Raw genomic sequence first — 42922 nt, 5'->3', positions numbered from 1 at the left:
GCGTTCTCTACAATAGCTCATTTCACCTTGCGCAAAGTAAATGTACTCGCGTTGCTCGCTGTCATTGTACTTTGCACTTAATTCATCAATGAATATCATCGACATTCGTACCTCCTTGTACATCAAAGCCCGATTCGAAAGAGTCGGGCTTTTTTGCGTTTTGGGTAGTTTAAAAAAGCTGTAGATAGAATAGTATCGCCTATTCATCCATGAAGCTGGGTTGGATCGTAAAACTTGTACTGAACAACCTTTGGACACACTTCCTGGTGGAGGGCTCCCAGCTCGGCGTCCATGCCTCGCGTTCATTGCGCTGCGAAGCGGTGCTTCGGTCGCAATTCACCCATGAATATCATGGACATTCGTACTTCCATGTACGTCAAACCCGTTGCAGCAATGCAGCGGGTTTTTTGCTTTGTGCGATTTAAAAAAGTTGTATAACTTCCCGATCATAAAGCCCGCACCACCGTCATCCCACACTTGATGCGGGAACTGCCAACAGGCCACACCGTTAGCATGAGACCTGACAAGCATTATCAGACTCCAAACAAGAAAAGCCCAACTCGAAAGAGGTGGGCTTTTTTGTTTTGTTATTAGCTTAGCTCTTTAATTGCTTCACTGAGTCCATCTAAGGTCAATGGAAACATACGGCCAGCCATCAGTTCATCGATAAGGCCAATTGAATGGTAGTAAGGCCAATGAGTCTTTGGTTGTGGGTTAAGCCAGGCGACTTTATCGAAATGCTGAGTGAGCCTTTGTAACCACACTGAGCCGGCTTCCTGGTTCCAGTGTTCGACACTGCCGCCGGGGTAGGTGATCTCATAGGGACCCATAGTAGCATCACCGACGAAGATCAGCCGATAATCCCGGCCAAAGCGGTTGATAAGCTGATGGGTATCGAGCAAAGTACTATCCAGCCGGTCGTTGTCCTGCCAGACATGTTCGTATACACAGTTATGGAAGTAGAAAAACTCAAGGTGTTTAAACTCGCTGTGTGCGGCGCTGAACAGCTGTTCACAGATCTGAATATGATCATCCATAGATCCGCCGATATCAAACAGCATGATGACGTTAACGGCATTGTGCCGCTCAGGCGCCATTTTCACATCCAGCATACCGCCTTGTTTGGCTGTAGCACGGATAGTTTCATTCAGATCAAGTTGATCGCTGGCGCCACTGCGGGCAAATTTGCGTAATTGTTTGAGTGCCAGCTTGATAGTACGATTACTGATGTCACTGTCTGCATCTAAGTTACGATACTGACGTTTATCCCACACCTTAACGGCACGGCGGTGACGATTGCCGTCCTGCCCAATCCGGACACCTTCCGGGTTATAACCGTATGCTCCAAAGGGGGAAGTACCGCCAGTACCTACCCATTTGTTGCCACCGGCATGACGCTTTTGCTGCTCGGCGAGCCTTTGTTTCAGGGTATCCAGCAGCTTGTCGAGTCCACCGAGCGCCTTAAGCTTGGCTTTTTCTTCTTCACTCAGGTGCTTTTCAAACTCTTTGCGCAGCCAGTCTTGTGGCAGGGCGCTTTGCTGTAACTGGCTGAACAGATCCAATGATTCGACGCCCTCAAAATAATCGGCAAAGGCGCGGTCAAACTTATCGAACTGAGTTTCATCTTTGACAAATATGGTTTTGGCCAGATGATAAAACCCGTCGATGTCGGCGAAGCACACACCTTTATCCAGCGCATTGATACAGTCCAGTAGCTCCCGAAGGCTGGCTTTCACACCATAGCGTCTGAGCGTGAATAAGAAGTCGATCAACATGATCAGCGTTTACCTAAAAAAGCCAGTTTCTCAAGCAAAGTGACGTCTTGCTCATTTTTTAGCAACGCGCCAAACATGGGCATCAATCCGCCTTTGTGGCTGCGATCCTGAAGTGTCTCAGGATCTATGTCTTCTGCCAATAATAGCTTGAGCCAGTCGAGCAGTTCACTGGTACTGGGTTTCTTTTTCAATCCAGCGACACTGCGTAATTCAAAAAACACTTCCAGCGCTTGCTTTACTAAGCGCGGCTTAATAGCAGGGAAGTGTACATCAATGATCGCCTGCATCTCATCTTTATCAGGGAAGTCTATATAGTGGAAGAAGCAACGACGTAAAAATGCATCGGGCAATTCTTTTTCGTTGTTAGACGTGATGATCACTATAGGACGAACCTGAGCTTTGACCTGCTCACCGGTTTCGTACACGTGAAACTCCATGCGATCTAACTCAAGCAGGAGATCGTTGGGGAACTCAATATCGGCTTTATCGATTTCATCGATCAGCAGCACCGGGCGCTTTGCCTGAGTAAAGGCCTGCCACAGTTTGCCCTTAATGATGTAGTTGCCAATATCGTGCACGCGTGCGTCGCCCAGCTGACTGTCGCGCAGGCGCGATACCGCATCGTATTCATACAGGCCTTGCTGCGCCTTAGTAGTCGATTTGATGTGCCACTGAATGAGCTCTGTATCCAGACTTTTGGCCAGCTCCTCAGCCAGCAGGGTTTTTCCTGTGCCGGGCTCCCCTTTGATCAGCAGTGGCTTTTCCAGGATCACTGCCGCGTTTACCGCTTGTTGTAACGCCGTGCTGGCAATATAAGATTCGGTACCTTTAAACATAAACGTGTTAACTCTGGTCTGATGAGTAATAGAGGTTCAGTGTGCCACAGCCAAGATGGGCAGCGCAAATACACCTCACTGTGCCGGCCCCAGGTAGTTAAAGCGTGGCATTTGTTCGCCCTCGATCTCGACGGTTTCGCTGAACATACTAAGTGGTCGCACCCAATGATCATAGTCGCCGTACAGTGTCTGGTAGACCACCATAGCTTCTTCAGTTTCGCTATGGGTGGCGACAAACAGCACTTGATATTTTGGCCCTTTGTAATGCTGGTAAATGCCGGGTTTGAGTTCTTTGTTCACGGTTGTTGCTCCAATTAGGTATAATGTCTGGGTTTTAATAAATAGGTATCAGACATGAATTATATTGCGCTCGATGCGTTCAAGAAAGCCTGGGTGTTTCGTCATCAGGACTTGCCCATTGATGAGGCCGATCTGGCACGGATCAAGCCGATGACTGAGCAACGTGCGGCTGTGTTGTGGACCACTATGGTGAGTCGTGAGCAGGATCACCCTGACTTTTTTACGCCTCATGACTGGCCAGGTAAAGAAGAAAACTGGCACGAAAGTTTGGACTGGGAAGGACCGTGGGAAGCCGGCGAAGCCACCCTGCCTGACACCATTTGTGATTTCCTTAACTGGGAAGACAATACCACAGTGTACTTTTGTATGTCGCGTGAGCTGATCATTGAAACCCAGTTTGATGTGTTTAAACGTACCTGGCAGAATTTTATGTTTTTGGCTGATGGCAGTTTATTAATTGGCAAAAAGCGTGATACCGCGGTGATGTTCAGTGAGTCAGGGGAAGCCAGGCTCGGTAAGCGGCCTAAAACCCCTTAATTGTGCTGATTGCCTGTTGTCGGTTGCTTTCATAAGAGTGCGCTATATTTAACCGTGTGGTCGTGATATAACCTCTGTGTAAAGGAGGCATTTTGAACAGTCAAGATCACACGAAGCAACAAAGCACAATATGGCAGGACGAGGCAACCCGGTTGGCGTATGCTGAGCTGGCCAATGTCTTTTATGCGCGTGAAATCCCCAGCCTGTCGGCAGAGCCTGACATTGACCGGCTACAAAGGCGTTTGAACAGCTTGCCTTATTACGTAGAGCGTGCTGCAACACACATTGTGCTCGGCGAGGTGCCGCTTGAGCTTGATAGTCATAACGGCTGCTGGTTGGCTAAACAACGCAAATGCCCAGAGTGGCAAGCAGAAGAAGCACAAGCTTATTTTACTGCACAGGCCACCATTGGATTGGTTGTACCTGTTCTGGTTGTGGACCTTGGCATTACCAGTCTGTATTTAGATACACTGGATCAAAAACGCGACGGGCGATGGCATTGCAACCAGTTTGGCTGGTTTGACTGTTCGGGTAAAGCACTCAGCAACAATGAGCAAACAAATTTGCCAACAACCCGATTTTTACTCAAACCCAATAAAGCGTTAATGACTGCCGCCTGTTGTGGTCACCGCTGGCAATATCATAAAATACTGCCACCCAGAACGCTGGGCTTACGCGAAATGTTACTGGCCAGCAGTGTAAACTGGGCAAACGTGAGAAAAAAACAACAACGCAAGTAGTGCACATTGCCAGGTGCAATGCATGATCCTGTAAAGCAATTAAGGTAGCCCGAATGCGATATTTCCAACTTGCATTGTTATGCCTGTGTGCCTATACCCAATATAACTTGTGGTTTGGGCACAATGGTCTTGAAGACTTCAGGCGTATCAAAACGGCGGTAGACAAACATCAGGCTGCCAATGCCGATCTGGCCAAACGCAATAAATTACTCAGAGCGGATATCGAAGATCTTAAGCTTGGACTTGAAGGGGTTGAGGAGCGAGCGCGCCATGAGCTCGGCATGATCAAACCTAACGAAACCTTTATCCGCGTACTGTCAAAGAAGCACGATGAATAAACCAACTACAATCGCAGCGGTTGTTCCTGCTGCTGGCGTGGGTGCCAGAATGGGACTGAACCACCCCAAGCAATATCTGAAAATTGGCGACAAAACGGTGCTTGAGCACACACTTGGTAAATTGGCTCAAGTACCACAGTTGAATAAACTGTATGTGGCTGTGAGTGAAACGGATGGCTACTTTGATGAATTGGACTTGAGTGGCCTTACTGTCAGCCGGGTAACCGGTGGGCAGGAGCGATCCGACTCGGTGCTCAATGCCTTATTAGCCATGCAAAATTCTCCGCCAGATTGGGTGCTTGTGCATGATGCTGCTCGGCCACTGGTGGAAGTCAGCGATATCTCCAACTTGATTGAGCAGTGCCTGACGCATCAGGAAGGTGGCATTTTGGCGAGTAAGGTCAAAGACACCATTAAACGTGGTACCAGCCACAGCGAAGAGACAGTGCCACGAGCAACATTATGGCAGGCGCTGACACCGCAGTTTTTCCCTTATCATCAATTGCTCAATGCGTTGCAACAGGCGCAGCAAAATAACGCACAGATTACCGATGAGGCCTCGGCCATTGAGCTGGCCGGACAACCTGTTCGGTTAGTTAGTGGTCGCTCAGATAACATTAAAATTACCACACCAGAAGACTATGCACTGGCCAGTTTTCTGATGTCACAACAAAGCAAAGCGAGGTCATTATGATACGCATAGGTCACGGGTTTGATGTTCATAAGTTCGGTGGTGAAGGCCCGCTAACCATTTGTGGTGAGAAGATCCCCTACACGCAGGGGTTTATCGCACACTCCGACGGTGATGTGGCCATTCATGCTGTGTGTGATGCTTTGCTTGGCGCGCTGGCGCTTGGCGACATTGGTAAACACTTTCCCGATACGGCTGCTGAGTTTGAAGACATCGACAGCCGTATTTTGCTGCGCAGAGTGATGGAGCAGGTCAGCGAACTGGGCTATCAGCTTGGCAATCTGGATGTCACTATCGTCGCACAGGCACCAAAAATGCGCCCACACATTGATGCGATGCGCGCTAACCTAGCGGCAGATTGCCAGGCCGATATTGGCCAGATCAATGTGAAAGCCACCACCACGGAAAAACTGGGCTTTGAAGGGCGTAAAGAAGGGATCTCCAGCCATGCCGTTGTATTACTGACTAAGGTGGCTTAGCGTGAAAACCTGTGTATCCGCGCTCAACTACCTGTACGGGGAGCCGTTAGCGCGTGCTGAGTTTAAGTCTCAGCCTGAAGACTTTATAGTGGATGAAATCCTCGATATTGAATTTACCGGAGAAGGGGAGCATGTTTGTCTGCAGGTGGTCAAAAAAGGGGAGAACACAGCCTTTATTGCCCGCAAGCTGGCCGAATTTGCAGGCGTTGCGCCAAGAGATGTTAGCTATGGCGGACTAAAAGATCGTCACGGCGTATGTACTCAGTGGTTCAGTGTCCCGGTGCCAATCAAACACTCTTTGGATTTCAGTGAGCTGAACAGCGACAGCCTGTTTGTGGTGAAACAAGTGCGCCATAATCGAAAATTGCGCACTGGGTGCCATAAGGGTAATCGTTTTACCATCACGTTACGTAATGTCAGTGAACCGTTAGATTTGTTGTCACGGATAAATGCCGTACGCCAGGGGGTGCCGAACTATTTTGGTGAACAGCGTTTTGGTCATGATGGCTACAACCTGGAAATGGCACAAAGGCTATTTGAGGGAGAGCGGATCCGTGATAAAAAATTACGTGGTTTGGTTATCTCTGCCGCGCGCTCACATATTTTTAATCAGCTGGTTTCAAAACGGGTGGCTGAGCATGGCCTGGCAAAGACCTGGCACCGTGAAGTTTTCATGCTCAGTGGCAGTAATGCGTTTTTTGAAGAAGACATCAGTGATGCGCTAATTGTCCGGCTACTTGAAGCCGATATTGTGTTGTCAGCGCCTTTGCTGGGTAAAGGCGAAAAAGGCTTGACTGCACTTGAAATAGAATGGCTCAAACCCTTTGCCGACTGGTGGCAGGGACTGGGCACTTTGGGACTTAAAAATGAGCGCCGTGCGTTAAAGGTAATCCCACAAAACCTGACGGTGAAAACACTCGACACCACGACCATTCAGCTTAGTTTTGATTTACCGAAAGGGTGTTATGCCACCGCAATACTGCGAGAGCTGGTGCATCATGAGGATGTCAGTCATCGCAATTATGATAAAAAAGGAAGCAACCAAGATGAAGATCCTGCTCAGTAATGATGACGGAGTACATGCAAAAGGAATCGAAGTACTGTACCACGCTTTGTGCGAAATTGCCGAGGTGGTGGTCATTGCGCCAGACCGCAACTGCAGCGGTGCGAGTAACTCTTTGACACTGATGAATCCACTGCGGGCAACCACGCTTGAAAATGGCTTTGTGAGTGTCAATGGGACACCCACAGATTGTGTTCATCTGGGGGTTAATCAGTTGCTCGAAGAAGCACCTGATCTGGTGGTTGCTGGTATCAACAATGGGGCGAATTTGGGTGACGATACGCTTTACTCAGGTACGGTTGCTGCCGCGACAGAAGGTCGCCATTTGGGGTTACCTGCGATTGCTGTGTCTTTGTGTTCAAAGCGCGAAGCGCATTATGAAACCGCCGCAGCTGTCACGGTTAAACTCATTAAAGCGCTGAAAAGTCATCCATTGCCGAAAGATCAGATCATCAATATCAATGTGCCGGATATTCCTCTGTCTGAGCTCAAAGGCATGCAAGTGACTCGCCTGGGCGCACGACACAAAGCTGAAACCATGACCCGGCAGTTGGATCCCTGGAACCGTGACGTGTACTGGTATGGTTCACTGGGCCAGGAGCTGGATGCGGGCGAAGGCACCGACTTTTATGCAATTAAGCAGGGATATGCCGCCATTACCCCACTGAAAGTAGACATGACAGCGCATGAGAGTCTGGACCCTTTATCAAGCTGGATCGCTGAGCAGGAGTAAGCACATTGCTCAAAAACTACAAACGCAGCGCCGAGGCGTTGGTTACTACTCTGAGTCGTAATGGGATAAGTGACCCTGAGGTATTGAATTGTCTGGAGATCACGCCTCGCCACTTATTTGTCGATGCCGTATTGCAGCATAAATCTTATGAAAATACTGCGTTGCCTATCGGTCAGGGCCAGACTATTTCTCAGCCGCTAGTGGTTGCCAGAATGACAGAGTTACTGCGCCAGGCTGGAGTACGCAAAAAAGTGCTTGAGGTTGGTACAGGGTCCGGCTATCAAACCGCGGTGCTGGCCCAGCTGTTCGATGAGGTGTACAGCATAGAGCGGATCAAAGCACTGCAATGGCAGGCGAAACGTCGTTTGCATATGCTGGATCTATACAATGTTGCCATGAAACATGGGGATGGCTGGCAGGGCTGGGCGTCGAAAGGCCCTTATGATGGTATCATCGTCACCGCTGCGGCAGCCCAAGTTCCGCAGGCGTTGTTAGAACAGCTTTCGGAAGGCGGTGTGATGGTTATTCCTGTGGGTGAGCAATATCAGGTACTCACTGTGTATCAAAGAAAAGGCCAGCAGTTTATCGAAAACAAACTGGCAGAGGTGCGTTTTGTGCCACTGATCCCAGGTGCGCTGAGTTAGAAGTCACAAAAAAGGCGAGAAAATCCATACGAGTATGCTAAAGTGGATGGTCGAATTAACAAGCGGAAAGTAATCAAGGCATGAATCGGGCGCGCATCAATATTTTATTGCTATTGTGCTATTTTCTGGCCGCATGTACGACGCCACATTCTCCAGCTCCGGTTGTGAATCTCTCTAAAGGTAAGACCAGTTATAAACAAAAAATTCAAATAAAAAATAATCAATATAAGGTTAAAAAAGGTGATACCTTATTTGCTATTGCTTTTAGTGCAAATAAGGATGTTAGAACTGTTGCCAAAATCAATAAAATTAAGCCTCCCTACACCATTTTCCCCGGTCAACTCATCTTATTAGAATATCCGAAAAAGAAGTATAAAGCGCCTAAAAAGCAGCCAGCAAAAACCGCAAAATTAACCGATAAAAAACAAAAAAATAACATTTCACCGAAAAAAGAGCTTGATCGACCTAAGCAACGAGAGTATGTTCAAAAGCAAGCCAGCGAAAAATCCAGTCATACCAAGCAGTTGTCAAATAATAAGGTACGATGGCGCTGGCCCGCAGTTGGTAAGGTGACCCGACGTTTTTCTGTCAAAGAAAACGGCTATAAGGGAATTCAGATTACAAATAAAAAGGGAACATCTGTTAAGGCTGCGGCAAATGGCGTTGTTGTATACGCAGGGAGTGCATTACGGGGATACGGCAATCTGATCATTCTGAAACACACAGATGATTACCTTAGCGCGTACGCCCACAATTCCAAATTGCTAGTAAGAGAGCAGCAGCAAGTTAAAGCCGGGCAAAAAATTGCCGAAATGGGAGATACAGACGCATCATCTGTTGCGTTGCGGTTTGAGATCCGTTACCGGGGACAAGCCGTAAATCCTAGTAGGTACTTGCCTAAATAATAGCCTATCGACGTAATGATGGAAGACTGTCACTTATTCGCTTGGGGGGATGCTTATGGCTCAAACAGCAAAATTGAATAGTAAAGTAAATCCAGAGTTGGACGAGAAGTTTGAAGATGTCTCAGTAGAGGAGCCCAAATCGGAGCTGCTGGAAGATATTGAGAATGATGAAGACCTTTTCGCCAAGGACGACAGCGTTAAGAATTTAGATGCAACTCAGTTGTATCTGGGAGAGATTGGCTTTTCGCCACTGCTCAGTGCAGAAGAGGAAGTTTACTTCGCACGTAAAGCCTTGAAAGGCTGCGAGGCGTCGCGCAAACGCATGATAGAAAGTAACCTGCGCCTGGTGGTTAAAATTGCGCGCCGTTACAATAATCGGGGCCTGGCACTGCTTGACCTGATTGAAGAAGGAAACTTAGGCCTTATCCGGGCTGTTGAGAAGTTCGATCCGGAGCGTGGTTTCCGCTTTTCTACCTACGCCACCTGGTGGATCCGTCAGACCATTGAACGGGCCATCATGAACCAGACTCGCACCATACGTTTACCTATCCACGTAGTCAAAGAGCTCAATGTGTACCTTCGTACAGCACGTGAGCTGACGCAAAAACTGGACCACGAGCCGACCGCTGAGGAAATCGCAGAGTCACTCGACAGACCGGTTGAAGATGTCAGTAAGATGTTGCGTTTGAACGAGAAAATCACCTCTGTGGATACACCCATTGGCGGTGATAATGACAAGGCTTTGCTGGACATTATTGCAGACGAGCGTGGTTACGAGCCTGAAAGTGAAGTGCAGAACAAAGACATCAATCGTCATATTGTCGACTGGTTAGGTGAATTGAACCCGAAACAAAGAGAAGTGTTAGCACGTCGCTTTGGGTTACTGGGTTACGAGCCGTCGACACTGGAAGATGTAGGACGTGAGATTGGTTTAACACGTGAACGTGTACGTCAAATTCAGGTAGAAGCACTGCGTCGCTTAAAAGACATTTTACAACACGAGGGGCTAAGCACCGACAGCTTGTTTGAACAAATGTAAGCACACTCGCAGCGCAGTTTTTATCGCCTTATTCCTGTGGCGCTGCGGAGCACACATCGTAGAGTCATTCCGTTGTTCGAATGACTCACGCATTTCCAAATTCCTTTGCTTTTTTCTACTTTTATTTTAATAACCCATTGATTATTATGGTTAAGAAGGGCTGCGTATTGATGGTTTTTTGATATCTGTAGTCTGTTGCATAAGCGGCTAATTCATACTCACAAATCTTATCTGGCGCCCCTAACTCATGCTGAATACCATAGCTACAGGTTTCAGTAACGGCACCCTACACACCTGTCTGAGCATCGACTTCATGACCTGAACTGTCACCCTTTACTCGGTACGAACGTCATCCCTTACTCGGTACGAACGTCACCCCGTACTTGCTACGAACGTCACCCTGTACTTGATACGAACGTCATCCTGCACTTGATACGAACGTCATTTCGTACTTGATACGAACGTCATCCCGTACTTGATATGAACGTCATCCCGTACTTGATATGAACGTCATCCCGTACTTGATATGAACGTCATCCCTTGCTCGGTACGAACGTCATCCCTTACTCGGTACGACCGTCATTCCATACTTGCTACGCACGTCATCCTGTACTTGATACGGGACCCACTAACAGGCAATACAGCTGCTGGTCTTGCACGTCAACCTCATCCCCCACACTGTCACTCGGTAGGGCAATCATCAACATACCAGAGTAAACAGCTCAGAATTCTCCAATCACAGGGCATAAAAAAAGGGCTAAACCCTAAGGTTTAGCCCTCATTATAAAGCCTGGGGAATGTTGCTTATTGAGCCTGTGCGTTCAATGTAACGCCAGAGAAAGTTCTGTAAGCGTTAAGACCGAAGTACCAGGTACCCGCTTGTGGGTTAGTGAAAGTACAGGTCTCTGCATTACCACCTTTATAAGGACGGCAGTCATAGCTAGAGCTGGTAGGTGCACTACCTTGCTTAACGAACAGGTCAGCGTCGCCTGTACCACCAGAGATGGTTACAGTTAGGCTGCTCATGCCCGCAGGTACGTCTAGTGACTTCTGAACCCAGCCACCTGTGCTTGCAGACAAGTTAGACTCAGTCAAAGAAACCGGACCAGTAGAGCCACCTGCTGTTTCAGCTTTCAGGCTAACACCGCTGTATGCAGAGTAACCGCGCATCATTACGTGGTAAGTACCAGTAGATGGGTTATCAATTGTACATACTTCGTTGTTACCACCTTCGTATGGACGACAGTCGTAAGTTGTTTGAGTCGGCTTAGCGTTTGCACGTACGTACAAGTCAGCATCACCGGTACCGCCACTCATAGTGAAGGTAACTTTGCTTACACCACTGGTGACGTCAAAAGTGTAGAATGTTTCGCTGCTTGCGCCGCCAGACAGGCCAGTTTTAGCTACGCCGTCTTCCAGCTCGTTGCCACCAGTACCATTGTCGTTGCCAAGTGCTGCATCTACCGCCGCTGACGCATCGATGATACCAGTACCACAGCTAGTACAGGTTGCTGGGAAGCTGCGAGTTGTGCTTTTCAGGATGCTTTCTACTTCATCCGGCGTTGCAGATGGTTTAGCTTGTTTGATAAGCGCCGCTACACCCGCTACGTGAGGTGCCGCCATTGACGTACCTTGTGAATACGCATAGCTGTCGCTTGAAGGCGTGTTGCTACCTGAGTTGTAAGTAGACAGAACACCTTCTGGATCATTAGCAAAGCTTTGTGCGCCACCTGGTGCTGCAACATCAATGTTTGAACCGTAGTTTGAGTAGTAAGCGCGACCACCGTTACGACCTACAGACGCAACATTGATAACTCCAGAACAGTTACCTGGGTTGTAGTTTGCAGAGTTGTCGTTGTCGTTACCTGCTGCAATAACAATTGTGGTGCCGTTTGCACGCGCTGTATTGATTGCATTTTGAGTGGTAGAGCTACATGAACCACTGCCACCTAAACTCATGTTAATTACGTCAGCTGGGTTAGCGTTTGCAGGTACGCCAGATACTGAACCACCTGATGCCCAGATGATAGCGTCAGCGATATCTGAAGTTAGACCACCACATTTACCAAGTACACGAACTGGTACGACTTTCGCGTCGTAAGCAACACCGGCAATACCTTCACCATTGTTAGATACCGCAGCCACAGTACCTGCTACGTGTGTACCGTGCCAGCTTGAATCACGTGCACTGTGCGTATAGCCACATTCGTTACGTGTAACCGCGTCACCCGGGTCACGAGCATCGCTATCACGACCGCCACCATCGTTAGCAACAGACACATCTGAGATCATGTCATAACCTTGTAGCAGGTTAGCGCTCAGATCCGCGTGCGGACGGTAACCAGTATCCAGTACAGCAACAACTACGCCGCTACCAGTTGCTTTGTCCCAAGCGGCAGGTGCGTTGATACCACCGTTTGCTTCAAAATAGTGCCACTGATCAGAGTAACGTGGATCGTTAGGCGTTGCGAAAGGCTGAAGCATTTGGTCAATTTCGATGTATTCGATGTTGCCAGTTGCTGCCATTTCCTGCATCAGGCTTTGTGCTTCAGCTGCAGTTAGTTTCTTGTCAACACGCATTACGTGGTGGTTGCTCAATGCCATTTTACGAACGTACTTGGTTTGTAGTGAAGATTTTTTCTTACTTTTGAAGTTCTTCACGAAACTTTGAGCGCGCGAGTTCATCATTGCTGGTGACATATCTGCACCGGCAATAGACATAAGCTGGCTGCTGTTATCTTTATATTTGATGATGAACTGAGTACCGGCTGTGTTCTGGCTTTCCATCTTCTGGCTCAACTGCGCCATGCTAACGCTGTTGTTGAGTGCTTCAAAGTTGTTTGCCATTGCATTAGTCGCGGCAAACATGCCAGTCATTGCCAGCGCAACTGCGCCGATTTTTAGGTTACGTGTTGTCATTCTTAGAATTCCCTAGTTTCTTACTTGTTGTTGTTGTTCTGTTTGCGTGTGCAAGCAGATGGTTATCGAAGGTAAAGAAGTGGTTAAAGTATTTAAAGTGCTGTTTTGTTATTTACACTATTGTTTTTGTTATAAGTGGATGGCTAGATAGTTCGTTTATTGCAATAGTTCATTGTTTTTATTGCATAATTATTCTTTGTTACAGGATGAGGTATGATTTAGTTAGTATTGTAAATGATTGTAAATGGTTAATATTTTATTACTAGTTGTGATAAAATTATGTGCCTTTGTTTGCTAAATAACCGCATTACTCCACCTCTTGGGTATAAGTTGATACAATACCTGCATAACTTTTTCAGGACACAATATACAATGTTGAACTTTGATGTGGTGATCATCGGCGCGGGCGCGGCTGGCCTGATGTGCGCGGCACAAGCTGGGTATCGGGGCCGCAGTGTGGCGGTGGTTGATATGGGCAAAAAAGCCGGTCGAAAAATACTCATTAGCGGCGGTGGTCGTTGCAATTTTACTAATGAGGGTGCCACACCACAGAACTATTTATGCGCCAATCCCCATTTTGTGAAATCCTGCCTGAGCCGCTACACCCAGCATGATTTCATCGAGCTGGTGGACAGACACGGCCTGGCCTATCACCATAAAACGCTCGGTCAGCTTTTTTGTGATAACAGTGCTCAGGACATAGTCGATATTTTGTTAACAGAGTGCGACTGGGCCGGGGTTGAAGTATTCCTGCGCAATGAGGTGATCAAGGTCGAACGCACTGACACGGGTGGATATATTGTAACGACCTCTGAGCAAGCATTTAGCTGTCAGTCTCTGGTGGTCGCTGCTGGCGGTCTGACTATGCCTAAACTTGGTGCCACGCCGATTGGTTACAAAATTGCTGAGCAGTTTGGCCTTAAGGTTCTGCCGACCATGGCGGCACTGGTACCGTTTACTCTGCATGACCATGACAAAGCCCGTTTTGATGGGCTGGCAGGCGTCAGCCTCCCTTGCACTGCGCAAAGTGAAGATGGTACCAGTTTCAAAGAAAACCTACTGTTTACCCATCGAGGCCTGTCCGGCCCGGCGATTTTGCAGATCTCCTCGTTCTGGCGTGCCGGGCAGGGCGTGATTGTAAACCTGCTACCAGAGGTTGATATGCAGGCACAATTGCACGACTGGCGTCAGGAGCAAGGCAGTAAGTCTCTGAAAAACTTACTTAGTACCCTACTGCCTAAACGTTTTGTCGAGGTCTTGATCAGCGAGCAAACCGTCCCGGATAAAAATGCCAACCAGCTCAGCCACAGCGAAATTGACACGCTGGCCCACGCACTGCACCACTGGCACATCAAACCCAACGGCACTGAAGGCTATCGCACCGCGGAAGTCACCCTAGGCGGCGTCGACACTGATGAGCTCAGCTCCAAAACCTTTGAAGCCAAGAAAGCCCCGGGCCTGTACTTTATCGGCGAAGTCACCGACGTCACCGGCTGGCTGGGCGGCTACAACTTCCAGTACGCCTGGAGCTGCGGCTGGGCATGCGGACAGGCGTGTTAGGTTTGTGTAGAGACAATAATGGTGAAGTGATTGTCAGGTGTGCCAGGTATTGACCAGCACACCTGACAAGCTGGTTTAAAGTGTAATGTTGTAACCCAAGTGGCTTTAAAGGAATTGTTACCAGGGTGGGAAGAAGTAGGGCCCCCTGGTTGTGTTGATGGCTGGCACTAATGTTGCGAAATTTATTTGTCCTTTAATGTCGTCTAGTACCCGAGCTGAATTTTGCAGCTTGGTGTTCTGCGCTTAGATATCAGCTCTTTATCTTTGCTAGTAATATATCAGGAAACTCGGTTTGAGTGGTTTTTATGGGGAAATCTACGGGTACTACACTCCAACGTACTTGAGTGACTTACGCTGCTTGTCGATTTGTGCAACACTGATGAGATTGTCTGCCTGAGTATGAATGCAGAATTTTGTAAATAACAATGTGTGGTGTCCGTGATAAAACGCATTTTGAAGACGTACTGTAATGTAAACGTCTGGTTTTTATGGCTCTTAGTGAGTTCGGCTTTTTCTCCTGTTGCTCAAAGTAAAACGCTGCGATTTGGCGTAGACCCCTGGCCACCATTTGTCATTGTTGAGCAAACACAAATCAGTGGTATCGATGTTGATATAGTCCGACATCTGGCAGATGCCCTTAATCTTGATCTTGAGCTGGTTCGCTGCCCGTTTAAGCGTTGTCTGCGAATGATGGAGAGCGGCGAGCTGGATATGCTGGGCTCTTTGCAAAAGTTCAAAGACCGTGAAGTCTATATGCAATATCTGGAACCTAGTTATTACACTGCGAATAAAGTGTTCTATACCCTGAAGGGGAGCGAGGTTAGCATCAACGCCTATCAGGATCTCGAGCGCTATATTCTCGGCGTGACACTGGGCCATAAAAATGACCCCCAATTCGATGCAGACACCCGTCTCACAAAATTCGCAGCGGTAGACACAGACAAGCTGTTTAGCCTGCTGATGAAAAAGCGCATTGACGCTGCACTGAGTGTGGATGTGCGCTCTGATCATTATTTAAAAACCCACAATCTAAGCCAATATATCCACAAGGCATCATTTTACTTTAAAGGCACACAAGGTTATCTGGCTGTATCGCGTGCGTCCAGGCTGCTCGAAAGGCGCCATGAGATTGAACGTATGCTTGCTGGCATGGCAAGTGATGGCACCATAACCAGTATGATTGACGCTGTGGTACGTGAAAAGGTTAATAAAACGCCCCCGACGGGCTAGGCATTAACCTGTTTGTTTTCCCTTTCAAATTAAAATAATTGTTGTGTCCAGTGCTTAATTCGATGTATCAGGCAGCGCAATGGCGTTGCTGAGTCGTTATGTTTGGGGTTGCAGTCAGAGAGTTTGAAGGAAAATGGGGTTTTGCTTTTGATCGCTGGCACAAATGTGGCTTCGGTGTGATTAAAGTGGTGCTCAAAAAAAGCGGTATTTAGCCTGGCTACATCCAGGATAGCGTTAAATTGAGCTGTATCTTCCAGCCCGTTTTTCAGCCAGTCTTTTAGTACCACAATGTCAGAAAAACTGACGTGATTGAGCGATTCAAATAGCGCTAAATAGCCCTTATGGTGTACGTTGAGAAAGATTTCGCTGAAGTATTCTTCGTCTGCCTGCACATACATAAAAGGTTGTGTTACGGTGATATCTTGCCAGCCAAACACAGTGCCATCCATATTAACAATAGCGGTTACTTCGGGTGTTTTTGCAGCGGTATAAAACGCCGCAGCTCCGCCGTAAGAATGACCCAGAATACCTACCTGACCATTGAGTGCATTGAACAACGGGCTCTGCGGGTCTTGACCCATTTGTTTTATTTTTGCCAGTACAAAACGCTGATCTGCAGACCACATGGGTAAATCAATGCCCAGATCGTCTGCTGGCAGCTCTATCGTTTTTAACGCTTTTGAATTGGGCGGCTGATAATAATCCGAGCCAAAACTGTGATTGATGGAAGCGACCAGGTATCCCTGGCTGGCGATATGTGCAGCCATGATGGTAAACGACTCGGGATTTAGATAATAACCGTGGGAAAAAATGATCAGGGGTAAAGCGTCGTGTGACAGCTGTATTTCACTCTCTGCGGCAATGTTCCATGTCATTGAGCTCAGCGAAGCGATATGTGTCATATCTGCATCTGTATCATAAATCAGCCTGTGCGAGCGCGAAAACTGATTACTCAACAGCGGTAATCTCTGGGTGCTGGCGCTTAGCTTGGTGGGATAAAAAAATCGTACACCAAGTTGTCTTGGCGTGTCGGGTTGTGTCCTGTGGCCGGGACGATTTAAGTCTTCAAAATGCATGTAATGCGTGCCAACCGGTTGCTCCAACGGCAGGATAAGTCTATTTAAAGTGTGGTCAATACTGAGCTGTGCAAATAGTGGCTGTGTAGTTAGCAGGCAAAACAGGTTGATCAGCAGGTAAATTGATAGTCGTGGCATCTATGGCGCTTTGTTATTTTTATCTGACTTATATAACATAAGGTTACAACACTTATAGTCATATTTCAGCTCCTTACCGCGCCTTCAACTTATGCAAAATGGTGCACTGGTCTACCTGCTCGGCGCTGCAGGAGGCGAGGGTTTGTAAAGCTTTATAATTGAGGCCCAATCGATTGCTAGGTGACGAGCCAGTGTAGCCTGAATTGGTCACTGAAAAAGTGTAGGCTGGTAGCGCGAAACTATTCATCAGTTAACCCAATGAGCTAACTGATGAATATATTAATAGTGTTGGTTAAAATTTTTATGGCCGGACCTTCCGGGCTGCATTTTCTCCACCGCCGCCAACACCACCAAAAACTTTATCAAGTTGAGCTAAAGGAATAGTCACCATCTTGTCGTCTCACTTCTAAGTGACGGTGTGTACGGGTAAAGCGGTTTAGCCAGCTGGCTTGGGGTTTACAGCCTGTCTACGCTCTGGTCTTTCACCATTCTGATTACCACCACCAACACCACCAAAAACCTTAGCCAATTGATCTAAAGGAATATTAACCATTATAAAATCTCTCCCTTGCAGGTGTTTTTGCAACATAAGTCATTAATCCAAAACACATCAGTACGTGTAGGGTTGACTGAGTGCCTGAACGTACGTTATCTAAAATTAACAAAGAATCTATAACGTACAACTTATATAACCAAACTTCTACATATACGACAAGGTTTAATAGAAAACTCGCTGCAAATATGGCTAGTAAACCAATCTCTTGAAGGGCAAATCTCGTGTTTTTGGCAACTCTCTCAAAAAAGCTGATGTTGGTTACCCTGTATAGCCAGTGAGCGATAGGCACCCTGAACACAACAGGCACAATGAACGCCAGGTTCATTATCATGCAGTAAAGATAAAGATGTGTGCTCCAGCCAACGCTGATCTGGTTCAAAGCTTCATCCACTAGTTCTACAAGAAGTAGCAATAGCAAAAAATATCTAGAGGTTTCATATCGCCATGTTATTGCGAGTGCACTCAGGATTAATGGTAGTGGCAGATAGGGAATTAATGAGTACAAGTCCATATTAAGAATCCTCTTCTTTTTGTTTGTTTTCTGATTCTGGCTTATTACCGGGGCCTAAAAAACTAAAGTACATTTGTACCAAGTCTCGACCAAAAATCATAAATAAATCCAGTAGCTGGGCGCTTGTCATGTCTGTTTTACCGCTCTCCCAGTTGCTCACTGTAGACTGATCAACTTGAGAGGACATTTTGGCGGCAAGCTCGCGTTGGCTTAAACCAAGCTCGATCCGCATCTGTCGGATCGAGCGCTGAACAATGCGATTAAAGCGAGCGATCTCTTCCTTTCGCTTTCCTGGGCTGTGCTTCATTGCAAATTTCCATGGGTTAATAATGTAAACAAATGTTTATCATGGGTTAATTTTGTTCGCAATGAAAATCGGGGTACTGCCTGATATCTATTAATATATTCATCAAGGTGGGTATCCTTATAGTTTTTGAGCAGTTATCAATTAGTATGACGAGTTAGCTGAATTGGCCGTTCTGGAGATTGCGGGCAGTTGCTGTCAAAGACTACTGTGTTATCTGTGTTGGGTTTCTGGGTGATAGTTAGCAGTTGATACACAAAACCCATATACTTAACAAGCTGACTTTAATTGATTTATATGAGGTGCGATTTGTGGGTTTTACTTTTTTAATCGTTTCTCTGCACCCCATAAATGCATTGCCTTAACTGGTCTGCACTTCTACTTAGTTAACGTGCTCCAAATTAATGTCTCTGGTTTTTTCATAAATCAGCTCGGTATCTTTCCATTTAATTCTGAACTGATTTCGCTTCTTAGGCCTCCACGATCCGTTTGAGAGCTCAATTTTGACGCCTGGATCGTAATATATAGACTGATTAACTATGGCGTCTATGAAGTTGTTTAAGTTTGCACCCGTTGCTATCCGTACCTCTGGTCCAAATGAGTATTGGTGAGGTGAGCACTTCTCTGTTGAATATGACACAAAGCAAGTTTTTGCATGTTTTCTTTTCCAATGTTCGATGAGTTTATCAAACTTCCAGCAGGCTGCTATTTCACCGTTACGATCCCTTAAGAATAGGCCTCCTTCTGAATCGATAATTTCTTTTTTTTCTGTATCATAGCCTTCTACCGAAAATGTTAACCCTGTTTTTTCGTTTTCGGAATTGGCTTTATGCATGCCTGTGAAATAGTACTGATTTTCCTTTGTTTTTCGTCCGAAATTAGTCATGAACTCATACAAGTCATCTTGATAAACGCCCATACAAGGCTCTGGCGTCATTAGCGTAACTGGGTTTCCCTTTGAGTGAGATTTTAGCTCCCAATCAAGAAAGTCAGGTTCTGAACGTCCATTAGGGGTAATTTCAAACAAGCTTTCAAGTGTATAACCTGCTCCATTACTCGCTTTGTAAGGAATAACATTACCGGATTTATCTAAACGTTGAGACGGGACCTTTCCCATATGGTAAATTTCTTTCAATCGTTCAAGGAGTTTTTTTAGCGAGTCGGTATTGCTGTTCGTTTGTTCGTAAAATATCGATGCAATTGGTAAATAGTTACTTTGTGTGACTTGGGGGTCGTATTGTGCGCTTTGCTCGCTGACAAGGTTATCGCCTAAGTTCAAATTACTAATTTTCAATGAAATTTCTAATGATAATGCATCATCCCAAGAGCTCATGTAAGCCAGAACTTTACGGTTTTCTTCCTGCTTACTTTCCACGATACCCAGTATAAGTATTCGGTATTTATTGTCTCTTTCCAGTCGCTCTTCTTTAGTCGGCGGCTGCATTAAGTGGCTTGGCGCAGATTGGCAGCCTTTTAAGATACCAGACAATCTGACTTCAGGGTATTTGGGGTAAAGGATCAGCTGTGCTCCTTTTGCTCTTTCAGTCGTTCCATCTAAAGAAAGCCAATTGAAGTTAACTGGGGCCTTAAATATTGCGCCTTTTTTTCCCGTACCGGCGCTCTTTATTCTGCCTGTTGGTATTGTTTGAATGACATCAAAGTTTGTACCAAGGTATATTTGTTGTTTGGAGTTGTCATTGTTTTTGAGTTGCTTGAAAATAACTCTTGTAGCACCTGCCTGCTTCATGACAGCTTCAATATCTTCAAGCCGAACATTTCTCGGATCCATAAATCGTTTCCTTTCGTTGTAGAACGAGAAATATACCTATAAAAAATAGAAGGTTAAACATCTTTAGTGGCAAATATTTATAGCCTAGGTTTGAACCGCTCTCTAGTTAACCCTCGAAAAGATAGCTCAGAATAGTTATCTCCCCTTAGTATCCATTCTTCCATTCGGTCTAGTAAATCCTTTTTTCTCAGTTTGTTAGCTCCTTTCATTGAGCACTCCCAAACAATAAGAATACGCCATCCTTGTGCCATTAGTTTTGCTACAACTTCTTTGTCTCGTACAGTATTTGAATGAATTTTACTAATCCAAAATTTTGTGTTTGTTTGGGGGACTTTAAAAAGGTGGCAGTTGTGTCCGTGCCAAAAGCATCCGTTTACGAAAATAATGGCTTTGAATTTCTTGATTACAATATCTGGAGTGCCGGGCAAACTTTTCTTGTTGGTTACATAGTGAAAACCCAAAGTGGCAAGCTGGAGTCTTATAAAACGTTCAGGCCGACTGTTTTTACTTCTGATGGCTGCCATATTCTTCTGGCGGCTATCTTTGTTGTGAACATCGGCCATAATCAGGAGTCTTTTCCTATTTTTTGCTGATCTGCTTTGCCTCAAGTATATATGGTTTCATAAGTTCAGCGACTGCTTTGAAAACTGGTACTACAACAGAATTGCCAAACTGTCTGTAAGCTTGAGTATCTGATACAGGAATGACAAAATTACTTTCCCCTGGGTTATCAAATCCCATCAATCTTGCACATTCGTGGGGAGTTAGCCTTCTAGGGCGTCGCTGTTGATTAGCTTCATCCCAGAATTGTTTCTCACCTAGCTCTTTGTCCCAGCCTTGGTCAATTAGGATTTCGGATCCATCTTTATGGTATCTGGCCGAAAGCGTGCGGCATATCGAATTCGGATTTTCCGGACTTACTAATCCATAACCAAAGCCGTTTCCTTTAGCTTGGTGCTTTTTAGCATATTCATAAAGGTACTCCCACAGCCGGGGGGTTAGTGTGTATTTCTGCTTCTGCTCTGGAGTCAATGACTCTAATAGCTCACTTAATTTTGGTGTATTTGTTGGAATCCTAATATTTCTCAACGAGAATTTATTCGCTAGTTTCAGATCTTTTTTAAAGCCGACCAGAACAATTCGTTCCCGGTGCTGTGGAAGAAACTTTGCGCCATCTATAATTTTAGGATCTTGAGAACCTGAGCCTGAAAAGTCGACGTCCGCAACGTCATAGCCAAGTTCATCAAGTGCATTTAGAATGACTTTAAAGGTGTTTCCTTTGTCATGACTCTTTAAATTCTTTACGTTTTCGAGTACAAATGCATTCGGCTTCTTGGCACAAATGATTCTACATACATCAAAAAACAAAGTGCCTTGTGCTTCACATTCAAACCCGTGAGCTTTTCCCAATGAGTTTTTTTTGGAAACTCCTGCGAGAGAAAACGGCTGACATGGGAAGCCTGCGAGTAAGACATCATGATCTGGTATCAAGTTGTCAATATGTTGATAGGCATCTTCTTCTGATATGTTGTTGTTTTGAGATAAGGTGACTTCTCTTATATCTTCGTTGAAAGTGTGATCTTGTGGATCACTGTAGTGGTTGGCCTTGTATGTTCTGACTGCAAATTTATTCCATTCACTCGTAAAAACACATTTTCCGCCTACTGCTTCAAAGCCTTTCCTAATACCTCCGATACCAGCGAAGAGATCTATGAATTTAAAGCTAGGGTTGTCGTAGTGTGCGGGCTTTTTTGGGAATAATGAATTCAGAAAGTGAACTTCTTCACTATTGAAGACCTTTTCACTCTTTCCCTTTAAAATTCGGTTGATTGTTTCACGGCACCAATCATTACCTGTCATCGGGTTTAGCTTTTCTGCAATTTGCTTTTGGTCATAGATCTCAAGCAATTTATTGAGTAACTCTACTGTATCTGATTTAGTGGTCATCGGAATTTATCGCATCTGGGTAAAACGAGTGACAGAATATCACTCGTTTTACCCAGTGTAAATAAACACTGTATACTTAAACAGCTTTTATCGGTTTCTATATCGGCAGACATAATCGTTGAGGAATTTAATTAATACCCCAGTTATAAACAGCTGATCAGAAAACGATTTACCTATTTTCAAAAAGTCGTGAGCTCATATGCTGATTGTCTTATTCTTGCATCCGTAATCGGTACTTTTTTGTTTTATCATGTGAGCGATCCAGATTTGAGTTGTCGTTTTATACATTGAATCGTCGCGCTGTCAGTTGAAACCTCCGATTTTGAGCGCTGTATGGCAAGTTGCGCATATATAACCGCGTACTAACTGGGCAGGTAACTTAGGAAGTAGTTGCAAGTGTTATAGCACGCAGTCGTTCAAATTGTACTTGGTGTTATTAATCAACCTCTTACCGCGCCTTCAACTTATGCAAAATGGTGCACTGGTCTACCTGCTCGGCGCTGCAGGAGGCGAGGGTTTGCAGGGATTGTTCAAGCAGTGCGAGTTCGCGCTGGGCGCGTTGTACCTGGGCGAGTTGCTCGGCGATGATTTTATCGACCACGGCGCAGGAGGCGTTGGGATCGGCCTGTACTTCGACTAGGCGTTTGATGTCGTCCAGCGGGATGTTGAGCTCGCGGCAGCGGCGGATAAAGATCAGGGTGTCTACGTCAGCCGGTTGGTAGTGGCGGTAGCCGTTGCTGGCGCGTTGTGGTGCGCTGATTAAACCAACTTGTTCATAATAGCGGATGGTTTTCGCATTTATCTGGGATTTCGTCGCAAGTTCGCTGATTTTCATATTGACCTTCCAGTCGCTGTAACCTTTAGCATCGGCAGTATCATTTATTCCTGTCCTGAGGGTCAAGTAAATAGTTATGTCTGATACGTTTCGTTCTGCCGGTTTGGTTTTGTCATTAAGTTGTTTATCTCTGGGGATGTCGGTGAGTGTGGCGGCACCGCTGAGTCCGCTGGCTACTGCTGTGAGTGCTGCGCTGGTTGCGCCAGGGCCTGAGCACCATGAACATGAGTCCCATGCTGAAGAACAGCATGAAGACGAGGGCCAGGATGCGCACGCTGACGGTGAGCATCACGATGAACACGGCCATGGTCATGAGATGGAAAAAATCGTCATCCAGGCAACGCGCTCTGGCCGGATTGCTGATGAGCAGCCGGTGCGGGTGGAGCTAATCAACCGCGAAGAAATCGAAGAAAAGGCGGCGATGCGCCCGGGTAATATCTCCATGCTGGTGGCAGAAACCGGTGGGGTTCGGATGCAGACTACCTCGCCTGCATTGGGCAGTGCCAATATTCGATTGCAGGGTTTGTATGGTCGTTACACTCAGCTGCTGGCCGATGGTTTGCCGCTGTATGGTAATCAGGCTGCGTCGATTGGCCTGTTACAAATTCCACCAACGGATCTGGGCCGGGTTGAGATCATCAAAGGCTCGGCGTCTTCTTTATATGGTGGATCGGCGCTGGGCGGGGTGATCAACCTGATCTCCCGCAAGCCGGGCGACGAGTTCAAGTGCGAGGTGCTGCTGAACCTGACTACACGCGATGGTCAGGATCTGACGTCTTACATCGAAACCCCGCTGACTGATGACCTGAAAGGCTCACTGACACTGGGCGCACACCATCAGAAATCCGAAGACATAGACAACGATGGCTGGTTCGATTTGGCTGGCTATGAGCGTTACACCGCACGGCCGCGTTTGTTCTGGGAAGGAGAGCAGGGTGAAACTTTGTATGTCACGGCCGGAGCCATGACCGAACAGCGCAACGGTGGGACTAAAGCTGGGTTTACCATGGCAGATGGCAATCCGTACGTACAAACGCAGGATTCAGAACGTCTGGACGGTGGGTTTGTGTATAGCCAGCCGATGTCCGACACGCTGACGTTGCATGCACGCTCGTCGGCCATGGTGCAAAATCATGAGCACGGCTTTGGTCTGGTACTGGAAGAGGACAAGCACGAAAGCTATTTGTTTGAAACCAGTGTCAGTGGGTACAACGACACCACTGACTGGTTACTGGGCATGGCCTATCAGTCGGATGTGTTTGAGTCTGAGACGTTTCCAACCTTTGATTACAGCTATGAGGTGCCGGGCCTGTTCGCGCAGCTGGATCACACGCTGAGCGATACGCTGACCGCCTCAGTGAGTGCGCGGGTGGATGATCACAATGAATATGGTACTCAGTTCAGTCCGCGAGTGACCTTGTTGTATCGTCCGGGTGAGCTGACGGTACGCGGCTCCTATGCGCAGGGCTATTTTGCGCCAACGCCGTTTGTTGAAGACATTGAAGCGGCGGGGTTATCGCGCTTAGCACCCATCGGTGATTTACAAGCAGAGGAAGCCGAAACGGCCTCACTGGATTTCACTTATACCTTTGATTCGGTTGAAACCAGTCTGACCCTGTTTGGCTCGAACGTGGATAACGTCACTGAGCTGGAGGTCGTGCCGACAACAGATGGCACCCAGCCCACTCAGGTACGCCTGATCAATGCACTGGGCGAAAGTCAGATCCGTGGTTCAGAAGTACTACTGCGTTATTACTGGCGCGACGTAAAACTGACTGCCAGTTATTTATATCTGGATGCAACCCAAAGCGTGGATGGCCAGACGCGCACAGAGATTGCGCTCACGCCTAAACACTCGGCCGGATTTGTTGCCATGTGGGAGCAGCACGGTAACTTCCGCGCCGGGTTTGAAGCCTATTACACCGGGCCGCAGCGCCTCAATGCTAACCCGTATGTCACTGAGTCTGATCCATACTGGCATCTAGGCCTGATGGGGGAGATCACCACCGGGCGTTACAGCTGGTTTATCAACTTCGAGAACCTGCTGGATGTAAAGCAAACCGACGAGCATCCATTGTTGTTGCTGCAGCAGGCGGTGAGTGGCCAGTGGACAACGGATATCTGGTCGCGCAATGATGGTTTTATTGTGAATGCGGGTGTACGCATTAAGTTTGGCCATTAACCCTCAGGTGCAGCTGTTCGGGCCGGTGTCTCTCACTGATAAACTAAGTGGGCTTTTTAGTAGATCCCGTGTCAAGCACGGGATGACACAGAAGGGAGCTGTTGCTTTTAGTTAATCAACACCAGCTCCTGATCGATACCGATAAACTGCTCCAGTAGCAGTTGCTCCCCGTGCACGTCGCTGATCTTCCAGGCAGTAGGTTTCAGGGAACGCAGCGTATTGAGCAGGTTTCCGTCTAAGTTGTACCGGTTCAGCGTCAGGTTTGTCTGGTCGACGCTGTAGATATGCTCGCCTTTTATGACCATAGCACGCCCGTTCAGGGATGGGAGCGTTATGGCGTCAGCGGGATTTTCACCCGGCATAAAGCGCTTTACCCTGCTCTGAGCATCACTGTAGTACACCTGCTCATCCACCTGCCATGCGCGCTGTACGCCGTTAATCCCCAGTTTAGTCAGCCGGTTACTTGTTAAGTCATAACGATATAAACCACCGGGCATGGGGTCGTTTATCAGCACCAAGAGTTGCTCTTGTTTATGCCAGGCTTGTACAGAATGAATGGGCAATTTTGTGCTCAGGCTGTGCTGCTGGCCAGATAATCCTGAGCGGTACAGTTTTCCGCCCTGCGCCCAGAGCAACTGAGTTGAATCGGGCGACCAGACAAACCCATGGACAGGATGGGGGAAGCTGGCATCGCTGAGTGCAATGACCTGGTCATTCTGCCAAACCCAGAGCTGATCCACTCCGTTGCGATTGGATATGAATGCAATATGCTGACCGTCGGGTGAATACTGCGGCTGTCGCTCCTGGGCCTGGGTACGTGACAAGCTCGGGTAGGGTAGGGCACGGGTGTTTAGATCCGGGATGTGTGAGATTGATGTGGGAGCACCGTGATTGAGTGCCAGCTTTGAGATATCAATGTCTTTTCTGCCAGTCACCGCCACCAGAGTATGACTGTCCGGGTGCTGATCTGCGGATACCAGATTAGTGGCCGGAGTCGGTAGCAGGTTCAATTCACCGTTTAGTTCCAGGCTATATAACTGACCATGACTGATAACCAACAGGGTATGACCGTCGGCAGAAAAATGGCCGGCGAGCAGGGCATTGGGGTCCATATTGGGAAGCAGGGTTATCGGGCTGTTGTGAAGTATTTGCGCGTTTTTATCCAGGAGCGTCAATCTGTGGTTGCGCTGCTTGTCCCGACTAAACAACGCAAAACGCTGGCTGGGCGCGTGATAATCAAAGTGATACAGGTAGTCATCCGTGGCGGAATATAAGGTGCTGATAGTCTTAGTTAAGTCATTGTACTGAACCAGCCGGGTTTGGTCAGGGTTGTGTTGTAAGAAGGCATAAGCATGATTGTGCAGGGCTTTAGGTGTGTGGGGCTGGCCTGAGCTGCACAGGTAACGTGGCTCAATGGCTTGGGGTTTAGCCAGTGCCTGGGCGAAATCCAGCGTGGCCAGCGCCCAGCATGTGTGCGTTTTGTCGGTGACAATGTCTTGATCACAGTCGGCTTTGGCTGCAAACACCAGCTCTCTGCCATCCGGGGTAAAACTGGGTGCGCCAAATTGGCCGGGTGTATTATTGAGCTGAAACTCTTTGCCACTATCGAGGTTTCTTGCCCACAAATGGCTGCTACAGCTGCCCGCATAGCGGTTAAAGATCACATGCTTGCCATCCGGGCTGAATAGGGCATGAGATTCATGAGCATCGGTGTGGGTCACCGGGGTGAGGCGAGTGTATTTGGGCAGTGGCTCAGTGGGCCAGTTGAGGTATACCAAGGTGCCCAGTAAGAGTGTGCTTACTAATGTTATAGCTAGCTTCAGGTAAGGTTTTTGGGTTCCAGTTTCTGCAGCTTTTGACTTCGCTTCTGGCCAGCGTACCGGGACCAGCAGGCGGTACCCTATCTTTGGATGGGTAGCGATAATGGTGGGATTTTTGGCATCGTCTCCCAGTACTTTACGCAAAATGGCAATACAGCGTTGCAGGGCATTGGGCACGACTTCAACGCCCTGCCAGACGTGCGTCATAATCTCCTGATGGGTAACAACTTGCTCGCCGTGTTCGCGCTGGCGCTGTGCCAGCAATAGCAGAACCTGCAACACCTTTGGCTCTACATGGGTGTGCTGCTCATTGAGGATCACGACACTGCGGGAGAGGTCGATTTCATATGCGTTAATAAAGAATCTTGTCTGTGTCATTGTAATCCGCTACTGCCTGAATCCGGCATTGAGTGTACGGCGCAATGTGATGTCTGTCGAGGTGTGCAACAGCGGATGCAGATCTGTTGCTTGAGACATTGTTTTGCTGCAGGCAGGGATATGAGGTTTTGTTGCCTGAGTCAAATCATGTTGCTGAGTCATGCCAGACCAGCCTCCCTTGTCATCCTGCCCAGCGAGCCGGGAACCATCTAAAAACACAGCTCAGTTGTTGCGGACGGTAACAGTAATGTGAGGGTGTAAGTGTCTGAGTAAAGCTGCCGTGCTGAGTCGCTGGTGAATAGATCCCAGCTCGGAGGCCGGGATGACGGAAAAAAGAACGGACGACGACGAATATAAGACTTAACTATTTTATTCAGTGGGTTAGCTGTTTTTATTCGAGATTAAGTCGAACCATTGCAGTCCCTCAGCAATTCATCAGCTTTTCATTAGGGTGGCTTTGTGGTGTTGTGCTGAGCCATGGCATCCAATGGCGCTCAGACAATAATAAAAGAGCGCTAATCCTATGTATTTTGATAATAACAAACGCTTTATCTGTTTTTTCGGACACGGTTTTAAACACGTTTCACAGTGGCTGAGTACTCTGTTTTTCGGGATGTTGCTGATATCGAGACGCCCATCTATGTTGGTGTTGTGTTGCGCGCTGGCCACTCTGGGCGTTTGTCCGCTTTCTCATGCACAAACGCGTGAGGTACAGATCATTGAACGTACGGTTGAGGCTTACGGAGGTGAACGCTTACTGACTATGCCGGGCTTGTCGGTCAATGAATCCTTCTACCATTATTCACAGTGGTTGAGCGGTCATGCCTTGCAGGGCCCGATGGTGACTTATATGAGTGAGTTGCAAAGCGAGTATCACATTGATTTTGCCTCGCAACGTAAGGTGTTTAAGCAGGCTAACACTCGCCGGGTGGGCAGTCATGGCAGTGATACACCTGAAGTGACTCATCGCTTGTTTAGCGCGGGTAGGGGTACCAGCATCGATCATGCTTTGCAGCGGTATCAGCCGAGCCCGCGTATCTCCTTTGAGAATGCTACGCTGGGCTTTGACGCCATGCTGGATACCCTGATCGTGCGTAAACTGGCAAGGCTCAAACAAACCAGCCAGTGGCTGGATAAGGCTTATATCGCAGGTATCCCCCATGATGTGATGACTGTGCCACTGGATGATGATCCGCAGACCACGCATATACTTTATCTGAACCAGGACAGTGGCGCATTGAGCCGGGTGATGACTGAGCTGCAAGGTAAAAAACGGTTTTATGACTTTATAAATCACCGCAAAACACAGGGGATTCTGTGGGCGTCTCAGGTGCTGGTCAGCACCGCAGCCGGTCCGCTTTATCACAGCCGGGCGCGCACGCTTAAAGTTGGGCAGCCCGGCGAAGCGTTATTTCAAATTCCTGCGGCTTATCAGCGCGCGCCAAAGGTAAAGCCTTTTGATGTTGCCGGGCTGACAATACGTGAGCTGGCAGCAGGCGTGTATTTTGTTGGTCAGGATTGGGGTTATACCTTATTTGTTGATGCCGGTGATTATCTGATCTCGGCAGGTACCTGGCAGATAAACGAGCAGGCCGGCGCATGGGCGAAAGCACTGAGCAAATTAAGAGACAGTACCTCACTTGATAAGCCTGTGAAGTATCACATTGTGACACACCATCATACCGATCATCTGAGAGGCTTAGTAGATACTCAGGCTGAGAACACCACCTTGCTCGTCCATCCGGCCGACCAAGCGGCGGTTGAGGCTGAGCTGGGTTCTCGCGTTAACATCGCACCTATCCCTGCCTCCTACACGCTGGCTGCTGGTAAAATTCGTCTGTTGGATGTGCCCAACAGCCATGCTGCACATAACCTGATTGTCTACCTGCCTGACTCACAGATTTTACTGACAGAGGACATGTTTGGCAGCAGTTTCGAACAGGCGCTGCACTCACCAGCTCGCTGGCCAGACTTAGATACTTACCATAGATTGGATACGCTGGTGGGCACGCTCAACAAGCAGGGGATTGACGTTTTGCAGTATGTGTCTTCGCATCATGGCAGGGTGCTGACTCAGGCAGATATCGACCGGGCCATGGCGATACCGCGCACTGAGCGTGCAGTGCTGCTACAGCGCTTATTTGGGGGGAAATAAAAAAAGCGGCACACAGCAGTAGGTTTATGTGCCGCTTGGTCGTGGCTAACTGTGGCTGTTATTCATAACGCAGTATCAGCGAAGGACGGGTGCTAGCCGCTTTAAAGGCCAGACAGGCAACGGTCAGCCAGGTGATGACCAGCACACCCAGTGTGGCGGCGGCATACACCCAGGCTGCCTGCTCAATGCGTTCGTTAAAGTTATTCAGCCAGGCACTCATCACCCAGTAGCTCAGCGGAATGGCCAGTAACCCCCCTATGCCGACTATGGTAATGAACTCCTTAGATAAAATGGTCACTATACTGAGCCGTGATGCCCCCAGCACTTTGCGCACAGCCACTTCTTTTTGGCGGCGAATAGTCGCAAACGACGCCAGCCCCAAAATCCCCATACAGGTCAGCACTATAGACAGAGTACTGAACAGCAGCACCAGTTGCTGCATCCTGAACTCGTTGATGTGGGCACGCTGATAGTCGTCTTCAATCAGGCTGATCTCGACCTCAGGTATCGCCAGCTCGTCGCGAATGAGCTGTTCGGCCTGGCGCATCACCTGTGCTTTGTTTGTACCCGGTTGTAACTTGAGCACCAGAGTACCAATTGCGACATTTATGTCCCCCGCGGTCAGTAACACCGGGAGTTGCTGCTGACGTGCTGAGCCAATTTTAATGTCTTTGATAATGCCAACCACCGTCGCGCGGGCTGTGCCTGCATGTGAGCTGAGGGTTTGGCCCAGCAGCACGCTGGGGTCATCGTAGCCGGCTTGTTTTGCCAGACTCTGTGAGAGCAGCACAGAGAACGATCGGATATTGTCGTCGCTGGTTTGGATCCAGTCGCTGGCAAACTGAGGCAAGAAATCCCGACCTGCTACCAGCTCCAGGCCCAGTGTTTCAACAGCATGGAAGCCGGTGGCGACAGTCGGTTGTGTGCCTTCCAGGCGCTCACCGTTTGGAAACACCAAAAACAATTCTGAGGTCATATCATTGGTCAGCAGGGTATCTGACTGAGTGACCTGGGCGACGCCTTGCAGCGCTCTGAGGGTTCTCAATATGCGAGGCTCGGCTTCCTGATACAGGGCTTCTGCGGGCAGGTTTTTGATGATCAGACGATCGTGCTTCGCATAGCCAACCGGCAGGTCGTTGATCAGTGCCATTTGTTTGTAGACCACGGCTGCGGCAACAATCAGCGCCACCGACAGTGCCCCTTGTAGTCCCAGTGTCAGCTTGCGTACCCAGATGGCCGTTTTGCCACGTTGCAGGTCGCCACTGAGCACCCGCTTGGCACTGAATGAGGCGATGAACAGCGCTGGGTAGAGGCCAGAGATCACCCCAATTAGCACCACGACCCCCATCACCGCGACTAAAAATAAGGGCGAGAAGCTCAATGACAGGCTGCGTTCAAGCAGCTGATTGGCATAAGGGATCATCATTTCCACTAACGCCAGGGCAACCAGCGCGGCCACCATCACAATAAACAAAGATTCCGTTAAAAACTGAGTGATCAGTTGTGGCTTGCTGGCCCCCAGTGCTTTGCGCACACCCACTTCTTTGGCACGTTTTGCGGCACCGGCAATGTTCAGGTTGATGAAGTTCACACTGGCAATCACCAGCAACAAAACGGTTAGTGCAATGCAGACCTGCATGACCAGACGAGAGCCGCCTTGTTTCATCTCAAACGGGCCACTGCTGTGAAAGTGCAACTCTGACAGACGGCTTAGTTCTATGGCCCTGAGCTTGCGGCGGCCGGTCGACTGCTCGCGCATGGCCTCTGTCATCTGCTTGGCGATAAGCCCAGCATCTGTGCCTTCAGCCAGGCGCATATAGACATAGCCAATGAAGGGCATTTTGGTGGCCTTGGGCAGTGCTGTTAAGGTTTCGAATACAAAATGGGTGTTGTCCGGCAGATCGTCAAATACCGCGGCCACTTCATACTGACCCTGTGTATATGACAGGGTTTTGCCCACGGCATTCACGCTGCCAAACAAACGCAGCGCTTGTGCCCGGCTGATGGCCAGCAAACCCGGGCGGCTCAGGGCACTGTTCAGGTCGCCATGCAGCACCGTCATATTGATAAACTCCGGCAAATTGGCCGAGGCCAAATAGACCTTGCTCAGGCGTACCTGCTCGCCCGCCACATTGACGTCCAGCGCCATCGGCTCGGCTGAGTAGGCCAGGTTGTCGGTGGACACCAGCATCATGATGTCTTCAACCTGTGCATGGTTTTGCATATTCAGGGCCTGTTGTGAGTCTGAGGCTGCGATCAGTTGCAGGCCCCAGGCACGGTAATCGGTATGCACCCGGTAAACACGCTCAGCATGGGGGTGTTGTTTGTCAAAAGACAGCTCATAGGCCGCAAACAACGCCACCATAATGGCGGCAGCCAGACCAATACTAAAACCGGTCAGGTTAAGGGCAAAGTGGCGGGTGTCTTTTTTAATCGCCCTGAGTGTGGTTTTAAAATAATTCACAATCATAACAGATACGTCCTTTTTAATTCCGGTGCGTTAAGCGGCTGGCCAAACGCTGTTGGCTTTGTCCAGCATGACCTGGCCGTCGAGCAGCCGCACCAGACGATCGGCATAAGCCCCTTCTTTTTCCGAGTGGGTAACCACAATCACTGTGGTGCCCTCGCGATTGAGTTCGCGCAGCATGGCCATGACTTCTTCGCCGTTTCTGGAATCCAGGTTACCGGTGGGCTCATCCGCCAGGATCAGCTTAGGATTGATCACGAGCGCTCGGGCAACGGCCACCCGTTGCTGCTGGCCGCCCGACAATTGCTGCGGCAGGTGATCGGCGCGGTGGTCAATGGCCACGCGCTTTAAAATGGCTTCAACCCGTTGTTTGCGCTGTGCTTTGGAGATGTTCTGATATTGCAGGGGCAGCTCAACGTTTTCGAATACGGTCAGCTCATCAATCAGATTAAAGCTCTGAAAGACGAAGCCAATGGACGCTTTACGCAGTTCAGCCAGGCGTTTTTCGCTGTATCCGGCAATGTCGGTGCCAGCGAATTCAAACGTGCCTGAGGTGGGCGAGTCGAGCATGCCTAGAATAGACAGCAAGGTTGATTTACCGCAGCCCGAGGGGCCCATAATGGCCAGAAACTCGCCTTCATTAACCTGTAGGTCAATCTCGTTCAGTGCGATGGTTTCTACGTCTTCGGTACGAAATACCCGGCTTAGGTTGGTCAATTTAATCATCTTCAATTCCTTCAGGCTGTTGTTATTCTGGTTTTAGTTCAGTTGTAATGTCTGTGCTTTATCAAAGTGGCTGTAGCTGGAGGTGATCACCTGATCGCCCGGTGCCAGTCCGTCTAATACTTCAAAGTAGTCACGGTTTTTCTTGCCCAGCACGATGTTTTTACGGATCGCGGTGTCGCCCGCTACCACGTAAACCCAGTTGCCACCGCTGCTGGTATAAAACGCCCCGCGTTTGACCAGCAGGGCATTGTTTTTGCTGTCGCCCAGCATCAGGGCCACATCCAGGTTCTGGCCGCGTTTTATGCCATCCAGCCCGGCTGGCAGCGCTACTTCTACCTGAAATTGCGCATTAGTGACTCGGCTGTCGATTTTGCTGACGTGCGCAGTGACTTGCTCGGTGCCCAATGAGACGTGTACTGCCATGCCGCTGTGTACCTGGTTAAGATAAAACTCATCCAGCCGGACCGTGAGCTTGTATTCATTCGGTATGTCTATTTGACCCAGGCGTGCGCCACGCTCTTTGGACTCGCCAATTTCAACGTCCAGCTCGCTCAGATAGCCAGACACTGGTGCTTTGATCAGCAGGTTATCGAGGTTGTGGCGGGCAAATTGCAGGTTCTTTTGCAGCATCTCAGCACTGTCTTCGAGCTGTGCAACCTGGACTTCACGGATGGTGTTTTCCTGTTTTTGGCGATCCAGGGTCAGTTCTTTACGGGCTTTGTAGTAGGCCAAATCATCTTTGATTTCATCCAGCTTGTCCTGGGCCAGCAAGCCTTTTTTAGCCAGTCGCGCCGACTGTGTGTAGCGCCTTTGCAGGTGGTTGATCTGCAGTTCAATCTCCAGCAGATCGCGGCGTAGGTTCAGGCGGCTGGTTTCCATGTTCATTTGCGTGTTACGCAGAAAGTTAAGCTGCTCGGTGACTTGCGCTTCACGGCTCATGACATCCAGTTGCAGATTCGTATTACTCAGACGCACCAGTGGCTGACCTTGTTCAACATACTCACCTTGTTCAACCAGACGCTCTTCAACCCGGCCGCCAGCGACGGTGTCGAGGTAAATGGTGGTTTTTGGCACCACCTGACCACGCAGACTCAGGGCATCAACAAACTGGCCCTGCTTTACGGTACTGATGGTCAGGCTGTTTAGTGGCACATTTTGGCTGCGTCCGGTGCTGCTCGATTGTGTAAAGGCATAGGCAAGGGCGGTTGCTAGTACTAAGCTAACCGCGACGCCCGTCTTAAGGTGCTTGTTAAGTCCTGAGCGTTCTATCTTCTTATCCATAGTGCAACTCCTGCTGTCTGATGCTTTTCGGGTGTATGAACTAAAGTAATCAAACCGCGTGCCAACCTTTAAAGTATAATAAATACAAATGGTTATAATTTTATTTGGCTTGTTGCTCTGGCGCAGGTGTCCGCTAATAGAACAGTCGGTATCACACAAGTGCCCATAAATGGACACATCCTCGTGCAATACGCTAAGCTAGTAAGCCAATAAAAATAAATTAGGGACAGATCGTGAGCGCAAAACAACCCGGGGCCATTTTGGTGGTGGACGACAACCCGGACATTCTTATCGCGGCGAGGCTGCTGCTCAAACAACACTACCAGGTGGTCAAAACCACCGACAATCCGTTTGATATTGAACAGCTGGTTAAAGCCCACAATATTGAAGTGATCCTGCTGGATATGAACTTTAATCGTGATGCCATCAGTGGTCAGGAAGGCTTTTACTGGCTGAAGAAAATCATTACGCAGGACCCCAGTATCGTGGTCTTGCTGATGACGGCCTACGGTGACATTCAGCTGGCGGTGGATGCCATTAAGGCCGGCGCGGCAGATTTTATTGCTAAGCCCTGGCAAAACGAGCAGTTACTGGGGGCGGTGGCGGCGGCGTTTGCCCACGCCAAAGACAAGCAGCAGGTGGGTAAGCTGACTCGTCAGACACAAGGACTGAATCAGGCGCTCAGTGAGTCATCAACGGGCCCGGCCTTTGACTTTCTGGGCCAAAGTGCGGTTATGCAACAGGTGTTTGCGACCATAGACAAAGCGGCTCAGTCTGATGCCAATATTCTGATCACCGGTGAAAGCGGCACAGGCAAAGAGCTGGCCGCTCACGCCATTCATCGCGCCAGTCTGCGTGCTGCACAGCCCATGATCAGCCTGGATATGGGCGCCATTTCTGATACGCTGTTTGAAAGCGAACTGTTTGGCCACAAAAAAGGCGCTTTTACTGATGCCAAAACCGATAAAATAGGCCGGTTTGAGCTGGCCAGTGGCGGGTCGTTGTTCCTTGATGAGCTGGGGAATTTGCCCTTAAATCATCAGGCCACCTTGCTGGCGGCGCTTCAGAATCGTTGCATCACCCCTGTGGGTGGCACTAAACCGCTTGATGTGAATATCCGCCTTATCTGTGCGACGAACGACAACCTGCAACAGGCGGTCAATGAAGGACGCTTCAGACAGGATCTATTGTACCGCATCAATACGGTCGAAATCCGTCTGCCTCCGCTGAGGGAGCGCAGCGAGGATATTCCTTTGCTGGTGAATTACTACCTGACGCACTTTGCACACAAGTACAAACGCGCATTGCAGATCACTGAGCAAGATATGGCCGCGCTGTGCGGATATGGCTGGCCCGGTAACGTTCGCGAGCTTGCCCATGCGATTGAGCGGGCCGTGATTTTATCGGATGGCGATACGTTGGATGTGACGTCTGTGATTGGCGCGACCGCGACCTCATTGGAGGCTGTACAAGACAGTAGTGAGAGTTACGACACGTTCGATCTGGAGGTGCTGGAACAGCGGGCCATCCGTGCTGCACTTAAGCATTATCAGGGTAATGTGAGTCACGCTGCCAAAGCGCTGGGGTTGACGCGCGGTGCTATGTATCGGCGACTGGAAAAATATGGGCTGTAAGGAGTAACTATGTCCTATCTGAAACGTCATCCCCGCTGGTTACTGGGGTTACAGCTGGGCCTTTTATGTGTGCTGATAAGCTTGGCATCTGGACAATATCTGTACAGTGGGCTCAGTGCCACCTGGTTGCTTGTATTGTTGCTGATCGCGGTGTGCTGTGGTGCGATATTCACCTTGTTTGCCCGGCAGCAAAGACAAAGCACGGCGGTGATCCGGGCGCTGGTAAATGGCGACAGTTCTTTGCGACTCAGTCCCAGTCATCCGCTGCACCAGGAGTATGACGAGATCCGCCATACTATGCAGGCAGCGCGGTTCAAAGCTGAGCAACAGGCTCAGTTTTTTCAGGCTTTGTTGCTGCACATTGAGCTGGCAGTGTTGGTGTGTGACAGTGAAGGCAAGGTGATTGAGTCCAACCCGGCGGTGGCACGTTTGCTGGGTAAGCCGGTCAGCAGCGTGACTGAGCTGGATCAGATTGGCGCGTTAATTCAAAGTTGTGATACCCAGTTAAAAACCAGTGCTCCCTGGCAGCGTGGTGAGCAGCAGGATACTTTGTCAGTACAGATCAGCGTCGCACAAATTCAGGGTCAGATCCGTAAGGTGATCACCCTGACCTCTATTCATACTGCTCTGAACAGCAAAGAGCAACAGGCCTATAAGCGTCTGACCCGGGTGTTGACCCATGAAGTGGCGAACTCCATCACGCCTTTGTCCTCGATTGCTCAGTCTTGCCGGGGACTGTTGCCCGATGCACTGTGTTTTGATGATGAAGACGACAAAGACGATTTGATCCTGGCATTGAATACATTGGCTGCGCGCACTGAGCATCTGGGAGCGTTTATTACCCGCTTCAGGGCGATCAGCAGTTTACCACGCCCGAGTCTGCGTCCCACCTCCCTGGCGCCTTTGCTGGAGCGGTTAGTGGCCTTACACAAAAACCAACTCAGTGCGGCAGGGATCCAGTGTGAGCTGAGCGTGTTAACCAAGCTGCTGGTGATGCTGGATCCCGGACAGATCGAACAGGTGTTGATAAACTTGTTCACCAATGCGGTTCAGGCCATTGAGCAGGTGCAGCAAGGGGGCACTCAGCAAATCGACAACCCGGTAATTCAGCTGACACTGGCCCAAAATGATGCACAGCAGGTGTATGTGGAGATCCGCGATAATGGGCCGGGCGTTGAAGCCCATGTCGTTGAGATGATGTTTGTGCCTTTCTTCACGACTAAACAGCAGGGATCGGGCATTGGCCTGAGTCTGTCTCGGCAGATCATGGTCAGCCATGGCGGCGACCTGGTCTATTTGCAAAAACCACAGGGGGCCTGCTTTCGCTGTGTATTTGGCTAAAGGAAAAAAGCCAGGCTAGCTGGCTTTTGCTTGAAGGCCATGGCAGGCAACCATGGCCGGGGTCATAATCTCAGGTACCGTAGGGGGCCAATAAGACACCGTACCGGGCAAGGTACCTCTGATTCATCGTGTCGCAGCATGATGGCTGAGCGCAAGTCAGGCCAAGTATTCACACCCAGAGTAGGCGTATAGGGTGAAAGTCGCAGGGCTATGCCACTTGACGATGCGTGCAAACGCTGACCGTTTCAATCATTAGTCACCCGGGCAATTGTTATTGCGGATACACTCTTTATCCATGTCATCAACCCAGACATCCTTAAGGTAACAGCCTGCCGGGTCGTCGACCCAAATCACTTCAGGGTAACTGAGATCAACGATTTTTGAGAGGTAAAGGTAGCCTGCGTAGACCTTGCCGTTCTCATAGTGGTGGTTGATAGGCCTTTGCTGTCTACAGGTCGTGTCTTCGACGATTTCCTGGTAGCTTGTATTAAGATAATCTACATTGTTGCCTGTACTGTACAGCGTACCGCTGTGGGTGCAGTGATACTTGACTTTAGTGGTCGTCACCTTCTTTTTGGGGCAGACCAAAATTTGCGTCCAGTAGGCGCTGGCGGGGGCCGAGTAAGCCATTACACTGGCAAGTACAATGCTGATTGCTTTGAGTGATTTCATGTTGTTTTCCTTTTGCTTATTGCTATTCGAGTAATACCAATTTGCTTAATGAAGTGTTCTGCTAACTCCTTAAAATTGAACAGGTATTAAGTGAAATTGGTATAATATCCACAGCCGATTTTGATTGTGGTTTAGTTCGGCAGCGACAGTGTCATCTTAGCAATGGCGTGTGGTGCAGACGCCTCCCCGACCGGGGGCGGATGATAGATAGAATGGCGGTTGTTGCGGTTTAGAAATTAATATGCAGGCTGAGTTCAATGGTTCTCGGAGCGGCAATGGCTGCCTGCGTTGGGTAAAAAATGTCTGCCCAGGGGACATACACTTCATTACGCAGGTTGCGCACATTGAGATTCAACCGGGCATGTTCAAATTGGTAGGCTGCAAACAGGGTGACTGTCTCATAGCGAGTAAAGGTAACTGAATTTTGGAAGTTACCATAGCGATCGCTGACATGGCGTATACCGGCGCCTATTTCCAGTGGCCACCCGCCAATTTTATCCCAGCTGAACCAGGCATTGGCCACAATCTCAGGCACATTGGGTGGGGTATGACCGCTGGCATTGACACCAAAGTCCGGGTCGACAAAGGACTGGTAGCTGGCGTTGGTGTAGGCGATATTGCCACCCAGGCGCACATGTTTGGCTGGCTGACTGGTGATCGCCAGCTCCAGCCCGTATGCAACATGGGTGCCCGAATTACCGACCGTATCATGTGATGTCAGCAGCAGAATATTACGCCGCGTAATATCGTACCAGGCCAGAGTGAGCTCGCTCTGCCAGGCATTGAGTAAGGTTTTGATGCCGACTTCGTATTGGCGAATATCTGTGAAATCAAAGTTTTCGTTGGCATTGACCAGATAAATATTAGATCCCACCGGATCATGTCCGGTGCTCCAGTGGGCGTATACACTGAGTGCGTCGCTAAACTGATAGGTTGAGCCTAACTGATAGGCAAGTGGGGTGAAGGTGCGTGCAAAGCTCTCATCGGCAAGAAAGTTGCCTGAGACATCGTAGTTGTCCCGGACCAGTCGAATGTGGTCGCGACGCAGCCCGCCAAACAGACGCCAGTACTCAGTGACTGACAAGGTATTGTTAAGGTACAGGGCCCATTGCCTGATATCGGTCGGACTGCTGTGTTTGTCCAAAACGCCGAACTGACCGGCCATTGGCGTGAGTAACGACACGCTGTCTCCGTCGGGAAATCCTCTTTCGCGGTTAAAGTCGGTGACTTTAAACTCTGCACCAAAGGCCAGCTGATGTGCCATAGTACCAAGCTGGTAGCGGTATACGCCTGCGAATTGATTGCCATAAAAGGTGTGATCGTGAAACACAAAAAAACGGTCCCGCTCAATCAATTCTGTGGCCGGGTTGAAGACATAGCTTTCTGCATTTTGCCAGGCGCGATCGGCCTTAAAGTGAAACAGCGTATTGCTCAGTGACAGTGTATCACTGGGCTGCCAGTCTGTGCGCAGGCGAGACCATAGGTGTTCTGAATCCGAGCGGCTATCTGCGACATTATAGTTGAGGTAACGGGTCCGGTTATCCAGCACCAGGTCATTGGCGGTGGTGACTATGCCCGCAATAGGGTCTAAGGCAGCATGCGCTGGTACCAAAGGCGTGCCCCAGTATGCGGGGAGATCATCTTCGAGGTAATCAAAACTCAGCAGCCAGCTTAGCTTTGGGCTGGCCTGCCACAGTATGGATGAAGTTACATTCAGAGAATGCGACGGGGTGTTGTCGACCCAGCCGTCTGACTGTGCTTTATTCACATCCAGCCGGGCGGCGCTGTTTGAGCTGACCGGCAGATGAAGGCCGACGCCCCATTCTCGCGTATCAAACCTAGATTGAGAGACAAAAACTTCTGTACTAACAGGGGCGTCAAGCTGAGGTTTACGGGTGATCATGTTGATCACTCCTGAGGCGGTGCCCTGGCCAAATTGTAGTGCGGCAGGTCCTTTGATAACTTCTATTTGTTGCAGGTTAAAGGTGTTGTGTGGCCGCATCGTCATGGACGCCGGGCCCAGTTTAATCCCATCCCGTACCACAGAGACGGAATCGCGAATAAAGCCTCGCATAGCGAAGCTGGAAGGCTCTGCGGGTGACTCGCCCGAGATAACGCCCACCAAATTTTCGACTGCACTGGTAACTGAAGTCAGACCGCGTGCGCGCATGGTTTTGCGCTCAATCACATCTATGCTGAACGGCAGCTCAAGTGCATTCAGGTTAAATGGATTAGCGCTGATGGGGGTAGTTTGCAGGTTCAGATCGCGTACCGCAGAGCCACTGAGCGTCACGTTGAGCAGCTCATCCAGGCTCATTTCAAATAACTCAGTCTCTTCAGCAGCCTGTATGCTGGCAGTGAACAGCCATATGCACAGTAATAAAAGCCTGTGGTAAACCTTCTGTGGATAGGTTGTTCGCATTTAGAATCATAATATTAAACGTGTATTTAGTCAGTGTAGCTCAGGATGTCAGGTTCGCCCGTGAAGCATTAGCAGAAGAGATAATTTGATGGAGGGTGAACACCGCAGATAAGCAGGCGACATGGTTAATATTGCATGTCAGTCATTGCAGTTAAACGATAGAAGTTGCAAGCCAGGCTACCGGCTTGCAACTTATCATTGGCACAGAGTGCGAATTAGTTTTGATATCTATCTAGCCATTCACGGATCTTTCTGGCTTTTGTATAAGTTAATGTCATATGTGCTTCGTTATTACTTGGATAAGCAGCGACCTCATCCCAGTAATTTGCACTGCCTGCCAGCGCTGAGCGAGTTGAAACAAATGAATGCTTCTGGCCGATCGTCACATAAGGTGTGATTGGGTGTGACTGGCTGGCGATCAGGTTAGAAAAGACCTGATAGAAATCGGCGTAACCACCTGCAACGTTATCAACACTTGGTTTGGTGTAGACTTTAAAGTACTTGCTGCCACCATTGTACCATTTACGGTGCAATTTAAAGTGTGACGTCATAATAGCAGCAGGTGCACCCTGAGTGCGGCTTTGTGCTCCGTTGGTGATAGCCAGGGTTGGTACTGTTTGTACGTGGCCTAAACTTGCTAGCTTTGACAGTAAAGCACTGCGGTCTGATGACCCTGAAGGGGTGTCCATGATCAGTTCTTTAAAGGTTTTTGTGTTCAGCTTAGCGGTAATAGCTTCCAACTGACGACGTGCTTCACGGCAGTCACCGCTTAAACCACAAAGACTTGAATCGACTTTATCAAGTAGACGATTAGTGTTGTCCAGGATTGAGCGTGGGAAATTAGCGCCCAAGTGTGGTGCATCGAAGGAGATAAATGACGCGACATTATTGAGTGAACCGGTTTTTTCAATTTCACGCAATGCAAAGCGTGTCACAACGCCACCCATAGACAAGCCAACAAAAGAAGTCGAAGACACACCTGACTTGCTGTTGATGACTTCTAGCAAACGTTTAACACCATCGGCGTTATACTCGATACCTTTGTCCTGATATCTGTAACGATAAAGAATGACATCGTAACCTGCACTTCTAAGGCTGCTCATCAGGCCACCACTGTTTACATCATTGTAAAAAGCCTGCTTAGTGTAGCTAGAGCCCGAAATATCTACGTGGTATGGCTGAACAACAACAACAGGTTTATTGAGTCGGTTGTCATTACCCATATATACATCGGCATAGCCATAGGAGTATCTTGGGTATTCAGTCCAAAGACGGCAGGTACGCTGTGGTGTAATCGCAAATTCCTGAGTGTCTGACTCAAGCGAAGCGCCTGCGGTGGGCTCTGGTTCGATACCCAGAGGGAGCTCTCCATCCCACCACTCACAAAATCTGTCCATCTCGGTCGAGTTTATATACCAAGTGCTGCTTGTGCTGCTGGTCGTCGACATGCGCTGGGCGGAAAGGGATTTAAACGGCGTAGTCAGACGTTCTGTCGTGGCGTTTTGAGTTTCTTTGCTGAACATGGAAATGGTATGTGATGAGTCAATTTTCAGACCATATTCATCCACTTCCTGGTTTTGTGCGAGTGCAGAGTTTGCAGAGATGGCTAGGAGTGCCATCGTGATTGTTTTTATTCTCATGTGTATTTCCTGTTTTTTCTAATAGTCCTGTATTAGGAATAGGTAATGTAATTATTTGTTATCACAAGATCAATACTTTGGTTTTTTGTGGTTTATTCATTGTTTTATTTTGTTAAATGGTGTGTTTGTGCATACGCATGGTTTTATAAACAGAGCATGGTTATATCCGATGAGCGCAGTCGTTCCGTCATCTGGTCAATCGATGCAGAAGAAAGTTTGCTATTTACTGATAACTGAGTGAATATTTTTAAGTCAATCTGTGATGTGGAAATAAAAAATGATGCACCCGGCAGAAGTGTGCAAATGGGGTTGCTATGTTTTTATTTAACTTTATGTAACCAATGGATTTTAATGAAAGTAAATGATGCAAAAAAGTCATTGAAAAAAATGAGAGTAATTCTTTTTGATGAGTTGAAATGGTGTGTGGACCTTGATGAAACAAGGTCCGGCAGGACGAAAAATTAAAAGCGGTAACCTAAGTGGAGGCCAATTAATGCTTTGGACTCTACTTTGTCGGTGCCAAAGATATCGAGTATGTCAGTTCGATATTCCCGCTCATCGGTGCGGCGAACCCCGACACTGGCACCAAATGTCCAACCCTCCTGAAGCGCGCCCTGTGAATAGTAGTGGTAATTAAGTGCGATAAACCCGTTTTCACTAGTTAAGGCCTCGCTGCCGGCAATGATGCCCAGCGTGTGTTTATTATCTTTGTCCAGGATGTATTCATAGCTTATGGCTGCGCCAATTAAGCCTGCGGAAATCGACAGGAGATGATCGTCATTGACTGCGTTGGTGTACTGAATGCCAGTCAAACCACCATAAGGGTATCCAGCACCAACGCTGAGTTTGGCATGTGCAACGTTGATAAAGTTCACGGCTAAGAGTCCCAGTGTTAAATGGATTATTTTTTTCATTTTATTTTTATCCTTAGTTATGTAGTGGAGATGGGCTGTGAATACTTGCTAGCTGTTTGTTTAGCGGTCTACCCATATCGAGAGTTTGAATGGTGTAAGCGCATTACGCATGAGAACGTTTGTTTTAATTTGGGCCTGTTGGTGTCTCACGTGACGCCCAATCTGGCAATTAAACACACGCTCGAAGTGTATCAAAAAATAATTAATGAAGCGTATCAAAATGTAGCTATTTTGTTTTGTTTTGAGCGCATATGTCTGGATTGAGCTTCTTTCAGTGTTAAGCTCAAGGTTTCTTAAGATTAATATTTTACGCTCAATATCAGGCGTGTGAGTAATGCTGAACGA

The 42922-nt window shown here is 48.5% G+C and carries 36 protein-coding genes; 16 read left to right on the top strand and 20 right to left on the bottom strand.

All coding sequences use genetic code 11. The features are described from left to right. Nucleotides 1-590: 590 nt before the first annotated feature. The 3 genes from IY568_RS11490 to IY568_RS11480 form a co-directional block, all read right to left on the bottom strand. Nucleotides 591-1775, bottom strand: a complete 1185-nt coding sequence (locus IY568_RS11490; RefSeq protein ID WP_194867604.1) for a vWA domain-containing protein — start codon at nucleotides 1773-1775, stop codon at nucleotides 591-593. A gap of 2 nt (nucleotides 1776-1777) precedes the next feature. Continuing rightward, nucleotides 1778-2611 carry an AAA family ATPase gene (locus IY568_RS11485; protein WP_125560902.1) on the bottom strand — a complete coding sequence of 278 codons (834 nt, stop codon included), beginning with the start codon at nucleotides 2609-2611 and terminating at the stop codon, nucleotides 1778-1780. Between the two features lie 75 nt (nucleotides 2612-2686). Next, on the bottom strand, nucleotides 2687-2911 hold the full coding sequence (locus IY568_RS11480; RefSeq protein ID WP_125560900.1) for a DUF1653 domain-containing protein: 225 nt from the start codon (nucleotides 2909-2911) through the stop codon (nucleotides 2687-2689). A 54-nt stretch (nucleotides 2912-2965) separates the two neighbouring features. Between IY568_RS11480 and IY568_RS11475 the strand changes: the two genes are divergently transcribed. The 10 genes from IY568_RS11475 to rpoS all read left to right on the top strand — a co-directional run bounded on the left by IY568_RS11475 (nucleotide 2966) and on the right by rpoS (nucleotide 10080). Beyond that, nucleotides 2966-3448, top strand: a complete 483-nt coding sequence (locus tag IY568_RS11475; protein ID WP_194867603.1) for a DUF2947 domain-containing protein — start codon at nucleotides 2966-2968, stop codon at nucleotides 3446-3448. A 92-nt stretch (nucleotides 3449-3540) separates the two neighbouring features. Further along, the gene (locus IY568_RS11470; RefSeq protein WP_194867602.1) at nucleotides 3541-4188 is read left to right on the top strand and encodes a hypothetical protein; all 648 of its coding nucleotides are present in this window, start codon (nucleotides 3541-3543) and stop codon (nucleotides 4186-4188) included. A 53-nt stretch (nucleotides 4189-4241) separates the two neighbouring features. Then, nucleotides 4242-4526 carry a cell division protein FtsB gene (gene ftsB, locus IY568_RS11465; RefSeq protein ID WP_010383879.1) on the top strand — a complete coding sequence of 95 codons (285 nt, stop codon included), beginning with the start codon at nucleotides 4242-4244 and terminating at the stop codon, nucleotides 4524-4526. Then, nucleotides 4519-5220 (top strand): 2-C-methyl-D-erythritol 4-phosphate cytidylyltransferase, encoded by a 702-nt coding sequence (ispD, locus tag IY568_RS11460; RefSeq protein ID WP_125560894.1) that lies wholly within the window; start codon nucleotides 4519-4521, stop codon nucleotides 5218-5220. Before ftsB ends, ispD begins: the two co-directional genes overlap by 8 nt. Next, on the top strand, nucleotides 5217-5696 hold the full coding sequence (gene ispF / locus IY568_RS11455) for a 2-C-methyl-D-erythritol 2,4-cyclodiphosphate synthase (protein WP_125560892.1): 480 nt from the start codon (nucleotides 5217-5219) through the stop codon (nucleotides 5694-5696). The genes ispD and ispF overlap by 4 nt, the downstream gene beginning before the upstream one ends. Nucleotide 5697: 1 nt before the next feature. Further along, a complete protein-coding gene (truD, locus tag IY568_RS11450) occupies nucleotides 5698-6762 on the top strand; it encodes a tRNA pseudouridine(13) synthase TruD (RefSeq protein ID WP_125560890.1) in 1065 nt (354 codons plus the stop codon). Further along, entirely contained in the window at nucleotides 6743-7492 is a 750-nt protein-coding gene (surE, locus tag IY568_RS11445; protein ID WP_125560888.1) for a 5'/3'-nucleotidase SurE, read from the top strand. Before truD ends, surE begins: the two co-directional genes overlap by 20 nt. A gap of 5 nt (nucleotides 7493-7497) precedes the next feature. Next, nucleotides 7498-8136 (top strand): protein-L-isoaspartate(D-aspartate) O-methyltransferase, encoded by a 639-nt coding sequence (locus IY568_RS11440; protein WP_010383888.1) that lies wholly within the window; start codon nucleotides 7498-7500, stop codon nucleotides 8134-8136. Between the two features lie 80 nt (nucleotides 8137-8216). After that, nucleotides 8217-9041, top strand: coding sequence for a peptidoglycan DD-metalloendopeptidase family protein (locus IY568_RS11435; RefSeq protein ID WP_194867601.1), 825 nt, complete (start codon nucleotides 8217-8219; stop codon nucleotides 9039-9041). A gap of 55 nt (nucleotides 9042-9096) precedes the next feature. Continuing rightward, on the top strand, nucleotides 9097-10080 hold the full coding sequence (rpoS, locus tag IY568_RS11430; RefSeq protein ID WP_058797954.1) for an RNA polymerase sigma factor RpoS: 984 nt from the start codon (nucleotides 9097-9099) through the stop codon (nucleotides 10078-10080). Between the two features lie 804 nt (nucleotides 10081-10884). On the opposite strand, the gene IY568_RS11425 is transcribed toward rpoS, so the two are convergent. Next, complete coding sequence (locus IY568_RS11425) at nucleotides 10885-12999, bottom strand: S8 family peptidase (RefSeq protein ID WP_194867600.1); 2115 nt, start codon at nucleotides 12997-12999, stop codon at nucleotides 10885-10887. A 372-nt stretch (nucleotides 13000-13371) separates the two neighbouring features. On the opposite strand from IY568_RS11425, the gene IY568_RS11420 reads away from it, so the two are divergent. Then, nucleotides 13372-14559: an NAD(P)/FAD-dependent oxidoreductase gene (locus IY568_RS11420; protein WP_194867599.1), complete on the top strand. Its 1188-nt coding sequence runs from the start codon at nucleotides 13372-13374 to the stop codon at nucleotides 14557-14559. Nucleotides 14560-14997: 438 nt separating this feature from the next. Then, complete coding sequence (locus tag IY568_RS11415; protein WP_194867598.1) at nucleotides 14998-15789, top strand: substrate-binding periplasmic protein; 792 nt, start codon at nucleotides 14998-15000, stop codon at nucleotides 15787-15789. Between the two features lie 29 nt (nucleotides 15790-15818). Here IY568_RS11415 and IY568_RS11410 read toward each other — a convergent pair whose 3' ends face one another. The 7 genes from IY568_RS11410 to IY568_RS11380 form a co-directional block, all read right to left on the bottom strand. Continuing rightward, nucleotides 15819-17003, bottom strand: a complete 1185-nt coding sequence (locus tag IY568_RS11410; protein WP_194867597.1) for an alpha/beta hydrolase family protein — start codon at nucleotides 17001-17003, stop codon at nucleotides 15819-15821. Nucleotides 17004-17548: 545 nt separating this feature from the next. Then, nucleotides 17549-18070 carry a hypothetical protein gene (locus tag IY568_RS11405; RefSeq protein WP_194867596.1) on the bottom strand — a complete coding sequence of 174 codons (522 nt, stop codon included), beginning with the start codon at nucleotides 18068-18070 and terminating at the stop codon, nucleotides 17549-17551. 1 nt (nucleotide 18071) lies between these two features. Next, nucleotides 18072-18377: a helix-turn-helix domain-containing protein gene (locus IY568_RS11400; RefSeq protein WP_194867595.1), complete on the bottom strand. Its 306-nt coding sequence runs from the start codon at nucleotides 18375-18377 to the stop codon at nucleotides 18072-18074. A gap of 379 nt (nucleotides 18378-18756) precedes the next feature. Continuing rightward, nucleotides 18757-20163: an MvaI/BcnI family restriction endonuclease gene (locus IY568_RS11395; protein WP_228553283.1), complete on the bottom strand. Its 1407-nt coding sequence runs from the start codon at nucleotides 20161-20163 to the stop codon at nucleotides 18757-18759. 77 nt (nucleotides 20164-20240) lie between these two features. Continuing rightward, nucleotides 20241-20726, bottom strand: coding sequence for a very short patch repair endonuclease (locus tag IY568_RS11390; RefSeq protein WP_194867594.1), 486 nt, complete (start codon nucleotides 20724-20726; stop codon nucleotides 20241-20243). A gap of 16 nt (nucleotides 20727-20742) precedes the next feature. After that, entirely contained in the window at nucleotides 20743-22110 is a 1368-nt protein-coding gene (gene dcm / locus IY568_RS11385) for a DNA (cytosine-5-)-methyltransferase (RefSeq protein ID WP_194867593.1), read from the bottom strand. A 448-nt stretch (nucleotides 22111-22558) separates the two neighbouring features. Further along, on the bottom strand, nucleotides 22559-22945 hold the full coding sequence (locus IY568_RS11380; protein WP_194867592.1) for a MerR family transcriptional regulator: 387 nt from the start codon (nucleotides 22943-22945) through the stop codon (nucleotides 22559-22561). Nucleotides 22946-23021: 76 nt separating this feature from the next. Here IY568_RS11380 and IY568_RS11375 point away from each other — a divergent pair, with 76 nt between their 5' ends. Beyond that, nucleotides 23022-25127, top strand: coding sequence for a TonB-dependent receptor plug domain-containing protein (locus IY568_RS11375; protein ID WP_194867591.1), 2106 nt, complete (start codon nucleotides 23022-23024; stop codon nucleotides 25125-25127). 107 nt (nucleotides 25128-25234) lie between these two features. Here the strand turns inward: IY568_RS11375 and IY568_RS11370 are convergent, their stop codons facing one another. After that, nucleotides 25235-27325, bottom strand: coding sequence for a winged helix-turn-helix domain-containing protein (locus IY568_RS11370; RefSeq protein ID WP_194867590.1), 2091 nt, complete (start codon nucleotides 27323-27325; stop codon nucleotides 25235-25237). Between the two features lie 9 nt (nucleotides 27326-27334). Continuing rightward, nucleotides 27335-27487: a hypothetical protein gene (locus IY568_RS11365; RefSeq protein WP_164517551.1), complete on the bottom strand. Its 153-nt coding sequence runs from the start codon at nucleotides 27485-27487 to the stop codon at nucleotides 27335-27337. 361 nt (nucleotides 27488-27848) lie between these two features. Here IY568_RS11365 and IY568_RS11360 point away from each other — a divergent pair, with 361 nt between their 5' ends. Beyond that, a complete protein-coding gene (locus tag IY568_RS11360; RefSeq protein WP_194867589.1) occupies nucleotides 27849-29480 on the top strand; it encodes an MBL fold metallo-hydrolase in 1632 nt (543 codons plus the stop codon). A 58-nt stretch (nucleotides 29481-29538) separates the two neighbouring features. Here IY568_RS11360 and IY568_RS11355 read toward each other — a convergent pair whose 3' ends face one another. Genes IY568_RS11355 through IY568_RS11345 form a run of 3 tightly spaced genes read right to left on the bottom strand, consistent with a single transcriptional unit; the run spans nucleotide 29539 to nucleotide 33954 of the window. After that, entirely contained in the window at nucleotides 29539-31950 is a 2412-nt protein-coding gene (locus IY568_RS11355) for an ABC transporter permease (RefSeq protein ID WP_194867588.1), read from the bottom strand. Nucleotides 31951-31980: 30 nt separating this feature from the next. Further along, nucleotides 31981-32673: an ABC transporter ATP-binding protein gene (locus IY568_RS11350; protein WP_194867587.1), complete on the bottom strand. Its 693-nt coding sequence runs from the start codon at nucleotides 32671-32673 to the stop codon at nucleotides 31981-31983. Between the two features lie 33 nt (nucleotides 32674-32706). After that, nucleotides 32707-33954 carry an efflux RND transporter periplasmic adaptor subunit gene (locus IY568_RS11345; RefSeq protein WP_194867586.1) on the bottom strand — a complete coding sequence of 416 codons (1248 nt, stop codon included), beginning with the start codon at nucleotides 33952-33954 and terminating at the stop codon, nucleotides 32707-32709. Nucleotides 33955-34187: 233 nt separating this feature from the next. On the opposite strand from IY568_RS11345, the gene IY568_RS11340 reads away from it, so the two are divergent. Together IY568_RS11340 and IY568_RS11335 are read left to right on the top strand one after the other, a co-directional pair. Continuing rightward, nucleotides 34188-35588: a sigma-54-dependent transcriptional regulator gene (locus IY568_RS11340; protein ID WP_194867585.1), complete on the top strand. Its 1401-nt coding sequence runs from the start codon at nucleotides 34188-34190 to the stop codon at nucleotides 35586-35588. A gap of 9 nt (nucleotides 35589-35597) precedes the next feature. Beyond that, the gene (locus IY568_RS11335) at nucleotides 35598-36929 is read left to right on the top strand and encodes a sensor histidine kinase (RefSeq protein WP_194867584.1); all 1332 of its coding nucleotides are present in this window, start codon (nucleotides 35598-35600) and stop codon (nucleotides 36927-36929) included. A 252-nt stretch (nucleotides 36930-37181) separates the two neighbouring features. Here the strand turns inward: IY568_RS11335 and IY568_RS11330 are convergent, their stop codons facing one another. The 4 genes from IY568_RS11330 to IY568_RS11315 form a co-directional block, all read right to left on the bottom strand. Continuing rightward, on the bottom strand, nucleotides 37182-37601 hold the full coding sequence (locus IY568_RS11330) for a hypothetical protein (RefSeq protein WP_194867583.1): 420 nt from the start codon (nucleotides 37599-37601) through the stop codon (nucleotides 37182-37184). A gap of 229 nt (nucleotides 37602-37830) precedes the next feature. Then, nucleotides 37831-40023: a TonB-dependent receptor gene (locus IY568_RS11325; RefSeq protein WP_194867582.1), complete on the bottom strand. Its 2193-nt coding sequence runs from the start codon at nucleotides 40021-40023 to the stop codon at nucleotides 37831-37833. A 215-nt stretch (nucleotides 40024-40238) separates the two neighbouring features. After that, entirely contained in the window at nucleotides 40239-41663 is a 1425-nt protein-coding gene (locus tag IY568_RS11320) for an esterase/lipase family protein (protein ID WP_138538702.1), read from the bottom strand. Nucleotides 41664-42124: 461 nt separating this feature from the next. Then, entirely contained in the window at nucleotides 42125-42577 is a 453-nt protein-coding gene (locus IY568_RS11315; RefSeq protein ID WP_194867581.1) for a hypothetical protein, read from the bottom strand. Nucleotides 42578-42922: the final 345 nt, after the last annotated feature.

The sequence above is a fragment of the Pseudoalteromonas sp. PPB1 genome (assembly GCF_015356275.1).
GTDB lineage: Bacteria > Pseudomonadota > Gammaproteobacteria > Enterobacterales > Alteromonadaceae > Pseudoalteromonas > Pseudoalteromonas rubra_D.
Note: the sequence above shows the minus strand (reverse complement) of the source record. Positions and strands in the feature narration are given on the sequence as shown.

Excerpts from the sequence above, each read along its gene's own strand:
- IY568_RS11490 (WP_194867604.1), bottom strand. The coding sequence starts at position 1,775 with ATGTTGATCGACTTCTTATTCACGCTCAGACGCTATGGTGTGAAAGCC.
- IY568_RS11485 (WP_125560902.1), bottom strand. The coding sequence starts at position 2,611 with ATGTTTAAAGGTACCGAATCTTATATTGCCAGCACGGCGTTACAACAA.
- IY568_RS11475 (WP_194867603.1), top strand. The coding sequence starts at position 2,966 with ATGAATTATATTGCGCTCGATGCGTTCAAGAAAGCCTGGGTGTTTCGT.
- ftsB (WP_010383879.1), top strand. The coding sequence starts at position 4,242 with ATGCGATATTTCCAACTTGCATTGTTATGCCTGTGTGCCTATACCCAA.
- ispD (WP_125560894.1), top strand. The coding sequence starts at position 4,519 with ATGAATAAACCAACTACAATCGCAGCGGTTGTTCCTGCTGCTGGCGTG.
- ispF (WP_125560892.1), top strand. The coding sequence starts at position 5,217 with ATGATACGCATAGGTCACGGGTTTGATGTTCATAAGTTCGGTGGTGAA.
- surE (WP_125560888.1), top strand. The coding sequence starts at position 6,743 with ATGAAGATCCTGCTCAGTAATGATGACGGAGTACATGCAAAAGGAATC.
- IY568_RS11435 (WP_194867601.1), top strand. The coding sequence starts at position 8,217 with ATGAATCGGGCGCGCATCAATATTTTATTGCTATTGTGCTATTTTCTG.
- rpoS (WP_058797954.1), top strand. The coding sequence starts at position 9,097 with ATGGCTCAAACAGCAAAATTGAATAGTAAAGTAAATCCAGAGTTGGAC.
- IY568_RS11425 (WP_194867600.1), bottom strand. The coding sequence starts at position 12,999 with ATGACAACACGTAACCTAAAAATCGGCGCAGTTGCGCTGGCAATGACT.
- IY568_RS11420 (WP_194867599.1), top strand. The coding sequence starts at position 13,372 with ATGTTGAACTTTGATGTGGTGATCATCGGCGCGGGCGCGGCTGGCCTG.
- IY568_RS11410 (WP_194867597.1), bottom strand. The coding sequence starts at position 17,003 with ATGCCACGACTATCAATTTACCTGCTGATCAACCTGTTTTGCCTGCTA.
- IY568_RS11405 (WP_194867596.1), bottom strand. The coding sequence starts at position 18,070 with ATGGACTTGTACTCATTAATTCCCTATCTGCCACTACCATTAATCCTG.
- IY568_RS11400 (WP_194867595.1), bottom strand. The coding sequence starts at position 18,377 with ATGAAGCACAGCCCAGGAAAGCGAAAGGAAGAGATCGCTCGCTTTAAT.
- IY568_RS11395 (WP_228553283.1), bottom strand. The coding sequence starts at position 20,163 with ATGGATCCGAGAAATGTTCGGCTTGAAGATATTGAAGCTGTCATGAAG.
- IY568_RS11390 (WP_194867594.1), bottom strand. The coding sequence starts at position 20,726 with ATGGCCGATGTTCACAACAAAGATAGCCGCCAGAAGAATATGGCAGCC.
- dcm (WP_194867593.1), bottom strand. The coding sequence starts at position 22,110 with ATGACCACTAAATCAGATACAGTAGAGTTACTCAATAAATTGCTTGAG.
- IY568_RS11380 (WP_194867592.1), bottom strand. The coding sequence starts at position 22,945 with ATGAAAATCAGCGAACTTGCGACGAAATCCCAGATAAATGCGAAAACC.
- IY568_RS11375 (WP_194867591.1), top strand. The coding sequence starts at position 23,022 with ATGTCTGATACGTTTCGTTCTGCCGGTTTGGTTTTGTCATTAAGTTGT.
- IY568_RS11370 (WP_194867590.1), bottom strand. The coding sequence starts at position 27,325 with ATGACACAGACAAGATTCTTTATTAACGCATATGAAATCGACCTCTCC.
- IY568_RS11365 (WP_164517551.1), bottom strand. The coding sequence starts at position 27,487 with ATGACTCAGCAACATGATTTGACTCAGGCAACAAAACCTCATATCCCT.
- IY568_RS11360 (WP_194867589.1), top strand. The coding sequence starts at position 27,849 with ATGTATTTTGATAATAACAAACGCTTTATCTGTTTTTTCGGACACGGT.
- IY568_RS11355 (WP_194867588.1), bottom strand. The coding sequence starts at position 31,950 with ATGATTGTGAATTATTTTAAAACCACACTCAGGGCGATTAAAAAAGAC.
- IY568_RS11350 (WP_194867587.1), bottom strand. The coding sequence starts at position 32,673 with ATGATTAAATTGACCAACCTAAGCCGGGTATTTCGTACCGAAGACGTA.
- IY568_RS11345 (WP_194867586.1), bottom strand. The coding sequence starts at position 33,954 with ATGGATAAGAAGATAGAACGCTCAGGACTTAACAAGCACCTTAAGACG.
- IY568_RS11335 (WP_194867584.1), top strand. The coding sequence starts at position 35,598 with ATGTCCTATCTGAAACGTCATCCCCGCTGGTTACTGGGGTTACAGCTG.
- IY568_RS11330 (WP_194867583.1), bottom strand. The coding sequence starts at position 37,601 with ATGAAATCACTCAAAGCAATCAGCATTGTACTTGCCAGTGTAATGGCT.
- IY568_RS11325 (WP_194867582.1), bottom strand. The coding sequence starts at position 40,023 with ATGCGAACAACCTATCCACAGAAGGTTTACCACAGGCTTTTATTACTG.
- IY568_RS11320 (WP_138538702.1), bottom strand. The coding sequence starts at position 41,663 with ATGAGAATAAAAACAATCACGATGGCACTCCTAGCCATCTCTGCAAAC.
- IY568_RS11315 (WP_194867581.1), bottom strand. The coding sequence starts at position 42,577 with ATGAAAAAAATAATCCATTTAACACTGGGACTCTTAGCCGTGAACTTT.